At 67.3% G+C, this 56,558-nt stretch carries 50 protein-coding genes and 5 pseudogenes (2 of these 55 only partly in view); 23 read left to right on the top strand and 32 right to left on the bottom strand.

The genetic code is table 11. The features are described 5' to 3' along the window. The 4 genes and pseudogenes from QP165_RS18910 to QP165_RS18925 all read right to left on the bottom strand — a co-directional run. Window positions 1-751, bottom strand: partial view of a GH92 family glycosyl hydrolase gene (locus QP165_RS18910; RefSeq protein WP_333996806.1) — the 5' end (the start) only. Its footprint begins 1,577 nt before the window's first position; 751 of the gene's 2,328 nt are visible here — the first part of the coding sequence; the start codon lies at window positions 749-751; its stop codon lies beyond the left edge, outside the window. Window positions 752-791: 40 nt separating this feature from the next. Continuing rightward, the gene (locus QP165_RS18915) at window positions 792-1,505 is read right to left on the bottom strand and encodes a glycoside hydrolase family 125 protein (protein WP_333996808.1); all 714 of its coding nucleotides are present in this window, start codon (window positions 1,503-1,505) and stop codon (window positions 792-794) included. A gap of 73 nt (window positions 1,506-1,578) precedes the next feature. Continuing rightward, window positions 1,579-2,244 (bottom strand): annotated as a pseudogene (locus QP165_RS18920) (glycoside hydrolase family 125 protein); the annotation flags it as partial. A 208-nt stretch (window positions 2,245-2,452) separates the two neighbouring features. Then, window positions 2,453-2,602 carry a hypothetical protein gene (locus tag QP165_RS18925; protein ID WP_333996809.1) on the bottom strand — a complete coding sequence of 50 codons (150 nt, stop codon included), beginning with the start codon at window positions 2,600-2,602 and terminating at the stop codon, window positions 2,453-2,455. Here QP165_RS18925 and QP165_RS18930 point away from each other — a divergent pair. Then, window positions 2,601-3,518, top strand: coding sequence for a hypothetical protein (locus QP165_RS18930; RefSeq protein ID WP_333996810.1), 918 nt, complete (start codon window positions 2,601-2,603; stop codon window positions 3,516-3,518). The two genes, QP165_RS18925 and QP165_RS18930, sit on opposite strands and share 2 nt — an antisense overlap. Window positions 3,519-3,700: 182 nt before the next feature. Continuing rightward, window positions 3,701-4,234, top strand: a complete 534-nt coding sequence (locus tag QP165_RS18935; RefSeq protein WP_333996811.1) for a hypothetical protein — start codon at window positions 3,701-3,703, stop codon at window positions 4,232-4,234. 30 nt (window positions 4,235-4,264) lie between these two features. Here the strand turns inward: QP165_RS18935 and QP165_RS18940 are convergent, their stop codons facing one another. The 4 genes from QP165_RS18940 to QP165_RS18955 form a co-directional block, all read right to left on the bottom strand. After that, complete coding sequence (locus QP165_RS18940; RefSeq protein ID WP_333996812.1) at window positions 4,265-4,939, bottom strand: Crp/Fnr family transcriptional regulator; 675 nt, start codon at window positions 4,937-4,939, stop codon at window positions 4,265-4,267. Between the two features lie 63 nt (window positions 4,940-5,002). After that, window positions 5,003-5,116: a cytochrome bd-I oxidase subunit CydX gene (gene cydX, locus QP165_RS18945; protein WP_082446254.1), complete on the bottom strand. Its 114-nt coding sequence runs from the start codon at window positions 5,114-5,116 to the stop codon at window positions 5,003-5,005. A gap of 26 nt (window positions 5,117-5,142) precedes the next feature. Continuing rightward, window positions 5,143-6,282 carry a cytochrome d ubiquinol oxidase subunit II gene (cydB, locus tag QP165_RS18950; RefSeq protein ID WP_333996813.1) on the bottom strand — a complete coding sequence of 380 codons (1,140 nt, stop codon included), beginning with the start codon at window positions 6,280-6,282 and terminating at the stop codon, window positions 5,143-5,145. A gap of 13 nt (window positions 6,283-6,295) precedes the next feature. Next, on the bottom strand, window positions 6,296-7,867 hold the full coding sequence (locus QP165_RS18955) for a cytochrome ubiquinol oxidase subunit I (protein ID WP_333996814.1): 1,572 nt from the start codon (window positions 7,865-7,867) through the stop codon (window positions 6,296-6,298). Between the two features lie 120 nt (window positions 7,868-7,987). Between QP165_RS18955 and cydD the strand changes: the two genes are divergently transcribed. Next, window positions 7,988-9,664 (top strand): thiol reductant ABC exporter subunit CydD, encoded by a 1,677-nt coding sequence (cydD, locus tag QP165_RS18960; protein WP_333996815.1) that lies wholly within the window; start codon window positions 7,988-7,990, stop codon window positions 9,662-9,664. Further along, entirely contained in the window at window positions 9,661-11,295 is a 1,635-nt protein-coding gene (locus QP165_RS18965; protein WP_333996816.1) for an amino acid ABC transporter ATP-binding/permease protein, read from the top strand. Before cydD ends, QP165_RS18965 begins: the two co-directional genes overlap by 4 nt. Before the next feature lie 4 nt (window positions 11,296-11,299). Here QP165_RS18965 and QP165_RS18970 read toward each other — a convergent pair whose 3' ends face one another. The 3 genes and pseudogenes from QP165_RS18970 to QP165_RS18980 all read right to left on the bottom strand — a co-directional run bounded on the left by QP165_RS18970 (window position 11,300) and on the right by QP165_RS18980 (window position 15,236). Then, on the bottom strand, window positions 11,300-11,995 hold the full coding sequence (locus QP165_RS18970; RefSeq protein ID WP_333996817.1) for an OmpW/AlkL family protein: 696 nt from the start codon (window positions 11,993-11,995) through the stop codon (window positions 11,300-11,302). A gap of 239 nt (window positions 11,996-12,234) precedes the next feature. Then, window positions 12,235-14,416: pseudogene (locus QP165_RS18975) on the bottom strand (penicillin acylase family protein). Window positions 14,417-14,498: 82 nt separating this feature from the next. Continuing rightward, entirely contained in the window at window positions 14,499-15,236 is a 738-nt protein-coding gene (locus tag QP165_RS18980) for an outer membrane protein (protein ID WP_333996818.1), read from the bottom strand. Window positions 15,237-15,434: 198 nt separating this feature from the next. Between QP165_RS18980 and QP165_RS18985 the strand changes: the two genes are divergently transcribed. From QP165_RS18985 to QP165_RS19005, 7 genes and pseudogenes are all read left to right on the top strand, one after another. Then, window positions 15,435-16,043 (top strand): gluconokinase, encoded by a 609-nt coding sequence (locus tag QP165_RS18985; protein WP_333996819.1) that lies wholly within the window; start codon window positions 15,435-15,437, stop codon window positions 16,041-16,043. Window positions 16,044-17,122: 1,079 nt separating this feature from the next. Continuing rightward, window positions 17,123-18,502 (top strand): annotated as a pseudogene (locus QP165_RS20150) (PAS domain S-box protein); the annotation flags it as partial. A gap of 31 nt (window positions 18,503-18,533) precedes the next feature. Next, window positions 18,534-18,782: pseudogene (locus tag QP165_RS20155) on the top strand (hypothetical protein); the annotation flags it as partial. Continuing rightward, the gene (locus QP165_RS20160) at window positions 18,704-19,000 is read left to right on the top strand and encodes a sensor histidine kinase (protein WP_443019385.1); all 297 of its coding nucleotides are present in this window, start codon (window positions 18,704-18,706) and stop codon (window positions 18,998-19,000) included. The pseudogene QP165_RS20155 and the gene QP165_RS20160, both read left to right, overlap by 79 nt. Before the next feature lie 46 nt (window positions 19,001-19,046). Further along, window positions 19,047-19,661 carry a response regulator transcription factor gene (locus QP165_RS18995; protein WP_333996821.1) on the top strand — a complete coding sequence of 205 codons (615 nt, stop codon included), beginning with the start codon at window positions 19,047-19,049 and terminating at the stop codon, window positions 19,659-19,661. Window positions 19,662-19,761: 100 nt separating this feature from the next. Beyond that, window positions 19,762-21,402 (top strand): Na+/H+ antiporter, encoded by a 1,641-nt coding sequence (locus QP165_RS19000; RefSeq protein WP_333996822.1) that lies wholly within the window; start codon window positions 19,762-19,764, stop codon window positions 21,400-21,402. Window positions 21,403-21,483: 81 nt separating this feature from the next. Then, window positions 21,484-21,783, top strand: coding sequence for a putative quinol monooxygenase (locus tag QP165_RS19005; RefSeq protein ID WP_056024628.1), 300 nt, complete (start codon window positions 21,484-21,486; stop codon window positions 21,781-21,783). 45 nt (window positions 21,784-21,828) lie between these two features. Here QP165_RS19005 and moaC read toward each other — a convergent pair whose 3' ends face one another. The 4 genes from moaC to QP165_RS19025 are packed head-to-tail and all read right to left on the bottom strand — an operon-like array spanning window position 21,829 to window position 24,668. Beyond that, the gene (gene moaC / locus QP165_RS19010; protein ID WP_333996823.1) at window positions 21,829-22,302 is read right to left on the bottom strand and encodes a cyclic pyranopterin monophosphate synthase MoaC; all 474 of its coding nucleotides are present in this window, start codon (window positions 22,300-22,302) and stop codon (window positions 21,829-21,831) included. Beyond that, window positions 22,299-23,075 (bottom strand): indole-3-glycerol phosphate synthase TrpC, encoded by a 777-nt coding sequence (gene trpC, locus QP165_RS19015; RefSeq protein ID WP_333996824.1) that lies wholly within the window; start codon window positions 23,073-23,075, stop codon window positions 22,299-22,301. Before trpC ends, moaC begins: the two co-directional genes overlap by 4 nt. Before the next feature lies 1 nt (window position 23,076). Next, window positions 23,077-24,069 (bottom strand): anthranilate phosphoribosyltransferase, encoded by a 993-nt coding sequence (gene trpD, locus QP165_RS19020; protein WP_333996825.1) that lies wholly within the window; start codon window positions 24,067-24,069, stop codon window positions 23,077-23,079. Continuing rightward, a complete protein-coding gene (locus QP165_RS19025; protein ID WP_333996826.1) occupies window positions 24,066-24,668 on the bottom strand; it encodes an anthranilate synthase component II in 603 nt (200 codons plus the stop codon). The genes trpD and QP165_RS19025 overlap by 4 nt, the downstream gene beginning before the upstream one ends. Window positions 24,669-24,939: 271 nt before the next feature. On the opposite strand from QP165_RS19025, the gene QP165_RS19030 reads away from it, so the two are divergent. After that, window positions 24,940-25,368: a hypothetical protein gene (locus QP165_RS19030; protein WP_333996827.1), complete on the top strand. Its 429-nt coding sequence runs from the start codon at window positions 24,940-24,942 to the stop codon at window positions 25,366-25,368. A gap of 52 nt (window positions 25,369-25,420) precedes the next feature. Here QP165_RS19030 and trpE read toward each other — a convergent pair whose 3' ends face one another. After that, window positions 25,421-26,926 (bottom strand): anthranilate synthase component I, encoded by a 1,506-nt coding sequence (gene trpE / locus QP165_RS19035; protein WP_333996828.1) that lies wholly within the window; start codon window positions 26,924-26,926, stop codon window positions 25,421-25,423. Beyond that, window positions 26,910-28,856: a peptidylprolyl isomerase gene (locus QP165_RS19040; protein WP_333996829.1), complete on the bottom strand. Its 1,947-nt coding sequence runs from the start codon at window positions 28,854-28,856 to the stop codon at window positions 26,910-26,912. The genes trpE and QP165_RS19040 overlap by 17 nt, the downstream gene beginning before the upstream one ends. A 116-nt stretch (window positions 28,857-28,972) precedes the next feature. Between QP165_RS19040 and tpiA the strand changes: the two genes are divergently transcribed. Continuing rightward, window positions 28,973-29,719 carry a triose-phosphate isomerase gene (gene tpiA, locus QP165_RS19045; RefSeq protein WP_056024652.1) on the top strand — a complete coding sequence of 249 codons (747 nt, stop codon included), beginning with the start codon at window positions 28,973-28,975 and terminating at the stop codon, window positions 29,717-29,719. A gap of 117 nt (window positions 29,720-29,836) precedes the next feature. Further along, window positions 29,837-30,535, top strand: coding sequence for a hypothetical protein (locus QP165_RS19050; RefSeq protein ID WP_333996830.1), 699 nt, complete (start codon window positions 29,837-29,839; stop codon window positions 30,533-30,535). On the opposite strand, the gene QP165_RS19055 is transcribed toward QP165_RS19050, so the two are convergent. Both QP165_RS19055 and QP165_RS19060 read right to left on the bottom strand, forming a co-directional pair. Continuing rightward, window positions 30,523-31,908, bottom strand: a complete 1,386-nt coding sequence (locus QP165_RS19055; RefSeq protein WP_333996831.1) for a leucyl aminopeptidase family protein — start codon at window positions 31,906-31,908, stop codon at window positions 30,523-30,525. The genes QP165_RS19050 and QP165_RS19055 overlap by 13 nt on opposite strands. Window positions 31,909-31,918: 10 nt before the next feature. Then, complete coding sequence (locus tag QP165_RS19060; RefSeq protein ID WP_333996832.1) at window positions 31,919-33,313, bottom strand: serine hydrolase domain-containing protein; 1,395 nt, start codon at window positions 33,311-33,313, stop codon at window positions 31,919-31,921. Between the two features lie 163 nt (window positions 33,314-33,476). Between QP165_RS19060 and QP165_RS19065 the strand changes: the two genes are divergently transcribed. Continuing rightward, complete coding sequence (locus tag QP165_RS19065) at window positions 33,477-33,623, top strand: lmo0937 family membrane protein (protein WP_156350623.1); 147 nt, start codon at window positions 33,477-33,479, stop codon at window positions 33,621-33,623. 39 nt (window positions 33,624-33,662) lie between these two features. Here the strand turns inward: QP165_RS19065 and rimO are convergent, their stop codons facing one another. After that, window positions 33,663-34,991 (bottom strand): 30S ribosomal protein S12 methylthiotransferase RimO, encoded by a 1,329-nt coding sequence (gene rimO / locus QP165_RS19070; protein WP_333996833.1) that lies wholly within the window; start codon window positions 34,989-34,991, stop codon window positions 33,663-33,665. 211 nt (window positions 34,992-35,202) lie between these two features. On the opposite strand from rimO, the pseudogene QP165_RS19075 reads away from it, so the two are divergent. Further along, window positions 35,203-36,341 (top strand): annotated as a pseudogene (locus QP165_RS19075) (anhydro-N-acetylmuramic acid kinase). 90 nt (window positions 36,342-36,431) lie between these two features. On the opposite strand, the gene QP165_RS19080 reads toward QP165_RS19075, so the two are convergent. The 5 genes from QP165_RS19080 to QP165_RS19100 all read right to left on the bottom strand — a co-directional run bounded on the left by QP165_RS19080 (window position 36,432) and on the right by QP165_RS19100 (window position 41,065). Then, on the bottom strand, window positions 36,432-36,734 hold the full coding sequence (locus QP165_RS19080; protein ID WP_333996834.1) for a hypothetical protein: 303 nt from the start codon (window positions 36,732-36,734) through the stop codon (window positions 36,432-36,434). Window positions 36,735-36,827: 93 nt separating this feature from the next. Beyond that, window positions 36,828-38,006: a vWA domain-containing protein gene (locus QP165_RS19085; protein WP_333996835.1), complete on the bottom strand. Its 1,179-nt coding sequence runs from the start codon at window positions 38,004-38,006 to the stop codon at window positions 36,828-36,830. A 63-nt stretch (window positions 38,007-38,069) separates the two neighbouring features. After that, entirely contained in the window at window positions 38,070-38,615 is a 546-nt protein-coding gene (locus QP165_RS19090; protein ID WP_056024674.1) for a CHAP domain-containing protein, read from the bottom strand. 58 nt (window positions 38,616-38,673) lie between these two features. Next, window positions 38,674-40,137, bottom strand: a complete 1,464-nt coding sequence (locus QP165_RS19095) for a hypothetical protein (RefSeq protein WP_333996836.1) — start codon at window positions 40,135-40,137, stop codon at window positions 38,674-38,676. A 73-nt stretch (window positions 40,138-40,210) separates the two neighbouring features. Beyond that, a complete protein-coding gene (locus QP165_RS19100; RefSeq protein ID WP_031394950.1) occupies window positions 40,211-41,065 on the bottom strand; it encodes an AAA family ATPase in 855 nt (284 codons plus the stop codon). A 136-nt stretch (window positions 41,066-41,201) separates the two neighbouring features. On the opposite strand from QP165_RS19100, the gene bla reads away from it, so the two are divergent. Further along, complete coding sequence (gene bla / locus QP165_RS19105) at window positions 41,202-42,071, top strand: class A beta-lactamase (protein WP_333996837.1); 870 nt, start codon at window positions 41,202-41,204, stop codon at window positions 42,069-42,071. Between the two features lie 44 nt (window positions 42,072-42,115). Here the strand turns inward: bla and QP165_RS19110 are convergent, their stop codons facing one another. Next, complete coding sequence (locus QP165_RS19110; protein ID WP_333996838.1) at window positions 42,116-42,811, bottom strand: DUF6975 family protein; 696 nt, start codon at window positions 42,809-42,811, stop codon at window positions 42,116-42,118. A gap of 261 nt (window positions 42,812-43,072) precedes the next feature. Here QP165_RS19110 and QP165_RS19115 point away from each other — a divergent pair, with 261 nt between their 5' ends. Together QP165_RS19115 and QP165_RS19120 are read left to right on the top strand one after the other, a co-directional pair. Continuing rightward, window positions 43,073-45,433, top strand: coding sequence for a S9 family peptidase (locus QP165_RS19115; protein WP_333996839.1), 2,361 nt, complete (start codon window positions 43,073-43,075; stop codon window positions 45,431-45,433). A gap of 196 nt (window positions 45,434-45,629) precedes the next feature. After that, window positions 45,630-46,658: an aspartate-semialdehyde dehydrogenase gene (locus QP165_RS19120; RefSeq protein ID WP_333996840.1), complete on the top strand. Its 1,029-nt coding sequence runs from the start codon at window positions 45,630-45,632 to the stop codon at window positions 46,656-46,658. A 133-nt stretch (window positions 46,659-46,791) separates the two neighbouring features. Here the strand turns inward: QP165_RS19120 and QP165_RS19125 are convergent, their stop codons facing one another. Next, window positions 46,792-47,388 (bottom strand): YitT family protein, encoded by a 597-nt coding sequence (locus tag QP165_RS19125; RefSeq protein WP_333996841.1) that lies wholly within the window; start codon window positions 47,386-47,388, stop codon window positions 46,792-46,794. 379 nt (window positions 47,389-47,767) lie between these two features. Here QP165_RS19125 and QP165_RS19130 point away from each other — a divergent pair, with 379 nt between their 5' ends. Both QP165_RS19130 and QP165_RS19135 read left to right on the top strand, forming a co-directional pair. After that, window positions 47,768-48,529 (top strand): alpha/beta fold hydrolase, encoded by a 762-nt coding sequence (locus QP165_RS19130; RefSeq protein WP_056024696.1) that lies wholly within the window; start codon window positions 47,768-47,770, stop codon window positions 48,527-48,529. A gap of 160 nt (window positions 48,530-48,689) precedes the next feature. After that, on the top strand, window positions 48,690-50,522 hold the full coding sequence (locus QP165_RS19135; RefSeq protein WP_333996842.1) for a M2 family metallopeptidase: 1,833 nt from the start codon (window positions 48,690-48,692) through the stop codon (window positions 50,520-50,522). A 113-nt stretch (window positions 50,523-50,635) separates the two neighbouring features. Here the strand turns inward: QP165_RS19135 and QP165_RS19140 are convergent, their stop codons facing one another. The 3 genes from QP165_RS19140 to QP165_RS19150 all read right to left on the bottom strand — a co-directional run bounded on the left by QP165_RS19140 (window position 50,636) and on the right by QP165_RS19150 (window position 53,283). Then, a complete protein-coding gene (locus QP165_RS19140) occupies window positions 50,636-51,187 on the bottom strand; it encodes a hypothetical protein (RefSeq protein WP_333996843.1) in 552 nt (183 codons plus the stop codon). Window positions 51,188-51,265: 78 nt separating this feature from the next. Then, window positions 51,266-52,717 carry an AMP nucleosidase gene (locus tag QP165_RS19145; protein ID WP_056024699.1) on the bottom strand — a complete coding sequence of 484 codons (1,452 nt, stop codon included), beginning with the start codon at window positions 52,715-52,717 and terminating at the stop codon, window positions 51,266-51,268. A gap of 86 nt (window positions 52,718-52,803) precedes the next feature. Then, the gene (locus QP165_RS19150) at window positions 52,804-53,283 is read right to left on the bottom strand and encodes a peroxiredoxin (protein ID WP_056024702.1); all 480 of its coding nucleotides are present in this window, start codon (window positions 53,281-53,283) and stop codon (window positions 52,804-52,806) included. 112 nt (window positions 53,284-53,395) lie between these two features. Between QP165_RS19150 and QP165_RS19155 the strand changes: the two genes are divergently transcribed. Then, window positions 53,396-53,956 carry a YqgE/AlgH family protein gene (locus QP165_RS19155; protein WP_056024705.1) on the top strand — a complete coding sequence of 187 codons (561 nt, stop codon included), beginning with the start codon at window positions 53,396-53,398 and terminating at the stop codon, window positions 53,954-53,956. Between the two features lie 178 nt (window positions 53,957-54,134). Further along, the gene (ahcY, locus tag QP165_RS19160; RefSeq protein ID WP_333996845.1) at window positions 54,135-55,568 is read left to right on the top strand and encodes an adenosylhomocysteinase; all 1,434 of its coding nucleotides are present in this window, start codon (window positions 54,135-54,137) and stop codon (window positions 55,566-55,568) included. Window positions 55,569-55,679: 111 nt separating this feature from the next. Here the strand turns inward: ahcY and QP165_RS19165 are convergent, their stop codons facing one another. Both QP165_RS19165 and QP165_RS19170 read right to left on the bottom strand, forming a co-directional pair. Further along, complete coding sequence (locus QP165_RS19165; RefSeq protein ID WP_333996846.1) at window positions 55,680-56,006, bottom strand: hypothetical protein; 327 nt, start codon at window positions 56,004-56,006, stop codon at window positions 55,680-55,682. A 271-nt stretch (window positions 56,007-56,277) separates the two neighbouring features. Further along, a protein-coding gene (locus QP165_RS19170; RefSeq protein ID WP_333996847.1) for a cell wall hydrolase crosses the window boundary here: on the bottom strand, window positions 56,278-56,558 show its end. It continues 343 nt past the right edge of the window; the window shows 281 of its 624 coding nt (coding positions 344-624); the start codon falls outside the window, past its right edge; its stop codon occupies window positions 56,278-56,280.

The following is a 56,558-nucleotide window of genomic DNA, read 5'->3' on the forward strand; positions in this document are numbered from 1 at the left end:
CGCCCTTTGCTCCCGGCGCGACGGGGCGATCGTCGTCGCCGTAGAATTGCACGCGGTCGGGCTTGCGCGAAAGCTGCATCGCGAAGTGGATCCGGCGTCCTTCGGCCCAGCGGAAGACCTGACGGCTGCCGGTCAGCGTCCCATCGTCACTGAGGGCTAGCGAGGCATCCTCGATCCGGATCAGCTCCGCCTCGGTCTCCTGCTTGCAATGCGTGAAGTCGATCAGGATATGTCCCGGGCCCTTGGCGAAGGTGTAGCGGTGCAATCCGGTCCGTTCGGTCACGGTCAATTCCGCGACGACGCCGGAGTCCAGCTTTACGCGGTAATAGCCGGGCTCGGCATGTTCCTCGCTATAGCGTTGGCGATAGCCCGAGGACGGGTTCTCGCGCGATCCGGGGACGAGCTTCAACGGTGCGCGCGTCGGCACGACCAGCACATCGAGCATGTCGCCGATCCCGGTTCCCGACAGATGGGTGTGCGAGAAGCCCATGATCGAGCGATCCGACTGGTGATAGCCCGAGCAGGCATCCCAGCCGAAATTGTTGGTGTCGGGGGACAACTGCACCATCCCGAACGGCATCGTCGCGCCGGGGAAGGTGTGGCCGTGCCCGTCGGTGCCGACGAACAGATTGGGGGCCGTGTTCTTGACCGCCGCCCTGAACGATTGCGCCGAAGCGACGGACGGCAAGGCGGTGCCGAGCGCGGCAAGGGCCGAGCCTGCGAGCAACTGGCGGCGGTTGGCGCGGATCAAGCGATACTCTCCTGAATCGGGAAGGGTGCGGGGAAAAGGGTCAAAAACGTTCGGCCAGCAACGCGGGGCGACGACGCTCGAGGTCGAGGATCAAGTCGCCGAACAGGCCGTTCGCCCAGGCGAACCATGGGCGCGAGAAGCGCGCGGGATCGTCCTTGTCGAACGATTCATGGATGAAGCCGGTGCCCGCATCGGTCGTCTTCAGCCACTTCAGGCATTGACGAATCTCGGCATCGTCATCGCTGGTCATCGCGCGGACGATGATCGACATCGGCCAGATCATGCCGAGCCCCTTGTGCGGACCGCCGATGCCATCGGCCGCGGTGCCGCTGAAGAAATACGGATTGCGCGTGCTCCAGGCGAGCGCGCGGGTGCGGCGATACAGTGGATCGGTCCGTGGGGCGGCGCCCAGCAACGGCAGCGCGGACAGGCTCGGCACATTCGCGTCGTCCATGAAGATCGCATTGCCGAACCCGTCGACCTCGAACGCCCAGACCTTGCTGCCCTTGCCGTCGTCCATCTGGCCATGCGCCTTGAGCGCGGCATCGACCTCGTCTGCCAATGCGATGCAGTCGGCCGCGGCAGCGGTATCGTGGCGTGCCTCGGCATGGATCTTCGCCAGCATCCGCAGCGCGGCGACCGCGAACAGGTTGGACGGGATCAGGAAGGGGAGCGTGCAGGCGTCGTCGGAAGGCCGGAACATCGAATGGATCAAGCCGACCTTGCTCGTCGGCGCGCCGATGCCCTTCAGCATCAGCGTCTCGGTCGCGTGGCGATTGACCTCGCTCGAACGTATACGGTCCGTCGCCGGTCTTGCGCTGCTGTTCGCGCATCGTTGCTACGGCGCGTGCCATTGCCTTGGCCCACAAGCCATCGAACGGAACGGTGTCCTTCGTCTCGCTCCAATAGGCGTGCGCCAGCCGCATCGGATAGCAGAGCGAATCGAGTTCCCACTTTCGCTCGGCGACGCCCGGCCGCATCTCGGTCATGTCGGTGATCGCGCCGAGGTTCGACTTGGCGGTGGGGTCCGCCATGAACGCATTGGCGTAGGAGTCGATCAGGATGCAGCGCGCCTGCCGCTGGATCACACCCTGGAACAACCGGTGCAGCGCAGGGTCCTGGCGGCACAGATGGACGTAGGTCTGGAGTTGCGCCGAACTGTCACGCAGCCACATCGCCTCGATGTCGCCGGTGATCACGAACGTATCGGGCTTGCCGTCGATCGTGCCGGTGAAGACGGTGGTGTCGAGCGTGTTGGGGTAGCAATTTTCGAACAATTGCGCGAGGCCGGGGTCCGCGATCTTCGCCTTTACGCGCGCGATCTCGCGTTCGACGGCAATGCTTACGAAGCGTCTGCGCGCAACGGGCGGACGGCGATCGAGCGGGCCTGCATGGTTTCGAGCGCTGGCGGGTGTAGCTGCTAGAAGCATTGCGCTGACCGACATCGCCAAACCTTCGCGACGACTAAGTTCTCTCAGAGTGAAATCGTTCATCCGGATATTCTCTCGATAATAGAAGATAGCTTATTCCAAGAGTAGTTGGAGCTATCGGATCGTCCGATGTTGTACGGTGTTTGGCATCGGGACTTTCTGGCAATTCCGAAATCATCGCTGTGCCGAATGCGATCGAGGTATCCTATAATTATGAACTTGATAACGAGGTCAGGCATGTGGATCAAGCGAAAGAGGAAAGTAATTTTCCTTATTCGCTTTGCGGCCCGTTCGACGCCGCTGTGACGGCAAGGCGGCCGGCGTGACCGTTCGCGGCGAGCGCCGAATAAATAGGAGCCCCACCGGCTGCCGCATGTTCGGCGCGCGCGTTGGGCACCTGTACGATCAGGAGCTCATTCATGGTAAAAGTCTCTCGCGCGACCGATTATGCGGAGCGCGATGCCAGCATTGCGATCAACAGCTACACGACGGTGTTGCGCCGGCCCCGCGTTCCCCACGAGGTGTTCGCGACCTACTGGCGCGACGTCCACGGGCCGTTGTGCGCGCGCATCCCGGGGCTCGCCTGGTATGTCCAGCATCATCTGAACCGCGAGCAGGACGCGCACCTCTGGCCTGCGATTGACGGGATCGAGACGTTTGCGGACTATCAACTCGACGGCGGCGTCGAGATCGGTTTCGCGTCGAAGGCGGATCAGGATGTCTTCAATGCCGCGAGCCACATCCTGTTCGCCGACGAGCAGAACATGTTTGCGGCGACGGTTGCCTATGCGTTGCCACAGGGCTCGCGGACGCTGATCGACCGCGTCGCCGATCCGGTACCCAACGGCGATGACGGTCTGGACCGGATCCACGTCCATCTTGGTGCCGCCACCGAGGATCGGGAAGCATTCGGCGAGTTCATGCGCGGATTTGCCGAGACGCTGGCGGCAGACGACGCGGTGATCAAGCTTCGGCTGCACCTGCCCGACCGGTACGACAATGCAGAGCCCGCGCCGCCTGCGCCCAACGTCGATCATGATGTCCCCGCGCCACGCACGATAATCGCGGTGATCGAACTCGCGTTCGAGTCCCCGCTCACCCGTCGCAGGTTTTTCGAATCCGACGTCTTTCTGGCGACGCAGGACGCGCAGAAGGCGCATGTCGCTTATGCCTCGGCCTTCGCCGTCAGTGGCGTCTACACCTATGTGCGCGACAAGCATCTGACGACGGCCGGGCTGCGCGGAAGCCGTCAGGCGCAGTTGATCGAACGGCTCGGGGCGAACAACCAGATCGCGCGCGACGTCCGGCATCTCATGCATACGGGAACGGTCGACTGACCCAGGCTGCCCCGCTCGAGGGCGCGGTACGACGTGCGGGCATCCTGCGTAAGGGGTGCCCCATCTCCGGCGGTGCATTTGCAAACGGGGGCGGGGCGGAGGAGCGCGCCGCAGCGCAGCGTTTGATCATCGTCAATGCCGCATCCCCGGTGCCGTGCAAGCTGCCCGGACGAGGAGGGATGATGACCGAGCATGACGGACAGCGCGACGGCCGGGCGTCGGGCAGGGACCGGCATGTCATCGATGCGACAGACCTGCAGGCATTGGTCGCTGATCACGCCAGGCTTCACGGTCTGTGCGATCGTCTGGAGGCATGCGCCGATCTGTTGCCAGACACGCTTTCGCAGGACGACGCTGGCGCCCTCGGCCGGAGCTTGCAGGCAATCATCGCCGGGCATCTCGATCAGGAAAATGCCGTGATCGATGCGTTGTTCGCGCGCGATGGTGTTGACGCGCTGACGGCTGCGCTGCTCGGGCGGATCCGCGCACGGCATCTGAGCGACGCGATCGATGCGGACGACATAGTGGCGGTCCTGTCCGGTGCTTCGAGACCGGGGGCGGAAGCGTTCGGCTTCATGCTGCGCGGTTTTTTCGAAGGATGCAGGGCGGCGATGGCCTTCACCGAGCTGGTCGTGCTGCTGCTCGGTGCCCCGCGCCTCAGTCACACGGCGCGGGCGGTGTTGATCGACAGCCTTTGCGCGCGACGCGCGGGTTAGGCGGCTTCGGCCAAGTCCTGCAACGCGCCTTCATCGGAGATCGTGATCGCCCGCCCCCGGGAGTGCGATCACGCCTGCGGCCTTCAGCCGGGTCATCTGACGGCTGACCGTCTCGATCGTCAGTCCGAGCACGTCGGCGATCTGGCCGCGCGTCAGTGGCAGATCGAACGTGATCGGGCCGCCGGGCGTCGCGCGACACCCGGTCGCGGACGCGCGCAACGCCATGTCGAGCAGAAAACCTGCAATCTTCTCCTGCGCCGATTTGCGCGCCAGCGACAGGATCCGGGTCCGCGCCACCGCGAGCGCGGCGAGCGTGCGTTGCAACAGCAGTCGCTCCATCCGCGCATGATCCTCAAGCACGCGTTCGAACGCGTCGCGCGGAAAGATACAGAGTTCCGCGTCGGTCAGCGCGGTTATCGTGAAATCGGCTTGGCCGGCATAGGGCTGGCCGACGAAATCGGCGGGGTACAGCAGCCCGACGATCTGCTCGCGACCATCAGGCGTCGCCGCGACCAGCTTGAGCACGCCGGACAGGAGGTTTGCACAGATGATGCTGTCGTCGCCCGCCCAGATCAACGTCTGGCCGCGTGTAATCTTGCGGCGGCGGCCAAGCGTATTGAGCGCGGTCAGCTCAAGATCGGTCAGGCTGCTGCAAAGAGCCTGGTCGCGGACGGCGCAATCCGCGCAGATATCGTGGTGAGCCATTGACCGGGTATAGTATGACCATCGCGAATATCCGCGTGAATTATTTGCAGCGGCGTAATGCGTTCAGGCGCTGTCCCCATCATCCGCGATCGGCAGATGGAACTCATGCCAGATACCATTGAGGATGCCGAAGCCGACCGCAAGCCCGAGGCCGAGAACCCAGGTGAAATACCACATGATTAGATGTCCTTGATGATGCAGGCTCAATAGAAATCGGGGTTTGTCGCGACCTCGCGCGTCGTGACCCGGCCGAACATCACCGAGTAGGCCCAGGCGGTGTAGGCCAGCACGATCGGCAGCAGCACGACGGTGACGAGCAGCATGATGCCGAGCGTCCGCGCGCTCGACGATGCGTTCCACAGCGTCAGGCTCGAATGCGCGTCGATGCTGGAGGGCAGGATAAACGGAAACATCGACAGCCCCACGGTTGCGATGATGCCCGTGGCCGATGCCGACGACCCTGCGAACGCTGCACGTTCCCAGCCCCGCCGGATCCCGACCAGCGCGAGTGCCGCTCCGCCGAACCCGAGCACGGGGGCGATCGTCATCCAGGGGTAGCGACCATAGTTGGCGAGCCACGCGCCACGCGCGATCTCGGTCGTGGTGTGCAACGGATTGGACGGGCCCGAGGGATCGATCGCACCGACGATGCGAAAGCCGATATCCGCCTGCGCGACGAAGCCCCAGCCGACCGCGAACAAGATGAGCGAGGCCAACGCGGCGACCGTCCCGAATGTGCGGGCGCGATCATGAACCGCGCCATGTTCGATCTTGATCGCCAGCCATGCACTGCCGTGAAGCATCAGCATCGACACGGACAGCAGCCCGCACAACAGCGTGAACGGCGAGAACAGCCCGAGAAAACTGCCGTCGAACACCGTGCGCATATCGCTGTCGAGGCGGAAGGGCGCGCCCGACAGGACATTGCCGACCGCCACGCCGAACACGAGCGCCGGCACGAAACCGCCCGCGAACAGCGCCCAGTCCCACCGCGACCGCCACGCCGGATCCGGGCGCTTCGAGCGGTATTTGAAGCCGACCGGGCGCAAGATCAGGGCGGCCAGTACGAGGAACATCGCGAGATAGAAGCCTGAGAAGCTGATCGCATAGACGAACGGCCACGCCGCGAAGATCGCGCCGCCGGCGAGGATGAACCATACCTGGTTACCCTCCCACGTCGGACCGATCGAGTTGATCACCATCCGTCGCTCGGCATCGGTACGGCCGACGAACGGGAGCATCGCCGCGACGCCCAGATCGAAGCCATCGGTCAGCGCAAAGCCGATGAGCAGGACCCCCATGAGCGCCCACCAAATCAGACGCAGCGTTTCATAGTCGAACATGTCTGGTCTCCCCTCAGGCGGTGACGGCGACGTCGTGAGCGACGTGTGGCGCAGGCCGGAAATCCTCGTGATCCTCAAACGGGCCCTTTCGGATCGTCGACAGGATCAGCCGCACCTCGATGACCGCCAGCGTGCCGTAGATCGCGGTAAAGCCGATGATCGTCGTCCACAGCACCCCGCGGGTCAGCGACGACGCTGCCAGGAATGTCGGCAGCACCCCCTCGATCGCCCAGGGTTGTCGTCCGATCTCGGCAAGCATCCAGCCGAGCTCGATCGCAATCCAGGGCAGCGGGATCGCGATGACCGCGAGCTTCAGGAACCAGCGCGTCTGCATGTGCAGTCGGAGCGACGTCAGCACGAAGGCGGTGCCGAACAGCGCGATCATCAAGAAGCCGATGAACGCCATGATCCGGAAACTCCAGAACATCAGCGGCACGTTCGGGACGACGTCCCACGCGGTCGCGGCGATCAGTTGCGGGCTCGCCATCCTTGGATCGGCGATGTGGCGTTTGAGCAGCAGCGCATAGCCCAGATCACGCTTGTGCGCCTCGAACCGCGCGCGTTCGGCGATATTGGTGCGGTCGATCTTCAGATGCTCGACCGCATCATAGGCGATGACGCCCGAGGTGATCCGTTCCTGCGCCTTCAGCACCAGTTCGGACATCCCCGTCACCTCGCTATCGAGGCTTCGCGTCGCGATCAGCCCGAGCACCCACGGAATCTGCACCTCATAGCGGGTTTCGCGTGCGGCGACGTCGGGCAACCCGAACAGGGTCAGGCCCGCGGGGGCAGGGGCGGTGTGCCAGGCCGCCTCGATCGCCGCGAGCTTCATCCGCTGGTTGTCGGTCAGTGCGTACCCGCTCTCGTCGCCGAGCACGACGACCGAGAGCGACCCGGCAAGCCCGAATGCGGCGGCGACCGTCATCGAACGCCGTGCCACCGCGGTATAGCGTCCCTTGAGAAGCCAGAAGGCCGAGATGCCGAGCACGACGACCGACGCGCAGACATAGCCCGCGCTGACGGTGTGGACGAACTTGGCCTGCGCGATCGGGTTGAACAGCACGGCGCCGAAATCGCTGACTTCCATCCGCATCGTGTCGGTATTGAACTCGGCGCCGGTCGGGTTCTGCATCCAGCCGTTTGCAACGAGGATCCACAGCGCCGACAAATTGGTGCCGAGCGCGACCATGCACGTGACGATCAGGTGGCCGAGCTTCGTCAGCCGCTCCCATCCGAAGAACATCAGCCCGACGAAGGTCGCCTCGAGGAAGAACGCCATCAACCCCTCGATCGCGAGCGGCGCACCGAAGATGTCGCCGACATAATGCGAGAAATACGACCAGTTGGTGCCGAACTGGAATTCCATCGTCAGCCCGGTTGCGACGCCCAGCACGAAGTTGATCGCGAAGATCCGTCCCCAGAACCGGGTGATGACGCGCCAGATCGGTCGGTTCGTCATGACGTACACTGACTCCATGATGACCAGCATCATCGAAAGGCCGAGGGTCAGCGGGACGAACAGGAAATGGTACAAGGCTGTCAGCGCGAATTGCAGCCGCGACAGGTCGATGACCGCAAGGTCCATGATGACGCTCCCCCAAAGGCCGTCGACCGGCCCTGTCCTCGAAGGCGTTAGGCACCGTGGGCAGCGCAAACATTGACCGCGGTCAAAGACGCGCACGGCGGCGCCGTCGATTGCGGTGGCATGAGCAGCATCGCAACGGCCGACGTTTCCAGGGATCGCGCGCGCGTATCGCGTGCCTATCTGAAGGCGGCAGTCGCCGATGGCGGCGGCGTGCGGCTGTCGACGAGCCTTCTGCTGCTCGACAGTATCGCGGCGATCGGGTTCGCGGCCGGGCTGGCGGGCGGCGTCGTGACCGCGCACGACGGGGTGGCCGCAATGCTGCCCTGGGCGTTGCTCGCGGGCGGCTCGGCGATCGGACGCGGCGGGTGCGCGATGCTTGCTGCGCGGGTCGGCGCGGGCGGTGCATACCGCGCGAAGATACGGCTGCGGCGGCGGATCATCGACGCGGCGCTGCACCGCAGCCCGGGCTCCGACGCGACGACGGGCACGCTGATGAGTGCGGCGGTGGACGAGGTCGATGCGATCGACGGCTATGTCGCGCGTTTCCTGCCCGCGCGGAAGGCGGCGGCGGTCGCGCCCCTGATCGTGCTGGCCGCAACGGCTGCCGCAAGCCCGATCGCTGCGGCGATCCTCGTGGCCACGTTCTTTCCGTTCCTCGTGGCGATGATCCTCGCGGGCGGTGCCGCAGCGGATGCGTCGCGGCGCCAGTTCGTCGCGCTTGCCCGGCTGTCGGGGCTGTTCGCGGACCGGATCGGCGCGCTGCCGACGGTGCTGGCCTTTCGAGCGGAAGCACGCGAGGCGCGCGCGCTTGGCGAGGCCTCGGAGGACCTTGCACGGCGTACGATGCGCGTGCTGCGCGTCGCGTTCCTGTCGTCGGGGGCGCTCGAGTTCTTCGCGGCGGTGTCGGTTGCGCTTGTCGCCGTGTATGCCGGGTTCAACCTGCTGGGTCTGCTGCCGTTCCCGGTGCCCGAGACGCTCGATCTAGGCCGTGCATTCTTCGTGCTGGCGCTTGCCCCCGAGTTCTACGCGCCGATGCGCCGGCTGGCAGCGGCGTACCACGATCGGCAGGCGGCAGAGACCGCAGGCGAGCGGCTGGCGGCTGTGGAAACGGCCAGGGCAACGCCTGCGTCGTCGGTGTGTCTCGTGCCGGAAACGGCGCCTGCGATCCGCTTCGAGTCCGTTTCGATCCAATACGCCGGTCAGGAGCGTGCGGCGGTGTCTGGCGTCTCTTTCGACGTTTCGCCGGGGATGATCGTCGCGTTGACGGGCGCGTCGGGGAGCGGCAAGAGCAGCCTGCTGCATCTGTTGCTCGGCCTCGCACCGTTGTCGGCTGGCCACGTGTCGATCGGCGGTCAGGACCTGGACACGATCGGCAGCATCGCGCCGATGGTCGCATGGATCGGCCAGTCGTCGCTGATCCTGCCGGGAACGATCGGGGCGAATATCGCGCTTGCCCACCCCACGGCGTCCTCCGAGCGTATCGCCGAGGTCGCGCGCATCGCTGGCTTGTCGCCGATGCTGCTCGCGCGGGGCGGGTTGGGTGCGGTGATCGATGCGAGGGGCAGCAGCCTGTCAGGGGGAGAACGGCGCCGCATCGCGCTGGCGCGTGCGATCCTGAAGCCGGCTCCCGTGCTGTTGCTCGACGAGCCGACTGCGCATCTCGATGCGGTGTCCGAAGCGCGCCTGATCACCGCGATTGCGCGGACCTGCGCCGGCCGCACGACGATCATCGCGACCCACAGCGCAAAGCTCGCGGCGATCGCCGATCTCGTCATCGATCTGGGAGACCGCACGTGACCGCGATCGACATGCTTCTTGCGAACGAGCGACGACGGCAGCGGCGGGGGCTGTGGCGCGCGAGCGGGTTTGCGGCGGTCGTTGCGATAGCTTCGGTCGTTCTGCTCGGACTGTCGGGATGGTTCATCACCGCCGCGGCGATGGCGGGGGTCGCCGGGACGACTGCTGCGTACGCGTTCAACTACATGTTGCCGAGCGCGGGTATTCGACTGCTCGCGATCCTCCGGACCGCCGGGCGTTATGGCGAGCGGCTTGCGAGCCATGAGGCGGCGTTCGGCGCGCTTGCCCGCATTCGCCCCGCCTTGTTCCTCGGGCTCGCGCGCGGTCCGGTAGCACAGGCGCTCGCGCTGACGCCGGGAGAGGCCACTGCGCGCATCGTCCAGGATGTCAGCGCTGTCGAGGCGCAGTTCGTCCGGCTCTCCGCCGCTCCGGGCGCGATTGCCGCGCTGGCGAGCGGTCTGGTGTTGTGTGTGCTTGGGGGGCCGTGGTCCGTCATCGCGCTGATGGTGTGTCTGTCGGGGCTGTTGGCGATAGCGGGGGTGCTGGCCCGACGTCTCGATGCGCCGGGGCGCGAGGTACAGCGCGCGAGTGGCGCATTGAAGGACGCCTTTGCAGGCATGGTCGACGCGGCGGCGGAACTGCGCTGCTACGGTATCGAGGCGCAGGCGCTGGCGACGGTCGACGCAAGCAGCCTGCGTCTCGCGGAGGCCCAGCGCGCACAGGCCTGCGTCGTCGGCTGGTTCGAGTTCATTCAGGCGGTCGCGCTCGGCGCGGCGGGAGTTGCGGTCCTGCTGATTGCCGCACCCGCGGGCGCGGCGACCGCGGCACTGTGCGCGCTGGCGGCGGTGATGACGATCGACGGCGCGGCGCCGGTCCTGCGCGGCCTCGCACAGCAGAGCGCGGTGCGCGAGGCGAAGACGCGGCTCGACGACCTGCTGGCGGACCCGGTGGCGGAGCAGGGCTGCAGCGCGGGCGTTGCCGCGTGGTCGATCGATCTGCTCGATACGCATCTCCCGGCCGGCTCGCGGGTCGCGCTGATCGGCGCATCGGGAACCGGCAAAACGACGCTCGTGGAAAGCCTGCTCGGGCTGCGACCGGTGGCACCGGGCACGGCATATATCGACGGCAAGGACATTGTCGGTATTTCGCTTGTCGCGCGCCGTGCGACGTTCGGCTGGTCACCGCAGGATGCGGCGTTGCTCGCGGGGACGGTGCGCGAGACGCTCGCGCTCGGCAATCCGCTGGTCGGCGATGACGCGCTGTGGGTGGCGCTTGCCGATGTCGCGCTCACCGACGTTATCGAAGGCCTTCCGGACGGACTCGACAGCTGGGTCGGCGAGCACGGCGTGCGCCTGTCGGGCGGAGAGCGGCGGCGGCTTTCGCTTGCCCGCGCGTACCTCGTCCCGGCGCCTTGGCTATTGCTCGACGAGCCCAGCGAGGGGCTCGATGCGGCGACCGAGCGCCGCGTCGCTCATGGCCTTGCCGCCCGGCTGGCGCGTACCGGGCAGGGGCTGGTCATGGTCAGCCACCGCCCGGCGATGGTCGCGCTGTGCGACCGGCAGATCGCGGTCGTGCCCGAGCCCCGCGCATACGCGGCGCGGGCCGACACGGACCGCGCCGTGCCGGCCTAGGGCGTCACAGCCGCACGCCGAGCCCCACCCCGAACACCACCGGATCGAGGCTGATCGCGACACGCTGCACACCCGCCGCCGTCGTCCGCAGCCGTGCGGTCGTATCGATGTCGATATATTTGACGTCGAGGTTCAGGAAGACCTTTGGCGTGATGTCGATATCGACGCCCGCCTGCGCGGCCCAGCCGAAGCTGTCCTTCATGTGGACGCCGGTTCGCCCGACCGCCCCGACCAGAGCGTTCGACGCCGTCTCGTTCCAGAAGATCGTGTAGTTCAGACCGGCACCGACATAGGGGCGAACCGCGCCTGTCGGGTTCACGCGATATTGCGCGGTCAGCGTCGGGGGTAATACCCAGGTCGAGGCAAGCCTGCCGATCGTGCCCGTCGTGCCGGTGCGGCCGTCCGCATGATGCTTGGTCGTCGCCGCGATCAACTCGAAGCCGATATGGTTCGTCGCCATGTACGTGACGTCGACCTCTGGCATGATGCTGTTGTCGACACGGACGCGCTCGCCGGGAAATGCCGGCAGGATGCTGCCCGAGGTCTCGTTCGGGGCAACCAGGATCGTGCGAACGCGCAGCAACACGTCGCCCGCGGCGATCCCCTGCCGCGGCGCCGGATCGGTCTCCGCGAATGCCGGTGCCGCCATGGCCATCGCCATGGTCGCACCGACGGCGAGGCTCTTGATCAGTGAAGGCATGGTCCGGCTCCTGTGTTGCAATGCCGTCGGGCTAGTCGCCCACCGGTGCCGGAGCGTTGATTGCGGACAAGGATCGGGTTGACCCCAGTCAAAGACGTCGCGCCGCGGCGGCACGCGACCCTGCCGCACGGACTGGCTGATCCTCGCGAGTGCTTCGCGTCCACCGACGGGATCTCGCGTATTCGGACGACGGCCCATCGATGCGCGCAGCATGTCGATGCCGGCCGCCGCATGCGGCTCTAGTCGCCCGGACGGTAGCGACGCTCGACATGCCCCTTGAGGTCTTCGGGATGGAAATAGACCGGCCGCAGATCGCCTTGCGCGTACCGCGTAACCTGATCGTCGAAGTGCGGTGACGCCGGGTCGCCGCTTTGGCCGCCCGCCATCACCGCCATCGCCTTCACGCGGGGACCGAATTCGACGATGGCGACGAAGCTGTTGCCGCTGGTGCCGTAATAACGCTTCGTTCCCGGCCAGGCCTTGGCGCCGAACGACGCGAGGCTCCCCATTGGGCCGATGTGAAGGCTATGGGTGTCGAGCCGCGATCGTCGTCGAAATGCGGCCGGATCGCGTTGTCGAGTCGCTGAAAGCGATTGATCGCCTGCCACGGCGTGCGCCAGTCGCCGAAGTCGCGCGTGAGCCGATCCACCGCGGCGGACAGCGCGGCAAGCTTGGCGTCGGGTTGCACGCGTGTGGCGATGTAGTCGGGGACGTTGACCCTTTCGGCCTGCGCAAGACCGCCGACCTCGCGCCAGAGCTGATCGCCCCAGAACACCGCAAGGCTGGTCGCGACACTGTCATAACCCCAGCGGTGGTCCCATTTCGCAAGCAGCGCGATCGGTGCCTCGAGCGCGGCACGCCGCGGGGCGTCGGAAGGAAGCGCCTGCCATGCGGCGATCAACCCCGGCAAAAGTCGTGCAAAGGCAGGTAGATACGGATCGAATGCCGCCGCGCGCAGCGTCTCCGGCGTCCATCGGCTTTTTCCGGTCAGCAGCAGGTCGGCATGGACGCCGCGCGCGTTGCCACCGACCTGGTCCATGTAGCGGGGATAGTCTGCGGCCTTGGGACTGTCGGGCCCCGCAGCGCTCCAGGGCCAGTCATTCGTGTTGTGGACCCAGCCGGTACGCGGGTTCGCGACGCTCGGCAGGCTGGCGAGCGTGTGCAGGCCACGCCAGTCGGTCGCGGGGTCGCTGCCGTCGACGGGCCGGGTATAGTCGAACCGGTCGCTGCGGATCGGCATGAACTGCGGCATCAGGAACGCGACCTCGCCCTTCTGGTCGGCGAACAGCGTATCGTTGGACGAATTCGCCTTGCGGTCGGCGACGGCGATGTAGCTCGCAAGGTCGTGCGCCTTGGTCCGCAGATAGCTCTGCTCGAGCGCCGGGACGGGTTTCCACATCAGTGCGGTCGCGATCCAGCGCCCGTTCCGGCTTGCGACGATCGGGCCATGATGCGTGCGATAGGTCGTGAAGTGCCGCTCGCCGAGCAAGCCGTCCGCCTTGCGGAACCGCAACGTGACGACCTTGGTCGCGACCGGCCGGCGGGCCCTGCCGTACAGATAGCTGTAGCCACCTGCGCGACCGGCGATCCGCTCGGCGAACTCGTCGACATTGTCGACCGTGGACGAGGTGTGCATCCAGCCGGCGGTCGGGTTGAAGCCCTGATAGATGAAGAACTGGCCCCAGGTGCTCGCCCCATAGGCGTTGAGCCCTTCTGCACTCGTCATCTGTGCCTCGGAGCGGAAATAGAAGCTCGTATGGGGATTGATGAGCAGCAGCGCGCGACCGCCGGTGGTCAGGCGGGGGGCAATCGCGATGCCGTTCGACCCGGACGGCTCGCGCGGGACAATGCCCTGCTCCTCCGGGCTGGGCGGCGTCGGGTTGCCATAGAAGGTTTTCAGTTCGCTCAGCGATATCCGCTCGATATCGCCCCCGATGCTGCCTTCGGTGAAGCCGAGCGCCATCCAGGGTTCGAAACGACCGATTACCCTAGGTTTGGTCTGCGGATGCGTTGCCAGATAATAGTTCAGACCGTCCGCCCAGGAGTCCATCAACGTCCGCAACCACGCCGGACTGGTCGCATATTGCTGTTTCAGCTCAACGGGGTCGGCGAACAGCCGCTGACGCAGATCGGCCCATATCGCATCCTCGCCGTCAGCCTCCGCGGTGCGGCCAAGCGCGGTGAGATAATTTGCCTCGATCCTCGCAAAATCATCCTCGGCCTGCGCGTAGACGAGACCGAACACCGCATCGCCGTCGGTTCGGCCAAGGATATGCGGAATACCCCAGTCGTCCCGCGTGATCGTGACGCGGTCGGCCTGCGCCTTCCATCGCGACAGATCCGTCGTCGGGGGCTGGAAGCCGCTGTCAGCAGCGCCAACAGGATCACCGGATTGCGCGCGTGACGAAGGAGCATATGCATTGGCGCACGGTAGGGACGAACACCGCGAAAGACCATGGATCGGCGTGCGCGATCGGTCGCCCCGCCGTGCGCTTGCCTCAAGTCAGAACGAGAAGCTCATGCCGCCGGCCAGGCTGTGATTGCGCACGTCGAAACCGACGAGAATATCGCCGGTCGAGCCCGACACGCCACGTGCGGTGCCGCCGATGCGACCAGCCACGGCACGCGCGTCGTTGACACCGGTATACCGGTACTCGCCGAACACGGCGATCGAGCGGGACAGCGGTATCTTGGCCTCGCCGCCGGCGCGTACGCCCCAATGCCCGCTGATGTCGCTGTCGGTGACGAGATAGGCAGGGCCGGCAAAGACATAGGGCTGCACGCCGGAACGCGGTACGCGGACCATCGCGAGCGCCGCGAAGGTGGCCGTGGTGGGTACGCCGACGCGGGGTATGTCGACCGCCACCGACCGGCCCGGGTCGACGATGACTTCCCTGCCGAAGACCTGCTCGTCGAAGCGCAGATTCGCGGTCGCGCGGACGGTCTGTCGCTTCACGTCGGGGTTCAGCGTGGCGGCATCGACCGCGACGCCGAACCAGTCGAACCAGTGCCCCGCCCGGACGCCGAAGATCGTCGAATGCGTGGGTTTCAGGCTTTCGACGTCGATCCGTAGTTGTGCGGGAATGATGACATCGTCGATCCTGGCTTCGTTCGCGGTGATCGAGGCCGCGGTCCGTTCGGGGAAGGATCGACCTGCAAACACATCCACGAAGGTCTGCGCGTGCGCAGGGATCGGCGTGCTCGCTGCTATCAGCGCGAACAGAACGGTCCGTTTACTCATGTCGTTGATCGTACCCCCCTTGTTTCGACGAAAAACTCCGTTGGTGTTCGTCCGTTCCGGGGCGATCGGGAAAGTCTCCGGCAGTACCGCGACAAAAGTCGTAATGGTCAATCAGATAGAGACGACCGATAGCGACGCGTCGGACTGCAAGGCGCATTCATGAAAGCGGAGTGGGATATGCCAATCGAGCCTAAAGCGATGGGCACGCGATATCGCCCGGCGGTACCGCACGGCGTCGTAGTGATGGGCGTCAGTGGCAGCGGGAAGTCGACGCTCGCGGCCTTGCTTGCGCAGCGTATCGGCTGTCCGCTGCTCGAGGGGGACGACTATCATGCGGCCGCGAGCATCGCGAAGATGCGGGCCGGACAACCGCTTCACGATGCGGATCGCTGGCCATGGCTCGACCGGCTGGGCGAGGCAATCGGCGTGGCAGCAGCCGGCGAAGCGGGCAGTAGGGCAGGCGGCGGCGGGACAGCAGGCACCGGGGCAGGGGCCGGCATCGCGGTGTCTGCGTGCTCGGCACTCAAGCGCAGCTATCGCGACCGGCTGTCGGCCGCGTCGCACGTGCCGCTGCGCTTCATCCTGCTTCAAACGCGACAAGAGGAACTGACACGACGCCTCGTCGCCAGGGCGGGCCATTACATGCCCGCCAGCCTCCTGGAAAGCCAGCTGGCGATACTCGAACCGCCGGGGGCTGATGAATGCGCGTTGACACTCGAGGCCACGACGGCACCCGACGCGCTGTGCAACCTGGCGCTCGCATGGCTTCGGACGAAGAGCCCCGCTGAAGGGGGACATGCGCGATGAAGCGGAAGCAGGAATAGAGAGATGCTTGCGGTGCCAGCGCCTGTGCCGACGGGACTTGTCGTAGTTCCAGCGCATCCGCCAGTTCATCAGCCAACATGACAGGACTTCGCCAATTCGTATAAATGAGTTGGTTAATTATCTCCGGCAACCAGTCTGAAAGACATGGGGTCGACAGCGGGTAAATAACCTCAAAACGGTTACGGTTAGCTTAGGTGTCGGTGGGCCGAATTGTATAGTATTTGCTGCTGATGGATAATCGCGACAGAGCAAGACCGGAAAGGCAGGCCAGACTCCCGGGGCTCGTGATCGCTCGCTGGGGGATTTGCGGCGGGGCGGTCAGTGCATTGCTGACGCTGCTGGGCTGGATCCTCGATAAACCCGATCTGACGAGCTTTGGGATGATCGAGCCGTCACTGCCGTTCAGCAGCGTCGCATACCTGTTCATGGCGGCAGGCTTCGGGTTGTACGTGACAGCACAGTCGCACCGCTTGGCCCGGCTGCTGCTCATCGTTCCGATCGCGATCGGCGCCGCACGGCTGGTGACGCTGCCGTCGCTGGGACTGGGCATCGATGGATGGCTGTTCGTCGCGGAGGTGAACCGTTCGCTCGCAGGTCGCGCGACGCCGCCCGGAATCATCCATGCGCTGGTGCTGATCGGCCTTCCGCTGGCGATCATGCTGACACCGGTCGCCACGCGTCGTGCGGGCTATGTCACGCTCGGCATCGCCGGATCGGCGCTGGCATTCGCAAGCCTGTCGCTGTTGTTCGTACCGTTGGCCGAGGCGCTCGATGCGGCCGGGTGGCGCCTGTTCTCGACCTCGCTGCCCGCCGCCATCGAGACGCTGCTGCTCGCGCTGGGGGTGCTGGCGTGGCGTAGCGATATCGACGTCGCGGCAGGGCTGTCATCGCCCGAATGGCGCGTCATGCGGCTCGTCGTCCCGCTCCTGATGGTCGAGCCCGTGCTGGCATCGCTCGCCGAATTCGGGGCGGTCGAGGCGGGGTGGGTCACGCCGTTATGGGGCGAGATGTCGACGATCGCGTTGAACTTCGCGGCGATCGCGATCCTGCTGGCATGGTCGATGCGGAGCGCGGCGAAGCGGCGTGCGGCATTGGTCGAACTGAGCCAGGCGCTCGACGCGGCGCCGATGGCGCTGATCGATGCAGACGGGCAGATCGTGCACTGGTCGCGCGGTTGCGAAGACCTGTACGGCTGGTCGGAACGCGAGGCGCTCGGGCGGGCAAAGCACGAGCTGCTCGATCTGCGTGCGCCTGGCGGCGCGGCTGCACCACGGGCGCGGCACGCCGATGTCGAACGCGAGCTGGTCGAGCGATGCCGCGACGACCGGCTCGTCCACGTCATCGAGCATGCGCGTCCCGTCGCCAACTCGGCGCGCGGCGCGGTTCTGGTGCTGTCGATGACCGATATCGGCGCGCGGCTGAAGGCGGAGGCGGCGTTGCGCGCCAGCGAGGATCGGCTCGCGCTGACCGCGACCGCGCACGAGATCGGGCTGTTCGAATGGGACGTTGCGTCGGGCCGGCTGACCTGGGCCGCGGGATCGGAACAGAGGCTGGGGATCATTCCCGGCACGATCCAGGATTTCGAAAGCTGGGCCGCGCTGGTCGATCCCGAGGATCTCGCCGATATCCAGCGGACGATCTCGGCCGCGGTCGCGACACGGGCGGACCGCATCAGCTACACCTACCGTCTGTCGCAGGCGAACGGGGTCCGGCGCGCGCTCGAGGGATCGGCGCGGTGCTTCTACGATCGCGCGGGCAATCTCGTGAAGACCGTCGGCCTGACGCTCGACATTACCCGGCACGAGGAACGCGAGGCGGCGCTGCTGTCGCAGGAGGCACAGCTCCGGTCGATCCTGGAAACCGTGCCCGATGCGATGGTGGTGATTGACGAACGGGGGCAGATCCGCTCGTTCAGCGCGGCGGCCGAACAGATGTTCGGCTATTGCGCCGCGGACGCGATCGGCAGCAACGTCGCCACGCTGATCCCCGATGACGATGCGAAACGGCACGACCGGTATCTCAGGCGGTATCTGCGGGCGGGCGCGCGGAGCGTCATCGGTGATCGCCGCCTGCTGACGGCAAAGCGCGTCGACGGCAGCATTTTCCCCATCGAACTGCATGTCGGCGAAGCGCGGGTGGCAGGCGAACGCGTCTTCACGGGGTTCGTCCGCGACATATCGGACCGGATCGCCGCAGAGGAGCGGCTGGGCCAGGTGCATCAGGAGCTGATGCATGTGGTTCGCCTCAACGCGGTCGGCGAGATGGCGGCGGCGCTCGCGCACGAACTCAATCAGCCCTTGTCCGCCATCGCCAATTTCGTCGCGACGGGCGAGCTGCTTCTCGATGTACCCGATGGTCAGCTCGACCAGTCCCGGCTGCGCGAGATGCTGCATCTGGCGAATGCGCAGGCGCTGCGCGCGGGCGACATCATCCACCGCCTGCGGGAATTCGTCGCCAAGCGCGAGATCCGACATGCGGATCGAGCCGGTCGAGACGACGCTGCGCGAGGCGGCCGCGCTGCTGGCGGCGGGAAGCCAGCGCCCGGATATCCGCGTGACCTTCGCGCTGTCGCGGTCCGCCGACGTCATGCTGGCGGATCGGATCCAGATCCAGCAGGTCATGGTCAATCTCATCCGCAACGCATTCGAGGTGCTGGCCGGCATGCCGCCCGATCGGCGCGAGGTGACGATCGGTTCGCGTCGCCTGTCGCCGAGCGAGGTCGAGATCAGCGTTCGGGACCAGGGCCCGGGGTTGTCGGACGCCGTGCTTTCGCGCCTCTTCACCCCGTTCACGTCGTCGAAGGGCGAGGGGGGATGGGGATCGGCCTCTCGATATGCCGTCGCATCGTCGAAGCGCATGGCGGCATGCTCACCGCATCGAACATGCCCGACGGCGGCGCATGTTTCCGGTTCACCCTGCCCTGTGTCCGGCCGCGATGACCATGTCGTGCCGAACCCACCCTACGCCGCTTGAAAGGACACGCAGATGCGCACCATCTACATAGTCGACGACGATGATGCGGTCAGAGCCTCGGTCCAAGGGTTGCTGTCGCTAAGATCGAACCTGATCATCCGCGCGTTTCGATCGGGCGATCTCTTCCTCGCCGCGCTCGACGATTGCGATCCGGGGGTCGTTCTGCTCGATCATCACATGCCCGGGACGACGGGGCTCGAGGTCCTTCGAAGGATCGCACCGCTCTCGCCGCGGTTTGCGCCGATCATGCTGACGGGGCAGGGCGACGTGCAGCTGGCGGTCCATGCGATGAAGTCGGGCGCGTTCGAATTTCTCGAAAAACCCTGCGATCCGCATGTGCTCTTGCGCATCGTCGACCAGTCGTTCGACCGGTTCGAGACCGAAAGCGTCGCCGCGGAGCGCGCCAGGACTGCGCGTGCGCGTATTGCCCGCCTGTCAGCGCGAGAAACCGATGTCCTGAGAGGCTTGATCGAGGGCCACCCGAACAAGGTGATCGCGCATGAACTGAGCCTCAGTCCGCGTACCGTGGAGATCTATCGCGCCAATCTGATGGACAAGCTCGATGTTCGCAGCCTGTCCGAAGCACTGCGGATCGCCTTTGCCGCGGGACTGGTCACGGCCGACTAGTGTCGCGGACAGTGCGATGTGACGTCTGCGCGTGTGCAAAGGGGGTGTTGCGTGCGGATCGAGGCCCTTAAGAGGGGGCGTCTCAATCCGGGAGTATCTGTTGGAAGCCGTCTCGATCGTCCTGTTTCTCCTGCTTGCGGTCGTCGTGAGCGGCTCCATCTCAAGAATGCTGCCCGTGCCGATCCCGACACCATTGGTGCAGATCATGCTGGGTGCGGTGATCGGCCTCTCGACGTCTTATCGCGTCACGCTCGATCCCGAGCTGTTCCTTCTGCTGTTCCTGCCGCCGCTGCTGTTTCTCGATGGATGGCGGATCCCCAAGGACGAATTGCTGAAGGATCTGTCGACGGTCGTCGAGCTTGCGCTCGGGCTGGTGCTGATCACGGTAATCGGGATGGGGTTGTTCATCCACTGGATGATCCCGGCGATGCCGCTCGCGGTCGCGTTCGCGCTTGCCGCGGTCGTGTCGCCGACCGACCCGATCGCGGTCTCCGCGATCGCAGCACGCGTGCCCATCCCGAAGCGGATGATGCATATCCTCGAAGGCGAATCGTTGCTCAACGACGCATCGGGTCTCGTCTGCCTCCGCTTCGCGATCGCGGCCGCGCTGACCGGAACATTCTCGGCGTCGAATGCCGCCTTCAGCTTCCTGTGGGTCGCCGGCGCGGGGCTGGTCGTGGGCGTCGTCGTTACGCTGGCGGTCACACGCGCCAAGGCCTGGGTCTCGCGGCGGTTCGGCGAGGAATCGGGTTCGCAGATCCTCGTGAGCCTGCTGATCCCGTTCGGCTCGTATCTGTTCGCCGAGCATATCCATGCATCGGGCATCCTTGCCGCCGTCGCGGCCGGCGTCACGATGACGTTTGCCGAGATCTCGCGGCAGGCGCTGCCGACGACGCGGATGCGTCGCAATTCGGTCTGGGACACGATCCAGTTCGCGCTGAACGGCATCATCTTCGTGCTGCTCGGCGAGCAGCTTCCCGCGATCTTCGCGGTGGCGCGGCAGACGGTGCAGCTGACCGGGCATGCGGGCACGTGGTGGCTGGGCGCATACGTGCTGGCGATCGTCGCGGGGCTGATCATGCTGCGGTTCGCCTGGGTCTGGGTATCGCTGCGCCTGACGCTGTTGCGGCGGCGGAACCGCGTCGGGGCAACGCAGCAGAGCCCCGACTGGCGGCTGGTCGCCGCGATGTCGCTCGCCGGCGTGCGCGGCGCGATCACGCTGGCAGGCGTCCTGACGATCCCGCTGGTGCTCAACGATGGGACGCCGTTCCCCGCGCGCGACCTCGCGATATTCCTTGCGGCAGGCGTCATCATCGTGTCGCTGATCGTCGCGAGCTTGGCGCTTCCCGTGCTGTTGAACGGCCTGACGATGCCGTCGGAGCCCTCGCTTCAGGCGGAGGAGGATGCCGCGCGGGTGGCGGCGGCGCAGGCGGCGATCCGGGCGGTCGAACGATCGCAGCATGACCTGGCCGAGCGGATGGGCGATGCCGACTTCTACGCGACCGCGGGCGGCCGCGTCATGGACGTCTATCGCGACCGGATCGACAGCCGGGGCGGATCCGCCAAGATGGCGGCGGAGGCGCGGCTTCAGGATCGTCTCGAGCGCGACTTCAAGCTCGTCGCGCTTCAAGCGGAGCGTGCGCTCGTGATCGAACTCGCCCGCGAGCGGCAGATCGGGAGCGTCACGGTCCAGAAACTCGTCCGCGAACTGGACCTGCTCGAGGCACGCTATCGCGGGTAGCGGCGCCTATACCAGACCGTGGCGGGGTTGCGCGTGACGGCGCAGGGGCGCACACGTCACCATCAAAATTGGGAGCTTGATATGGCGGTAAAGATCGTTGCGTTCGTTTCTGCGCGGCCCGGGTGCGAGGATGCGTTCATCGAGGCGGCACGCGTCTGTGTCGCGGCCTCGCGGCAGGAACCCGGCGTGCTCTATTACGAACTCTGGCGCGAGTCCGACGGCGACCGCCGGTTCGTCTTCAACGAGCGCTATGTCGACGATGCGGCGGTCGATGCGCATATGCAGTCGGACCATTTCAAGGCGTTCGGCGCCGCCGCGCGCGACCTGGCGGCGGCACGGCCGACGATCATCAAGGCCGAGGCGATCGACGTCGCGGAATGACGTCGGAGCCTAGCTGAGCTGGAGCGCGGACGGCGCCCGCTCTGCTCAGCGTGGGGCGGTCCAGTCGCCCGACTTGCCGCCGCGCTTTTCGAGCAGGCGAACCCCGTCGATCACCATGGCCTTGTCGATCGCCTTTGCCATGTCATAGACGGTCAGCAGCGCAACGCTCACGGCGGTCAGCGCTTCCATCTCGACGCCCGTCTTGCCATCGGTCGCGACGGTCGCGGTCGCGGTGACGCCGCTTGCGTCGACATCGAGGTCAAGCGTGATCTTGGTGAGCGGGAGCGGGTGGCACAGCGGGACGAGATCGCTCGTCCGCTTTGCCGCCATGATCCCGGCGACGCGGGCGACCGCGATCACGTCACCCTTCTTTGCGGACCCATCGGCGATTGCCAGCGCCGCCTCCGCGGACATGGTGATACGGCCGGTCGCCACGGCCTCGCGCGCGGTCGGCGTCTTGCCGCCGACATCGACCATGCGGGCGGCGCCGGCGCCGTCGATATGCGTGAGGCCGCTCATCCGATCAGCACGCGCGTTGCCGCCTCGACATCGTCCTGCCGCATCAGCGCTTCGCCGATCAGGAAGCAGCGTATGCCCTTCTCCGCCATCGCATCGAGGTCGGCGCGCGTCGTCAGACCGCTTTCCGCCACGAACGTGCAGTCGCGGGGCGCGCGGTCGACGAGGTCGTATGTCCGCTGAAAGTCGACGGTAAAGTCGCGCAGGTCGCGATTGTTTACCCCGATCAGCCGGGATTTGAGCTTCAGCGCGCGCTCGAGTTCATGCGCGTCGTGAATCTCGACGAGCACGTCCATGCCGCATTCGAGTGCCGAGGCCTCGATCTCCGCCATCTGCATGTCGTCGAGCGCCGCGACGATGATCAGGATCGCGTCGGCGCCGATCGCGCGCGCCTCGGTCGCCTGCCAGGGATCGACCATGAAGTCCTTGCGCAGGACGGGAATCGAGACCGCGTCGCGCGCCGCGGTGAGATAGGCATCGGCCCCCTGGAACCACGTCTCGTCGGTCAGGACGGACAGGCAGGCGGCACCCCCGGCCTCATAGGCACGGGCATGCGCGGGGGGATCGAAATCGGCGCGGATCAGTCCCTTCGACGGGCTCGCCTTTTTGACTTCGGCGACGAGCGCATAGCCCGTCTTCGCGTCGAGCGCGGCGCGGAAGCCGCGCGGTTTGGACATCCGTGCGATGCCCGCGTCGATGTCGGACAGCGAGGTCGTGGCCTTGCGCGCGGCGACCTCCGCACGTTTTGTCTCAAGAATACGATCGAGCATGGTCATGTCAGTAGGCAATCCAGCGGGCCAGCAGCGCATCCGCGCTGCCGTCGTCGAGCGCGGTGGCGGCCGAGACCGCCCCGTCGACGAGGGTGGGGGAGTGGCCGGCAACGACGAGCGCCGCGGCGGCATTGAGCAGGACGGCTTCGCGATAGGCGCTGCGCTCGCCCTTGAGCAGACGGCGGAGCGCGTCCGCATTATGCGCCGGGTCACCGCCGCGGATCGCGTCGATCGAATGGCGGACGAGCCCTGCATCCTCGGGCGTGACGCGGCGTGGCAGCTTCGCGGCACCGACGCTTGCGATGACGCTGTGTCCGGCGCCCGACAGCTCGTCGAGTCCCTCCTCGCCCGATACGACGAACGCCGCTTCGGTGCCGAGCTGTTCGAGTGCCTCGGCATAGAGCGCGGCATAGTCCGGGCGGGCGATGCCGATCAGCTGGCGCGTGACCCGGGCGGGGTTGGCGAGCGGGCCCATCAGGTTGAAGATCGTCCGCGTCGCGATCCGGCGGCGGATCGGCGTGATGCGCTTCATCGCCGGGTGGTGGTTGGCGGCGAAAAGGAACGCGATGCCGATGTCGCGCAGACTGGCCTCGGCCGTCGCCCCGGCGCGGTCCATGTCGAGTCCGAGCATCTCGAGCGTGTCCGCCGCGCCCGCCTTGCTCGAGGCGGCGCGGTTGCCGTGCTTGGCGACGGGGATGCCGCACGCGGCGACGACGAGCGCGACTGCGGTCGACACGTTGAGCGTGTGATGGCCGTCGCCGCCGGTGCCGCAGACGTCGATCGCACCTGCGGGCGCGTCGATCGGGATCATCCGGTCGCGCAGCGCGCGCGCCGCCTCGGCGATTTCGATGCTGGTCTCGCCGCGCCGCGACAGGTCGGTCAGGAACGTCGCGATCGCGTCTTCGCTGGCGCGTGCATCGAGGATGTCGGCGAACGCCGCGCGCGCGGATTCGCGCGATAGCGGCGTCGAGGGATTGGGGAGGAGTACCGTCACGCTCATGACGGCACCCGCAGCCGCGCCGGCAGTTCGTGCGGAATTCCCGCCATCGTCAGGAAGTTGGCAAGCATGGCGTGGCCGTGTTCGGTGGCGATGCTTTCGGGATGGAACTGCACGCCGTGGATCGGCAGCGTCGCGTGACGAAAGCCCATGACGGTGCCGTCCTGCGCGGTGGCGTTGACGACGAGCGTGTCGGGGACCGCGTTGACGATCAGCGAGTGATAGCGCGTCGCGATGAACGGCGACGGAAGCCCGTGATACAACCCGGTATCGTCGTGCAGCACGGGCGAGGTCTTGCCGTGCATCAGCCCGCCGCGCTCGACCTTGCCGCCGAAATGCTGGCCGATCGCCTGGTGCCCCAGGCACACGCCGAGCAGCGGTTTACCCGCGTCGGCGCAGGCCGCGACGAGGTCGAGGCTGACGCCCGCCTCGGTCGGCGTGCAGGGGCCGGGCGAGATGAGAAAGGCGTCCGCGCCCGACGACAGAGCCTGTCCGGCGGAGATCGCATCGTTGCGGACGACCTCCACCTCGGCGCCCAACTCCATCAGATAATGGACAAGGTTCCAGGTGAAGCTGTCGTAATTGTCGACGACCAGGATCATCGCCCCGCCATAGACGATGACGGGCGTCGTGCAATGGTGTTGCGGGCAGGGATTCGGAGGGGGATGTCCAGGGGGAAGACAGCAGTGCAAAGATGCGCATGATAGGGCGCATGACAGGGAGCCATGATGCGTTCGACGTATGCGATGGGGAAGTCGAGGGTGGTTTGGGCGGTGCGATGCACGCCTATGCAGGCCTATGCAGGGCGCATTGCATTCAGCATGGAGAAACGTGGCGCGGTAGACGTTCCGTATATAACAGGAGCCCTAATACATGTTTCGTTTGACGCTTATCGCCGCCTTGCTCGCCACGCCCGCGCTGGCCTCGGCCCAGACCGCGCCCGTCGCGCAGGATCAGGGATCAGAGACCGGCCAGCCGCCACAGCGGATCCGCAGCGTCACGCTGGGCGCGGGGCAGAAATGTCCGGCGTCGAGCACGGGCGAGATCGTCGTGTGCTCGACGCTCGACCAGCCCTATCGCATTCCGAAGGAACTGCGTGACGATGGCCCGATCGCCGCACAGAACCAGAGCTGGGTAAACCGCGCCGCGACGGCGGACGAAGTCGGACGCGTCGCGGGTGGCCTGCCCGATACCTGTTCGCCGGTCGGGACGGGCGGGCAGTCGGGCTGTTCGCAGATGCGCGCGCGTGCGTTTGCCGCCGAGCGTCGCGCGGCCGCCACAGGGCAGGCGGACGGCCGCTAAGCCAAAGCCGGGGCAATCGGGGAGCCGCTCTCGTCCAGGACGAGAGCGGCTTTTATTGCCCGAAGGTCGGCGCGGCGGCGCGCGTGATCGCTTCGCGCGCGGCAGCCAGGATCGCGCCGGCCTTGGCCTCGCACTCGCGCTGTTCGGACGCGGGATCGCTGTCGGCGACGATCCCCGCGCCGGCCTGCGCATGGATCATGCCGTCCTTCACGACCGCGGTGCGCAGGACGATGCACGAGTCCATCGATCCGTCGGGCGAGAAATAGCCGACCCCGCCGGCATAAGCACCGCGCCGCTCGGGTTCGAGCTCGGCGATGATCTGGCACGCGCGGACCTTGGGCGCGCCGCTGACCGTGCCCGCGGGGAAACCCGCGAACAGCGCGTCGAGCGCATCCTTGTCGGGGGACAGCCGGCCGACGACGTTCGAAACGATATGCATGACGTGGCTGTAGAATTCGACGCCGTAGCTGTCGGTCACGCGGACCGAGCCCGGCGTCGCCGCACGGCCGACATCGTTGCGCCCGAGATCGAGCAGCATAAGATGCTCGGCGCGCTCCTTGGGATCGGCGAGCAGGCTGACGCGGTTCGCCTCGTCCTCCGCGGCGCTGCGTCCACGGGGTCGCGTGCCCGCGATCGGCCGGATCGTCACCTCGTCATCGCGAACGCGCACGAGGATCTCGGGGGACGAGCCGATCAGCGAAAAGCCGGGCAGATCGAGATGGTAGAGAAACGGCGACGGATTGATCCGTCGCAGCGACCGGTAGAGCTCGAACGGCGGTAGCGAGAACGGCGCGCTGAAGCGCTGCGCGAGCACGACCTGGAAGATGTCGCCCGCGAGGATGTAGCGCTTCGCACTGGCCACCATCTCGCCGTACCGTTCGGGCGCGATCGCGGGTGTGTAGCGCGCCTCGGGGCAGTCGGCGCGGACCGGCGCGGGAAGCGGCGTCGTCGCAAGCCGCGCGGCGACGGCATCGAGACGCTCCTCCGCGTTCGCGACGATCGTCGCCGGATCGAGCGACGCGTCGGGCCAGGCGGGCGCGACGAGGTACAGCGCATCGGCGAGACGGTCGAACACGAGCACGACCGTCGGCCGCACGAAGATCATGTCGGGCAGCCCGAGCGGATCGCGGTCGGGTTGCGGCAGCGTCTCGACCAGCCCGACCGTCTCATAGCCGAAATAGCCGACAAGGCTGGCAAGCGCGCGCGGCAGTTCGTCGGGAACATCCGAGCGGCATTCGGCGACGAGCGCACGGAGCGCGGCGAGCGTCGGTTCCGCGCACGGCTCGAACGCGTCGCGGTCGGTGGCCCAGCGACGGTTGATCTCCGCCTTCTGCCCGACCGCGCGGAACAGCAGGTCGGGGGCGAGCCCGATCAGGCTGTGCCGGCCACGCGTGGCGCCGCCCTCGACCGATTCGAGCAGGAAGTCGCCGCGGCCGGGCTCGATGAGCTTCAGCGCGGCGGCGACGGGCGTCTCGGTGTCCGCGACCTGACGCCGCCAGACGAGCGCCGGCCGTCCCGCGGCCAGCGCGGCGCGTGCCGACTCAGTTATTGGAGCCATCCGGCGACAGGAGTTGCGTGCGGACGCGGGCGACCGCGGCGGGGTCGGTCTTGACGCCGACCTGCGCACGGACCGCCTTGACGAACTGCTCGACATATTCGCCGCCGACGCTGCGCGCGATCGAACCGCGTGCCGCGCGGATCGCGCCCTGATTGCCCGTCGCGTTGCCCGGATCGATCTTGTCGAGCTTGACGACGAACCAGCCATCGGGGCCCGCGAGCGTCTTGGCGGTGCCCTGCGCCATGCTGAACATCAGCGAGAGCACGGGCGGCGTGCCCTGCGGGTTCTGCATGATCTGCGCGCGTGCCGCCGTAAGCGGGCGGACGGGCGGGACCGCGAAGCCGGTCTGGCCCAGCGCCTGCTGGACGGACATGCCCTTGTTGATCCTCGCGAGCGCCGCATTCGCATATTTGCGGGCGGCCTGGCCGGCGCGGTCGGCGGTCAGATCGCGCAGCACGGCGGGACGGACCTGCGCGAGCGGGCGCGGCGCGGCGCGGACGACGCGGCCAAGCCCGACCAGCGCGAAGCTGCCGTCCGATCCGGTCTGGACCATCTGCGGGGCGTCGCCCTCGCTCGCCTGGAACGCGGCGTTGAGGATCGGCGCGAGCGCGGGATCGGCCTGCGTGCCCGGCGCGTCGGGGTTGGTGCCGTCGGCGATCAGGCCGGGCGTGGTCGTCGCGGCCAGCTTGCGGTCGGCGACGATCTCGTCGAACGTCGCGTTGTTCGACAGGCCGTCGTCGATCGCGTCGTGGATCTTGCTGAGCGCTTCCTGCGCCTTCTGTGCGCCGAGCGCGGTCGCGATCTCGGCACGCGCCTGGGCGAGCGTCTTGGCGGGGACGTTCTCGATCGTGTCGACGCGCGCGACGGTCCAGCCGAGCGGCGTGCGGACCGGGCCGACCACCGCACCGCTCGCCGCGGCGAACACCTGATCCGCGACCTGCGCGCTGGTCGTGCCGGCATAGGCCGCCTTTTCGACGCCCGTCTGCGTCGAGGCCTCGAGCCCGGCAGCCTGTGCCGCCTGCGCGATCGTGCGGCCGCCCTTGACCGCGTTGGCGAGCGTAGTCGCGCCCGCCTGATCGGCGACGACGACCTGCGTGATCGTGCGCTTTTCGGTCGGGGCGTAGCGCGCGCGATCCTGCTGATACTGGCGCGCGATCTCGGCGTCGGTCGGCGTGGCCTGCGCCTTGACCCGGTTCGCATCGACCAGCGCGTAGCGGACGACGCGGCGCTCGGGCACGGTGTAGCGGGCGACGTTGCGGCGATAGAAGGTGTTCAGCTCGGCATCGGTCGGTGCGGGGCCCGCAGGGACCGCGGCGGTCGGGATGAAGCCGACGACGCCGCTGCGCTTTTCGAGCAGCAACGAGGCGTAGGGAAGTGCCAGCTGGCTCGCGACCTGCGAGGCGCCGCGCGTCGGCAGGATCAGCTGTTGCGCATAGGTATCGCGGACGATGTCGCTGCGAATCTGTGCGTCGGTCAGCTTCCGCTCGACGAGCACGCGCTGATACAGCATCGGGTCGAACTTGCCCGTCGGCCCCTGCAGCGCGGGGATGCTGGCGATCTGTCCATCGACCGCGCGCTTGCTGACGACCATGCCCTGCGCACGGCCGAACTGTTCGAGCGCGAGGCTGGCGACGATCCGGTCGAGCGTGCCGTCGAAGCCGCCCTGCTGGACGTAGCTGGCCATGTCGAGCGTCGGCTGTTGCTGGCGGAAGCCCTCCATCTCGGTCTGGACGCGCGTGCGCAGCTCGTTCGCGGTCACATCCGCCTTGCCGACCGTGGCGACGTGATCGCCCGTCAGGCCACCCGGTCCGGTGCTGCCCAGTCCGGTCATGTCACCCGCCGCAAAGGCCAGCGCGATGATCCCGAGGACCCCGAAGGTGATGATCACACCGAACCTCGACTGGGTGAGGCGGCGGAAGAAACTGAGCATGAATGGCCGATCGACAGGGACTGAATCGGTCCCGCTTTACGGTCTGCCTCTTCGCGCTTCAAGCTTGTGCGGCGCGCCCCTCGCGCTATCCGGGAACAAACGAGTGTCTGGAGAGCATGATGCGGCGCAAGCTGGTAGCGGGAAACTGGAAGATGAACGGGTCGAGAGCGGCGCTGGCCGAGCTCGATGCGATTGCGGCGGCGGCGGCGGCCGCACCCGAGGTGGATGTCGAGATCGCGGTGCCCTTCACGCTGATCGCCGCGGCGGCGGAGCGCGTCCCGGCGCTCTCGATCGGTGCGGAGGACGTGCACGAGGCCGAGTCGGGCGCGCATACCGGCTGCGTATCGGCGGCGATGGTGCTCGAGGCGGGCGCGCGGTTCACGATCGTCGGCCATTCGGAACGCCGCGCCGACCAGCACGAGACGAGCCACGATGCCTGGGCAAAGGCGGCGTCGGCGCATCGTCAGGGGCTGCGCGTGATCCTGTGCTGCGGCGAGACCGAGGCCGAGCGCAATGCGGATCGCGCCGAACGCGTCGTCCAGGCGCAGATCGAGAAGTCGGTGCCCGACAATGCCGATGGCAGCTGGTTCACGCTCGCCTATGAACCGCGCTGGGCGATCGGGACCGGGCGGACGCCGACGCTCGACGAGATCGCCGCGATCCATGCGATCGCGCGCGCCAAGCTGCGCATGCTGATCGGCGATGCGGCGGCGGGCGTCCGCATCCTGTATGGCGGGTCGGTGACCGGCGCGAATGCCGAGGCGATCCTGTCGACCGCGAACGTCGATGGTGCGCTGGTCGGCGGCGCGAGCCTGACCGCGGACAAGTTCGTGCCGATCGTCGAGGCCGCTGCCCGCTGCTGATTACTTGCATCAACTCACGGTAAATGCAGGATAGTCCATGAACTGACCCGAGGTCGGCGCGACGAGTCGTGCCGGCCGGTCATGGGGCGGCGGCGCGATGATTCGGGGGGAGGTTCTGTGGCAGGATCGAATTCGGCGTGGATCGCCGTCGCTGTGGGCGCGGCGATCGCCGCGACACCGGCGTACGCGGAAACGCCGCGCGAGCTGCTGACGCAGGCGGGGTTCGTCGATCGCGACCGCAGCGTGGCGCTGGCGCGGATCGACCGCGCCGCGGCGGTGGCGGGGCAGGCGCTGCGCGCGTCACCGCAGGATCAGGATGCGGCGATCGTCCAGGCGCTGGCCAATGGCTACCGCGCCAAGCTGCTCGGCAATCGCGGGCAGGCGATCGGTGCGCGCAAGCAATATGAGGCGCTCGTGCTGCGGTACCCGCGCAATGCGGAGGCGCAGGCGGCGCTGGGGGCGTGGCATGTCGGCGTGATCGCCAAGCTCGGGCGGTTCGTCGGACGCGCGGCGGCGGGCGCGCAGAAGGCGGTCGGCTATGCGGCGCTCGACCGGTCGGTCGCGCTCGGGGGCAATCGCGCGATGTTCGCGGGGCTTGCCGGATTGCTGCGGCTCGAGCTCGACCCCGAGGACCGGCGGGGGCGCGAACTCGTCGAGATGGCGAGCCGCGCGCCCGCCCCGACCGCGGTCGACATGATCGTGCGTCGGGCGGCGGTCGCGGTCATGGTGCCGCTGAAGGCGGGCGATACGCAGCAGGTCCAGGCGCTCGCGGACCGGCTGCTGCCGTTCGGGCAGATCACCGATCAGCGCGGGTAGCGGCGCGCGAGCATCGCGAAGGCGGCCCTGAGCGCATAGGCCTCGCCACCCTTGGGACGCCCGGGTTTGCCGACCGGGCGCCAGGCGAAGACGTCGAGATGCGCCCAGGCGATCCCCGCGGGGACGAACCGGCGCAGGAACAGCGCCGCGGTGATCGCGCCCGCAAACCCGCCATCGGGCGCGTTGACGAGGTCGGCGACGTCCGACTTGAGCATGTCGTCATACGCGTTCCAGAGCGGCATCCGCCAGACCGGGTCGGCCTGCGCATGGCTCGCGGCGATCAGCTCCGCGGCGAGCGTCTCGTCGTCGGTGAACAGCGGCGGCAGGTCGGGACCCAGCGCGACGCGCGCCGCGCCGGTGAGCGTCGCGAAATCGAGGATGAGGTCGGGCTTGCCCTCGACCGCGCGGGTCAGCGCATCGCCGAGGACGAGCCGTCCCTCGGCATCGGTGTTGGTGTTCTCGACGGTCAGGCCCTGTCGCGTGTCGAGCACGTCGCCCGGGCGGAAGGCGTTGCCCGCAATCGCGTTCTCGACCGCGGGGATCAGCAGATGGAGGCGGACGGGAAGCCGCGCGCCCATCACGAGGGCTGCGAGCGCGAGCGTGTGCGCGGCGCCGCCCATGTCCTTCTTCATCAGCCGCATGCCTGCCGAGGGCTTGATGTCGAGCCCGCCCGAGTCGAAGCAGACGCCCTTGCCGACGAGCGCGACTCGCGGATGCGCGGGGTCGCCCCATTCGAGCTCGATCAGCCGGGGTGCGCGATCCTTCGACGCGGCCTGGCCGACCGCGTGGATCATCGGATAGCCCGTGGCGAGCGCATCGCCGCGCGTCGTCGTGACGGTCGCACCGTGGCGCGCCGCGAGCGCCTCGGCTTCGGCCTCGAGCTCGGCGGGACCGAGATCGGACGCGCCGGTGTTGACGAGGTCGCGGACCAGCGCGGTCGCCTCGGCGAGCCGGACGGTCGCGTCGATCGATGCCGCGTCGGTGGTCAGAAGGACGCGCGCGCCCTTTGCGGGAAGCTTGCGATAACGGTCGAAGACATGCTGCGCGAGCATCCAGCCGAGCCCGGCGGCGCCGACGTCGCCGTCTGCAATCCGGTAGGTGCCCGCGGGGAGCGAACCGCCGAGCGAGGCGATCCGCCACGGCGATGTCGTCGCCTCGTCACATACCAGCAGCATCGACCAGTGGTCCGCGGCATCGCCCGGCAGCACCGCGCGGTCGCCGGGCTTGCCGGTCAGGCCATGCGCCGCGATCGCGGTCCGTATGCGCGGCGGCTGCGCGGCGAGCCACGTCGCGAAGGCGTCGGGCCGGACGACGTGGATCGACGTGGCGGGCTGGCCGCGGTCGGGGTGAAGCAGGGAAGCGAAATCTGTCATTGCGCGCCAGTTACTGAGAGGGGGCCACGAGGAATTGTTCGTACCGGCCGGCAGCGCCGGGCTCGGCATAGGTGCTGAGCGAGAGCGTACGGTCGGGATAGGTGATCCGGTAGGTGCGGTTGACGAAGCCGCCGCGCAAGCGGGCGCGGCCGGTTTGTGCAAAACCGGTCGGTTCGCCAAGCGCGCCGAGGCTCGCCTTGTAGTCCGCGAGCGCGACCGGCTTGAAATAGAAATTGGCGTCTTCGGTCAGGCGACCGCGATCGAGCGTGCCGGCGCGGAGCTGGTCGTAGACCGCGCGGGCGCGGGGCAGCGCGGCGGCGTCCTCCGCGCTCGCCGCGGGGGGCGGGAGGATGATCCGGGCGATCCCCGTCGAGATGCGGCTGACGGCGTCGCTGAACCAGCTGTTGGTGAGCACGACGATCGCCGCCTTGTCGTCGGGATAGACGATGTTCTCGGACAGGAAACCGACCGCCTCGCCGCTATGCTCGACATAGCGACGGCCGTTCGCGGTGCCGGTCGAGACGCCGAGGCCGTAACCGTTGGTCGAACCGTCCGCGAGCTTGACGGGGGTTTCCTGCGCCGCCCAGTCGTCCGCGGGGAGCGTGGTGCGCGCGAGCCGGGCGACGTCCCATTTGGCGAGGTCGCCCGCGCTCATCGAAAGCTCGCCCGCGGCGTAGAGCCAGCCGGGCGCGCTGGGCGTCTCGGCGCGAACGGGGCCGAGCGCGAACCGGCCATAGCCTTGCGGAAAGCGCTTGCCGATCGCCTTGTCCTGATCGAGCGCGCGGATGTCGAGCGGCGTGAAGATGCGCTGCTGGAGGAACGCGAGCAGCGGCACGCCTGCGACCTTCTCGACGATCATTCCCGCGACGACATAGCCGGTGTTCGAATATTGCCACTGCGTGCCCGGCGCGAAATCGAGTGGTTTCTTCGCCCAGCGATCGACGATCTGCTGCGGCGTGACCGGATGCGCCATCGCGGCGAAGCTGTAATCCTGTGGCCAGTAATCCTGCAGCCCCGCGGTATGGCTGAGCAGCTGCCGGATCGTGATGCGGTCGCCGCCGGTGATCCCGGGGACGTAGGTCGCGACCGTGTCGTCGAGGTTGAGCTTGCCCTCGTCCTCGAGCAGCAGGATCGCGGCGGCGGTGAACTGCTTCGAGATCGAGGCGATCTGATAGGGGAGGGCCGGGTCGGCGGTCCGGATCGTCTCGGACGGCTTGCCATACGCCCTGGTGAAGACGACGCGGCCGCCGCGCACCACCGCGATCGAGGCCGACGGCACGCCCGTATCGGCGAGCGCGCCGGTGACGAGCGTGTCGATCCGGGTGGTCTCGTCGGGGGTGAGCGACTGGGCGAGGGCGGGGATCGGCAACGCGAGCGCCGCGACGGCGAGAAGACGGGTCAGCATGCGCGCAACGAAGCAGAACCCGATCGTCCGTGCAACGCCGCGATATTAATCACGTGTCCGTTGAAGGGGTTACAGAATGGCCGGCAAAACGCCGGAACAGGGGTCGTTACAGCGGCGTTTCGATATAGGGCCGCAAGCCTGTCATTACCGAGGGGACGAACTCATGCTGTATACCATCGCCGTCATCCTGCTGATCCTCTGGTTGGCGGGATTCGCCTTCCATGTCGCGGGCGGGCTCATCCACATCCTGCTGGTGATCGCGGTCGTCGTCGTGCTGGTGAAGCTGTTCACCGGTCGCAACGTCGTCTGAAGTCCCGGTCTCCCCCGCTTCCGCGGGGGGACCAGCGCGTCAGGCGGGGACGCCGTACAGATCGTGGTCGTCGGCGTCCTCGATCGTCACCGGCACGATGTCGCCGACGGTCAGGTGACCGGCATCGCGCAGGAAGACCTCGCCGTCGATCTCGGGTGCATCCGCCTGTGAACGACCCGTCGCGCCTTCGTCGTCGACCACGTCGATGATCACGTCGAGCGTGCGGCCGATCTTGGCCTGCAGCTTGGCCGCCGAGATGGCCGCGGTCTTCTCCATGATCCGGGCGTACCGCTCTTCCTTGAGCTCTTCGGGCACGTGGTCGGGCAACGCGTTGGCTGCGGCGCCCTCGACGGGTTCGAACCGGAATGCGCCGACGCGGTCGAGCTGCGCCTCGTCGAGCCAGTCGAGCAGATACTGGAAATCCTCCTCGGTCTCGCCGGGGAAGCCGACGACAAAGGTCGAACGGATCGTGATGTCGGGAGCGATCTCACGCCATTTGTGGATGCGCTGGAGCACCTTGGCGTCGTTGCCCGGCCGCTTCATCCGACGCAGCACCGAGGGTGCGGCATGCTGGAACGGGATGTCGAGATAAGGCAGCACGAGACCCTCCGCCATCAGCGGGATGACGTGGTCGACATGCGGATAGGGATAGACGTAGTGCAGCCGCACCCACGGCGCGATCTTGCCGAGCTCGCGTGCGAGATCGGTCATATGCGCGCGGACCTCGCCGCCGCCCTTGAGCGGCCACACCGAGTGGCGCAGGTCGACGCCGTACGCCGACGTGTCCTGGCTGATGACGAGCAGCTCCTTCGTGCCCGCGGCGACGAGCTTTTCGGCTTCGCGCAGGATCGCGTCGGGGCGGCGGCTGACGAGATCGCCGCGCAAGCTTGGGATGATGCAGAAGGAGCAGCGGTGATTGCAGCCCTCCGAGATCTTCAGATAGCTGTAGTGGCGCGGGGTCAGCTTGAGCCCGGCGTCGGGGATCAGGTTGAGGAACGCCGAGGGCGGCATCGGGGCGGCCTCGTGCACCGCACCGACGACCTGCTCATATTCGTGCGCACCGGTGATCGCGAGCACCTGCGGGAAGCGCGCGCGGATCGCGTCGGCTTCCTTGCCCATGCAGCCGGTGACGATGACGCGGCCATTCTCGGCGATGGCTTCGCCGATCGCCTCGAGGCTTTCCTCCTTCGCCGAGTCGAGAAACCCGCAGGTGTTGACGAGCACGACGTCGGCGCCGGCATAGTCGGGCGACATCTGATAGCCGTCGCCGCGCAGCTGCGTGAGGATCCGCTCGCTGTCGACGAGATTCTTCGGACAGCCGAGCGAGACCATGCCGATCTTGGGCGGAGTGGGGAGTATGGTTGCCATGGGAGCCGCGCACATAGGCGCAAAGTTCGGTTTTTTCTAGGCAGCTGCGAAAAGGCCGTGCGCGGACAGGTCACGCGGCGGCGGCGCCGCGATGCAGGCGCGGAAACGGGGGCGCCTGCCGCATTCCACGGCCGCGTTGCTCGACTTCGATCGGGTGCGGCGGCATGGGAGGGGACGCGCGCCGGCTGGGTCTCGCGCGAAGGGGTTGGGCATGCTGGCTATTGGACTGATGTCGGGAACGTCGCTCGACGGCATCGATGCGGCGCTGATCGAGACCGATGGCGAGCAGCAGGTGCGCGCGATCGCGTTTCGCGGCGAACCCTATTCGGATGCCGCGCGCGCGCAGCTCGCCGAGGCGACGCGGATGGCGCTGACCTTCGAGCGGCCGCGCGCGAGCCCGCCGATCGTCGCGGCGGGCGACCTGATCACGCGCGCGCACGTGTTCGCGGTTCACAAGCTGCTCGCGGATGCGGGCGTGGCCGCTGCCGAGATCGACGTGATCGGGTTTCACGGACAGACGATCGCGCATCGCCCCGATCGCGGCTGGACCTGGCAGATCGGCGACGGTGCGGCGATGGCGCGTGCGACGGGGATCACGACGGTGTCCGATTTCCGGTCGGCGGATGTCGCGGCGGGCGGCCAGGGCGCGCCGTTGCTGCCGGTGTATCATGCGGCGCTGGCGGCGGCGCTCGACGGACCGGTCGCGGTGCTGAACCTTGGCGGGGTCGGCAACATCACCTTCATTCCCGGCGACGCGCAGGATTCGCGCGAGATGTCGCCCGAGCGCGCCGGCGGGTCGGCGGCGGGCGATGGTCTGGTGGCGTTCGACACGGGGCCGGCGAACGGCCTGATCGACAGCTGGGTCGAAGCGGAGACGGGCGCACGCTATGACGCGGGCGGCGCGCTCGCGGCGGCGGGGCGCGTCGACGAGACGGTGTTGACAGCGATGCTCGATCACCCGTTCTTCGATGCCCCCCGCCCAAGTCGCTGGATCGCAACGATTTCACGATCCAGCCCGCGCGCGGGCTGGCGGCGGCGGATGGCGCGGCGACGCTGACGGCGTTTACCGCGGCGACGGTCGCGGACGCGGTGCGGCATCTGCCCGCGCGGCCGAAGCGGCTGCTGGTCGCGGGTGGCGGGCGGCACAATCCGACGATGCTGGGGATGATCGCGACCGCGACCGGGCTGGTCGTCGAGTCGACCGATACGCTCGGGTGGAACGGCGATGCGCTGGAGGCGGAGGGCTTCGCCTATATGGCGGTGCGAACGCTCAAGGGGCTGCCGATCAGCTTTCCGGGGACGACGGGCGCGCCGGTAGCGATGACCGGCGGGGTGGTCGACCGGGTCTGAACGTCGCGGGTGTTTCGGATGTCACGGCGCGACCACCCCGGATTCCGGGGTGGTGCGACGGTCGGTCCGGCCGGGGGCCGGACGCGCGTATCAGTGCGACTTCTTCGGCTTGGCGGGCTTCTTCGGGGCCGGCTTTGGCGGGGTCTTCTTTTCCGGCGCATCCTTCGAGAGCAGCGCGGGCGCAGCGATCGCGGCGGCGATGCCGGCGACCAGCGTCGCGCCGACGGCGATCGCGGTCTTGGGGTGCGACTTCACCGCGTCGGTCGCAGTAGCGATGCCGGCCTTTGCCGCATCGGTCGCGTCGTCCATCCAGTCGCCCTTGGCGGGCGGTGCGACGTCGTCGTCATGCTTGACCTTGGCATGCGGCATGGCGGAGTTCGGGATAGACGACATAAATATTCCTCGCACAGGGATGATGCGGGTTAAACAGACCGGGTCCGTCACGGTTCCGTTACGGTCATCAAGCCGGCCAGCGAGCGGCGCGGCTCAGCGTTTGCGCGTCAGTTCGCGCATCGCGTCGTCGAGGCCGGCGAGCGTCAGCGGGTACATCCGGTCGGTCATCAGCTCGCGGATGATGCGGACCGACTGCGAATATCCCCATTGCGCCTCGGGCACGGGATTGAGCCATGCCGCGGATGGATAGGTCGTCGTCAGGCGCTGCATCCACACGGCGCCGGGCTCCTCGTTGAAATGCTCGACCGAGCCGCCGGGGTGGGTGATCTCGTACGGGCTCATCGACGCATCGCCGACGAGCACGAGCTTGTAGTCGTGGCCGAACTTGTGAAGCACGTCCCACAAGGGCGTCCGCTCGGCGAAGCGGCGCGTATTGTCCTTCCACACGCCCTCGTACGGGCAATTGTGGAAATAATAGAATTCGAGGTTCTTGAACTCGGTCGTCGCGGCGGAGAAGAGTTCCTCGCAGAGCTTGACGAAGGGGTCCATCGAGCCGCCGACGTCGAGGAACAGCAGCATCTTGATCGCATTGCGGCGTTCGGCGCGCATGACGATGTCGAGATAGCCCTGTCGCGCGGTGCCCGCGATCGTGCCGTCGATGTCGAGTTCGTCCGCGGCGCCGTCGCGCGCGAAGCGGCGCAGGCGGCGCAGCGCGATCTTGATGTTGCGCGTGCCGAGTTCGCGCGTGTTGTCGAGGTTGCGGAACTCGCGCTGATCCCAGACCTTGAGCGCGCGCTTGTGCCGGCTCTCGCCGCCGATACGGACGCCTTCGGGGTTGTAGCCGCCATTGCCGTACGGCGACGTGCCGCCGGTGCCGACCCATTTGTTGCCGCCCTGATGCCGGCCCTGCTGTTCCTCGAGCCGCTTCTTGAGCGTCTCCATGATCTCGTCCCACGACCCGAGCGACTCGATCGCGGCCATCTCTTCGGGAGTGAGGAATTTCTCGGCGACCGCCTTCAGCCAGTCCGCAGGGATGTCGGTCGGCGTCGTGCCATAGCTCGTCGCGAGCCCGCGAAAGACCTTGGCAAAGACCTGGTCGAAGCGGTCGAGCAGCCCCTCGTCCTTCACGTAAACCGCGCGCGAGAGATAGTAGAACTCCTCGGGCGTCCGCTCGATCACCTCGGCGTCGAGCGCCTCGAGCAGGAGCAGATGCTCCTTGAGGCTGGCGGCGATGCCCGCGCTGCGCAGTTCGTCGAGAAAGTTCAGGAACATCGTTGCACCCTGCCGATCCCGCCGCCCGAAGTCGAGGCGGAATCGAGTATCGGGTATGCGGCGTCAACTGCCCGGGACGTAGGCGTCGATCAACGCGCCGACATAATCGGGATTGCGGCTGGTCAGTTCGGCCGCGGGGCGCGCATCGCCGTGGATGAAGCCGTAGACGGGGTAGATCCCGCCGCCGAGCCCGTCGACGTCCTTGTACCAGACCTTCACCCGGCTCCAGTCGTTATGCGGGGATACGTCGAACAGCGTCACGTCCTGTTCGGCGTGACCGCGCTCGCCGTTCTGGCGCGACCAGTTGGCGTGGGTGAGCATCACGACGCGCTTCTCGACAACGCGGCTGATGACCGCGACATGGCCCATCGGCAGCCGGCCGGTCTTGGCGAAGACGATGACCGAGCCGACCTTGGGCGCGTGCGTGCGCTGGTAGCGGCCGTCCGCCTGGCGCCACCAGGTCCAGGCGTCGCCATAGATCTCGATCCCAGACGCGGCGCGCGCGAAGGGAACGCACTGGCCGACATAATCGAGCAGCGACGCGCCTGCGGCGGACCCGGTGCCGACCGCTATCGCTGCGGCGAGGAGAAGTCGGGGAAAGCGATACATGCGCCGACCCTAATGGCGAGGACATGACCAGCACGTTGCCGCACAAGGTTAACGCTATTCACCATGACCCTCGTTGATGTCGATCATGTTCGACGAACCGTGGCATAGCCAAGTCGTACAACGCCCAGTCGGTCCCCGACAGCATGCCGCCGCGGCGCACGAGTCGGTGGGCATAGCGGCGCGCGCACCGCGTCACGATCGATTCGGCGGGCGCGCCGGTCTCGAGGTCGACCAGCGCAAAGCGCGCGGGCCTGCAGTCGTCGGTGATGGCGAGACGATAGCGATGCGTGGCGGCCGCGACGCGCAACGCGGCGACCGAGCGCAGATGGTCGACATGGACGGTCGTGCCCGCGGGTGCCTCGGCACGCATCCGGATGACCGCGGCATCGATGTCGCCGCGGCGCCGCGTGGCTTCGGTGCGGACCGACTGGAGGCTGCCGAGCGTCAGCATGACGAGCAGCACCGCGCCTGCGATCCGCTTGGCGGATCCGCGCGCGAACAGGTCGGCGATCGCGTCGCCGACGAGCAGGAGGATGGCGATGCTCGGCAACAGGAAATAGCGGGGGATCCCGCTATTGGCGACGTGCATCAGGATGAAGCCGGTCGGGAGGCCGAGGATTGCGACCGCGTGGAACCAGGCCATCGGGCGATCCCGGCGCAGCGCGTGCCAGACTCCGCCCAGAACGACGAGCGCGACCGCCGCGATCGCCCAGCCCGGGAGCGCGGTCGCGCCGATCGTCGTGGCGATCATGACACCGATCGCAGCGAACAGGCTCGAGAATGCGAACGGGCAATAGTCGCCGACCTGAAGTCCGGTCGTGCTCGCTGCGGCGGCGCCCAGCAGCAGCCCGAAGACGAGCAGGACCGCGACGATGCTGGGCGCCATCACGCGCACCGTCGCGATAGCGGCCGCACGGGTCGACGATGCCTGGCGGAGCGTCAGCGCGATCCATGCGCCGATCGCGACGGTGACGAAGAGCATCGTGAGTTGCGCGAGCAGGCCGACGAGCGTGAGCGCGCCGACCGTCCAGGCGACGGGGCGCGTCGGCGCGCGCGTCTCGAGCCAGCGTCCGACGACGAGGATCGCCGTGGTCGCCGCCAGCAGCATCGGCGCATAGCCGCGCGCTTCGCTGCCGTAATTGACGAGGATCGGCGAGATCGCGAACAGCAGCGCGGTGACCAGGGCATGCCGCGTCGACCGGCGGGCGCCGATCGCGGCGGCGACGAGGATCGTGAGCGTCCCCGTGGCGATCGAGAGGCTGCGCAGCGCCAGCGGGTCGGCGCCGAAGCCGAGCGCGAGCATCCACAGGCTGTTGAGATAATGATTGTTGTCGTGGTTGATCGCGACGAACACGCCGAGCGGTGTCGCCGCGCGGTCGACGAGCACCGCGGACCATGCCTCGTCGATCCACAGTCCGCCGCGCGCGGAGACGATCCGCAACGCGAAGCCAAGCGCGACGATCGCGGCAAGCGACAGACGCGCCGCTGACGGGATGGCGGCAAGGCAGGCGGACGTGCGCACCGCCACCCTATGCGCCGGCACTCGTTAAAGGCGCGTGAGTCGGACTGTGGCGCCCGCCGTGCCGCGCCTGCGCCTAGCCCTGGTTCTTCTGCCGCTTCGCCATGAAGGCGAGGCGTTCGAACAGCATCACGTCCTGCTCGTTCTTGAGCAGCGCGCCGTGGAGCGGGGGGATCGCCTTGGTCGGATCGCGGTTCTGCAGCGTTTCGAGCGGCATGTCCTCGTGCAGCAGCAGCTTCAGCCAGTCGAGCAGCTCGGAGGTCGAGGGCTTCTTCTTGAGCCCGGGGACGTCGCGGACGTCGTAGAACAGGTCCATCGCGCGCGAGACGAGCATCCGCTGGATACCGGGGAAGTGGACGTCGACGATCGCCTGCATCGTGTCGCGGTCGGGAAACTTGATATAGTGGAAGAAGCAGCGGCGCAGGAACGCGTCGGGCAGCTCCTTCTCGTTGTTGCTGGTGATGATGACGATCGGTCGCTCGACCGCGCGGACGGTTTCCTTGGTCTCGTAGACATGGAACTCCATCCGATCGAGTTCCTGCAACAGGTCGTTGGGGAACTCGATATCGGCCTTGTCGATCTCGTCGATCAGCAGGACGGGCGGCGCGGGCTGCGTGAACGCCTCCCAGAGCTTGCCCTTGCGGATATAGTTGCCGATGTCGTGGACGCGTTCGTCGCCGAGCTGGCCGTCGCGCAGGCGGGCGACCGCGTCATATTCGTACAGCCCCTGCTGCGCCTTGGTGGTCGACTTGATGTTCCACTCGATCAGCGGCGCACCGAGCGCCTTGGCGATCTCGTACGCGAGGACGGTCTTGCCGGTGCCGGGTTCGCCCTTGATCAGCAGCGGGCGCCGCAAGGTGACCGCGGCGTTCACCGCGACCTTCAGATCGTCGGTGGCGACATAGCTCTGGGTGCCCTCGAAACGCTTCATGCCAGTTCCCGTCAGATTCGAATTACGGGTATGGATAGAGGGTGATGGGGGCGATGCGCAAGGCGCAGTATGGGCCGCAGCATGGTCCCGGGCCCCGCGGTCCGCTATGGTCGGTGGATCAGGAGGAAAGGTCGTGATGCAGAGGCTCGACAGGCGGACGTTCGTCGCGGGGCTTTCGGTGGCGCTGACCGGGCCGGCGACGGCGCGCGGGTCCGGCGCGCCGGCGGTGATCGCGGCGTATGAAGCGGCGACCGGCGGGCATGTCGGCGTGTATGCGCGCAACGTCGCGACGGGGCGGACGATCGCGTGGCGACCCGACGAACGGATGGTGATGTGCAGCACGTTCAAGGCGTCGCTCGCCGCGTGCGTGCTCGCGCAGGTCGATCGAGGGCGTGCGCGACTGGCGGACCGGCTGAGGCTCGACGCCGCGGACATGCAGGACTGGCATGCCCCGGTCGCGCGCGCGAACCTGGCGCGCGGGGCGATGTCGGTCGGCGAGATGTGCCGCGCGGTGGTCGAGCAGAGCGACAATAGCTGCGCCAATATCCTGCTCCGCGAGATTGGCGGTCCCGCGGGCATGACGCGGTTCTGGCGCGCGCTGGGCGACGACGTGACGCGACTGGACGATGTCGAGCCGGTCCTGAACCGGACCCCGCCCGGCGGAATCCGCAGCACGACGACGGCGCGGTCGATGGCGACGATCCTCGAAACCCTGACGCTGGGTCCGGTGCTGTCGACGGGATCGCGCGCGACGCTGGTGGCGTGGCTGAAGGGATGCCGGACCGGCGACAACCGGCTGCGCGCGGGGCTGCCCGATGGCTGGGCGGTCGGCGACAAGACGGGCAACAACGGACGCGACGCGGCGGGGGACATCGCGCTGGTCTGGCCGCGGCCGGGCGTGGCGATCGTGGTCAGCGTCTATACGCGGGGGGGATCGCCGGTCGAGGCGCAGTTCGCGGCTTTGTTTGCGGGTATCGGTCGCGCGGTGGCGGCGACTTTGGCCTGACGATCGCCGCGGGGAGCGGCCTGGGGATCGCTGCGGGGAGCGGCCTAGATGTCGCCGCGCGCGCTGGCGCGGGCTTCGAGCAGTGACCAGAGGCCACGGTGCTGCGCGTAGAATTGCTGCGCGCCAAACGCGATCGCGCGCTCGCGCCCCGCGCCGGTGCCGAGCCGCGGCACGATCGCGGCGCAGTCGTCGGGGGTCGGGATCGAGAGTGCCGGCGCGTCGACCTCGAGCCGCGATGCCGCGACATCGAGGACCCCGCGCACCGCGACCCAGTCGTAGAGCAGCGCCGCGATCGCCCCGCTCGCACAGCCCGCACGGCCCGAGCCGCCCAGCATGCCGAGCGCATGACGCAGCCCCGCGAGTGCTGCCTCCGTCTCGGCCTGGCCCGGCGTCGACGGCACGGGGCCGACCGCGGCGGTGAGCTGCGCGAGGAAGGTGCGCTCGGCAGCGAAGCTGCGCGCTGCGATCTCGATCCAGGGCAGCGCCTCGGGCTGCCGCGCGTGCGCGAGCGCGTCCTCGATCATTCCGGGGAAGCGGCCGTGCACGTCGCAGATCGCGTGGACCGCATCCGACAGCGTGCGCTGGAGCGGAACCGGGAGCGGGGTGGCGACCGCCGCGCGCAGCCGGCGGAGGTGCGGATGCGCGCTGCTGCCATCGGCGTCACCGAGGCGCACGACGACGGTCCAGGCATTGCCCTTCGCGTCGCCGCCCTTTCCGTCGAATGCCGTCGTCAAATCCATGATGCCCCGGTCGTGCCAACCGCATGCGCCCCATACGCACCGTCCTGTATCAATGCCTTGGAGCAGGGCGCGTAAAGACGAGGTGTATGCGGCGTTAACCAGCGTGTAACCATGAGGGCGCACCGGGACGTCGGCTCCCCGGCAACCCGCAGCGGCCCCCGTGGCAGGCGGCGCGAAACCGGCTTTACGTCGGCGGGGTGCACCGCGATAACGCGCACGCTGCCGGCCGTCCGTCGCGGCTGTTCCCTCGGAGACTACAGGATGCGTACATGGTTGCTCGGGCTTGCACTTGCTTCGGTCGGATCCGCCGCCATGGCCGCTAACGACGCGCCGCAGACGGGTACGCCGGCGGGCACGCAGTCCCCGACGCAGACTTCCGCGCAGACCCCGGCCCAGATTCCCGCCCAGACCCCCGCGCCGACTGGCGAGACGGGCGTCGACGCGGGCGGTCCGGCGGTCGGTGCACCCGGTGGCCTCACGCTCGCGCGCGTGTTCGCCAATCCCGACCTGTCGGGGCCCCAGCCACGTGCGGTTCGCCTGTCGCCCGATGGCAGCCTGCTGACGTCGCTGCGCAACCGGACCGACGAGAAGGAGCGCTTCGACCTGTGGGCGGTGGATACGGCGACCGGGCGGGAGCGGATGCTGGTCGATTCGAAGAGCGTGGGCAGCGGCGCCGAGCTGAGCGAAGCCGAGAAGATGCAGCGCGAGCGGGCGCGGATCGCCGGGTCGAAGGGCATCGTCGCCTATGACTGGGCGCCCGACGGCAAGTCGATCCTCGTGCCGCTCGACGGCGACCTGTACATCGCGACGCTCGACGGCAAGGTCCGCCGGCTGACCGACAAGCCCGGCGGGCAGCTGAACCCGGTGATCAGCCCCAAGGGCGGGTTCGTGTCCTATGTCCGCGACCAGAATCTCGTCGTCCAGCCGCTCGGCGGTGGCGAGGCGCGCGCGGTCACCAAGGGCGGCGGCGGCACCGTGCATTTCGGCGAGGCGGAATTCGTCGCGCAAGAGGAAATGGACCGCCGCACGGGCTATTGGTGGTCGCCCGACGAGCGCTATGTCGCGGTCGAGCGGTTCGACGAGGCGCCGGTGCGGATCTTCACGCGCGCGTCGATCGGCGCGACCGGGACCAAGGTCTATGACCAGCGCTATCCCGCCGCGGGAACGCCCAACGCACTCGTCGAGCTTTACGTGATGAAGCCCGACGGGTCGGGGCAGGTGAAGGTCGATCTGGGGACCAACCCCGACATCTATCTCGCGCGCGTCGACTGGACGCCCGACGGGACGATGCTGCTGGTGCAACGCCAGAGCCGCGATCAGAAGCTGCTCGAGATGCTCCGCGTCGACCCCGCGACGGGCAAGTCGACGATCCTGTTCACCGAGAAATCGGGGGTGAAGAGCTGGCTCAACCTGTCCGACGCGTACCGCGTATTGAACGACGGCAGCCTGATCTGGCGGTCGGAGCGCGGCGGCTATGGCCATCTCTACCGGTTTGCGGCGGGGCGCTGGACGCAGCTGACCAAGGGCGACTGGGTGGTGACCGAACTGGTCGGTGTCGACCAGGCGAAGGGGCGGCTGTTCTTCACGGGCAACAAGGACGACGTGCTCGAGCAGCAGCTCTATTCGGTCGACGTCGCCAAACCCAATGCGATCACCAGGCTGACCGAGCGCGGCTGGTGGAACAGCGCGACGATGGACGCTGCGGGAACGCGGTTCATCGTCTCGCGCTCGAACCCGTCACAGCCGACGCAGGTCTATCTGGCGGATGCGGCCGGCAAGCGGATCTCGTGGATCAACGAGAATGCGGTCAAGGAGGGGCATCCCTATTACCCCTATGCCGCGAGCCATCAGCAGACCAAGTTCGGCACGCTGAAGGCCAAGGACGGCACGACGCTCTATTACGAGATGATCACCCCGCCGCTTGAGCCGGGGAAGAAATACCCCGTCTTCTTCCAGCATTATGGCGGCCCGGGCACCGGCCAGCAGGTCACGCGCGGCTGGCAGGGGCCGCTGCCGCAATATCTCGTCGATCAGGGCTGGATCTTCTTTCAGATCGACAATCGCGGGTCGTACAACCGGGGCAAGAAGTTCGAGGACCATATCTATCACGCGATGGGGACGGTCGAGGTCGAGGACCAGCTGAGCGGGGCGGAGTATCTGAAGACGCTGCCGTTCGTCGAGCCGAGCAAGATCGCGACCTATGGCTGGTCGTACGGCGGGTACATGTCGCTGAAGATGCTCGAGAAGACGCCGGGGGTCTATGCTGCGGCGGTGTCGGGCGCGCCGGTCACCGACTGGCAGCTTTACGACACGCATTATACCGAGCGGTATCTGGGCGACCCGAAGACCGATCCGGCTAGCTATGCGACGTCGGCGGCGGTCGAGGATGCACCGCTCATCAAGGATCCGCTGCTGCTGATCCACGGCATGGCGGACGACAATGTGTTCCTCGACAATTCGACCAAGGTGGCCGCCAAGATGCAGGCGACCGCGACGCCGTTCGAGATGATGTTCTACCCCGGCTATACGCACCGCGTCGCGGGGCCGGGGATCAGCGAGCATGTCTGGGGGACGATCCTCAACTTCCTCGACCGGACGGTGAAGGACAAGCCGGTTCAGTAAGCTCCGTCATCCTGGGCTCGACCCAGGATCCAGGGCCATGAGCGGTGACGTACGGGGCTCTGGATCCTGACTTTCGTCAGGATGACGGGGGTGGCTGGCTTGCCACCGACGAAATAAAGTTATCTGGCGGGCGTCGTTCGAGACGTTTAAGGACGCGCGCAAACCCCGGCGGGGCGGGTGCAATCGGAGAAGTGTGATGGGTTATCGGATCGTGGTCGCAGGGGCGACCGGCAATGTCGGGCGCGAAATGCTCAACATCCTGGCGGAGCGCGAATTTCCCGCGGACGAGATCGCCTGCGTCGCATCGTCGCGCAGCCAGGGTGAGATGGTCGACTATGGCGACACCGGCAAGCAGATCAAATGCCAGAATATCGAGAATTTCGACCCCGCCGGCTGGGACATGGCGCTGTTCGCGATCGGGTCGGAGGCAACCGCGGTCTACGCGCCGAAGTTCGCCGCGGCGGGGTGCACCGTGATCGACAACTCGTCGCTCTACCGGATGGACCCGGACGTGCCGCTGATCGTGCCCGAAGTGAACGCCGACGCGATCGACGGCTACAAGGTGCGGAACATCATCGCCAACCCGAACTGCTCGACCGCGCAGATGGTCGTCGCGCTCAAGCCGCTGCATGACGCCGCCAAGATCACGCGCGTCGTCGTCGCGACCTATCAGTCGGTGTCGGGCGCGGGCAAGCAGGGCATGGACGAGCTGTTCGAGCAGAGCCGCAACATCTTCGTCGGCGACCCGGCCGAGGCCAAGAAGTTCACCAAGCAGATCGCGTTCAACGTGATCCCGCACATCGACAGCTTCCTCGACGACGGGTCGACCAAGGAAGAGTGGAAGATGGTGGTCGAGACCAAGAAGATCCTCGACCCGAAGATCAAGGTCACCGCGACCTGCGTCCGCGTGCCGGTGTTCGTCGGCCATTCGGAAGCGATCAACATCGAGTTCGAGAACGAGATCTCGGCCGAGGAGGCGCAGAATATCCTGCGCGAGGCGCCCGGGGTCATGCTGATCGATAAGCGTGAGGATGGCGGCTATATCACGCCGATCGAATGCGTCGGCGAATTCGCGACCTTCATCAGCCGCGTGCGCGAGGATTCGACCGTCGAGAACGGGATCAACCTGTGGTGCGTGTCGGACAATCTGCGCAAGGGCGCGGCACTGAACGCGGTGCAGATCGCCGAGCTGCTCGGTCGACGGCATCTGAAGAAGGACGCGTAAGGGACTGATCTGGGGGAGGCTGTGCCGCCCTCCCGTCATCCCGGGCTCGACCCGGGACCCAGGGCCATAGCTGTCGCGCTTGATACTCTGGGTCCCGGGTCGAGCCCGGGATGACGAAGAGGGTCGGTGGCGATCAATGGCCGATATACCGTCCCGGCCGGTGCCAGGCGATCAGGATCAAACTGATCGCCGCCGCGCTGAGTACCGACCAGACGAGCTGGCCCGTGCTGACCACGGGGATCGCCGCGGCTAGGATTACCACGTCGAGCGCGATCTGCGTGCGGCCGGCATTCCAGCCACGCGTGCGCTGCAGCCAGAGCGTCACGACCCCGGTGCCGCCGACCCCGGCCTGATGCCGCGCGAGGACGAGGATGCCGAGCCCGATCACCGTGCCGCCGACGACCGCCGCGAAGAACGGGTGCATCTGGTCGACGTGCATCGATCCGCCCGCAAAGGTCGAGAAGGCGGCGATGCCGGCATTCACCAGCATCGTCTTGATCGCGAAGCGGCGGCCCATCGCGTAATGCGCGAACAGGAAGAAGGGCAGGTTGATCAGCGTGAACAGCACGCCGGTCGGCAAGGGCACCAGATAGGACAGCAGCAGCGCGATCCCGGCAACGCCGCCGGTGACGAGCCCCGCCGCCTTCAGGAAGACCAGCCCGATCACGAGCAGGATGCAGCCGATGACGAGCGCGTAGAAATCCTCCGCGATGCTGTGCGGGCGTCCCAAGGGAAGGGTGGCTAAGGGGAGGGTGGCGTTGGCAGATGGCGGCATTGCGGGTCCTTGGTCGGGCCCTTCGCGCATCCTCGGTGAATCGTCCGACGCGATCCTTGCGCCATAGCTAGAGAAGTTTGCGCGTCACACTACCCCTTTTTGTGATGCCGTCGTGTGGCGGGGCCATAACGATGAGCGCTCGTCATCCTGACGAAAGTCAGGATCCAGGATACCACGCGCCGCATCCGTGGCTCTGGGTCCTGACTTTCGTCAGGATGACGTGGGGGTGGGGCGCGGATACTCCTCGGAGCGCGTCTCTTCGTGGCGGTTGACAGCAAGGGGGCGTGTGTCGGACGGGGGCGGCGACATCCTACGACGACAGGGATCTGGATCCGTGGCACATTCCCCGACCGAGACGCAGTATTTCGAGAGCTTCGACGGCACGCGGATCGCGTGGCGCGAGGTCGGCGAGGGGCGGCCGGTGGTGCTGATCCACGGCTATTTCTCCGACGCGAAGACCAACTGGATCCGCTATGGCCATGCCGCCAAGATCGCGGCCAAGGGGTTCCGCGTGATCATGCCCGACCTGCGCGCGCACGGTGAGAGCGGCAAGCCGCACGGGCTGGAATTCTATCCGGCGGATGCGCTGACGCTCGACGGCCATGCGCTGGTCGATCATCTCGGGCTCACCGACTATGACCTCGGCGGCTATTCGCTCGGCGCGCGGACGACGTCGCGGATGCTCGCGACGGGCGCGACGCCGAGGCGCGTGATCTTTTCGGGCATGGGGCTCGCCGGGCTGACCGAGACGTCGCGGCGTGCAGGGCATTTTCGCAACATTCTCAGCAATCTGGGCAAGCATGTTCAGGGCACGCCTGAATGGCTGGCCGAGGCGTTTCTGAAGACCACAGGCGGCGATCCGGTCGCGCTGCTCGGGATCCTCGAGACATTCGCGGACACGCCGATCGAGGCGGTCAAGGCGATCGAGCAGCCGGCGCTGGTCGTCTGCGGCGCGGAGGACGAGGATAACGGCTCGGCACCGGACCTCGCCGCGGTGCTGCCGCATGGCCGTTATGTCGCGACGCCGGGCGGGCATATGAGCGCGGTGGTGAAGCCCGAGCTTGGCCAGGCGATTGCGGATTTCCTTGCGGGCTAAGTTTCCGTCATCCTGATGAAAATCAGGACCCAGGGTTGCGGAGGGCGGTACGGCTTGGCTCTGGGTCCTGACTTTCGTCAGGATGACGGGAGGGCGTGGCTGGCGGGTTGACCATCTGGCGGCGGATCATCCATCAGGGCCTTACGATAAGGGGATGATGATGGTTCGTTTCAGCGTTTCGATGTTTGCTCTCGCCGGCGCGCTGTGCGCCGTGCCGTCGGTGGCGGTTGCCCAGGCCACCGCTGCCACGTCCAGCCCGACCGCCGCGCAGGCGGATGCGTTCGTCGCCGAGGCGGAGAAGGTCTTTGCCGCGCGGTCGGTCGACGCGGCGCGCGTGGCGTGGGTGAACGCGACCTACATCACCGACGACACCGATGCGCTGGCGGCGAAGTCGGGCGCGGAGATGACCGATCTCGGTGTCAAATATGCGCTGGGTGCGGCGAAATACGCCAATGTCCCGGGCCTGTCGGTCGACACCAAGCGCAAGCTCGACCTGCTCCGTGGGGGGCTGACGCTGCCCGCGCCGACGCGGCCGGGGGCGTCGGACGAACTGTCGATGCTGACGACCAAGATGTCGTCCTCCTATGGCAAGGGCATGGGGACGCTCGACGGCAAGCCGATCAACGGCTCCGACATCGAGGCGGCGATGGGCGAGAGCCGCGATCCCGCCAAGCTGCAGGAGATGTGGACGAGCTGGAACGACGCGGTCGGCGCACCGATGCGCGGCGACTATGCCAAGATGACCGCGATCTCGAACGAGGGCGCGCGCGAGCTCGGCTACAAGGATGTCGGCGCGCTGTGGCGGTCGGGCTACGACATGAGCCCCGAGCAGTTCGCCGCGCTGACCGACAAGATCTGGAAAGAGGTCGAGCCGCTCTACATGGCGCTGCACACCTATACGCGGTGGAAGCTCAACGAGAAATATGGCGACGCGGTCCAGTCGAAGACCGGCCCGATCCGCAGCGACCTGCTCGGCAACATGTGGGCGCAGGAATGGGGCAACATCTACGACATCGTCGCCCCCAAGGGCGCGGGCGACCTCGGGTTCGATACCGGCGAGCTGCTGAAGGCCAAGGGCTATGACGCGGTGAAGATGGTCAAGCAGGGCGAGGGGTTCTACTCGTCGCTCGGTTTCGCGCCGCTCCCTGAGACATTCTGGAAGCGGTCGCAGATCACCAAGCCCGCGGACCGCGACGTCATCTGTCATGCCTCGGCGTGGGACATCGACAATCTGGACGATATCCGGATCAAGATGTGCACCAAGGTGAATGCCGACGACTTCGTCACGATCCATCACGAGCTTGGCCACAATTACTATCAGCGCGCGTACAAGGCGCAGCCGATGCTGTACAAGAACGGTGCGAATGACGGGTTCCACGAGGCGATCGGCGATACCGTCGCGCTGTCGATCACGCCCGATTATCTCGTGAAGATCGGACTTCTCGACCAGGCCAAGGTGCCGAGCGCGGACAAGGATATCGGCCTGTTGCTGCGTCAGGCGATGGACAAGGTCGCGTTCCTGCCGTTCGGGCTGCTGATCGACAAATGGCGCTGGGGCGTGTTCTCGGGGCAGATTCCGACGACCGGCTATCAGGCAGCGTGGGACCAGATGCGGCTGCAATATCAGGGGATCAAGCCGCCGGTCGCGCGCGACGAGACCAAGTTCGACGCGGGCGCGAAATACCATATCCCGGCGGCGGTACCGTACACGCGCTACTTCCTCGCGCGCGTGCTGCAGTTCCAGTTCTACAAGGCGGCGTGCGACCAGTCGGGGTGGAAGGGGCCGCTGCATCGCTGCTCGTTCTACGGCAACAAGGCAGTCGGCACGAAGCTGAACGCGATGCTGAGCATGGGGCAGTCGAAGCCGTGGCCCGATGCGCTGCAGGTGTTCACCGGCAGCCGCGCGATGTCGGGCGCGGCGCTGGTCGAGTATTTCAAGCCGCTCAAGACGTGGCTCGACGTGCAGAACAAGGGCAAGCCTACGGGTTGGTGAGCGGCTGTCACGGCTGGGCTTGGCGGATTCGTCATCATTCCGTTGTCGTGACGGAGGGCGGCGAATCCGGACGTGCCCAGGGCGGCGTGCCTGGCTCTGGGTCCTGACTTGCGTCAGGATGACGGAGGGGGCGCCGGCCTTCGCCGCGGTGAGCGCGGGAGCGCTGGGGCGATTATTCGGGGATCGTGCCGGCGTCGGCGATGCCGGACTCGAACGACTTGGACGAGATCCGTGCCGTCTGCCTGATGCGCGCCCTTACCCTTGGCCTTCGGAGCCGGGGCGTCCTTCGGCGTGCTGCCGCGCAGCGTGAGGAGCGCGGCGGCCGCGCCGATCATCGCGACCCCGCCGGCGATCGCGGCCGCACCCCATTTGCCGCCGACCTTGTCGGTTGCGGTGGCGATCGGCGACTTCGCGATCGGCTTGCGTGCCGAGGATGGCCGCGGTGTGCTGCGCTTCGTCGAGCGCGGTTTGGGCGCAGGCTTGGCGGCGGGCTTGCGCGGCGTGGGACCCACGGGCTTTTCAGCAACGGGCTTGGCCGCGGTCGCGGGTTTCGGCGTCGCCTTGGGTGCCACCTTGCCGGCTGCCGGGGCCGCCGTCTTGCGGGGGGCACGGCGGCGCGTCACGGGCTTCTTGACGTCCGTATCGGGGGTATCGGTGTCAGCCACGGCTATGCTCCCTGATGAAAATGATTCCGGATGCGTAACGCATTGCGCCCCGATCCGCTCCGTCGATGACGCCTTGGCTCAGCGGAACGGGGGTTCGTCGAACGCACGCAGCTTGCGGCTGTGGAGCTTGGCGCCCTCGAGCCGCAATTGCTCGCATGTCTCGATCCCGATCCGTAAATGCTCGCTGATCGCGCGTTCGTAGAAGCGGTTGGCCTGGCCCGGAAGCTTCAGTTCGCCGTGGAGCGGCTTGTCCGAAACGCAGAGCAGCGTGCCGTAGGGGACGCGGAAGCGATAGCCCTGCGCGGCGATCGTCGCCGATTCCATGTCGATGCCGACCGCGCGGCTGAGCGAGAACCGCAGCGCCGACTTCGAGTAGCGCAATTCCCAGTTGCGATCGTCGGTGGTGACGATCGTGCCCGTGCGCAGGCGGCGCTTGAGATCCTCGCCCGACTGGCCCGAGACGATCTCGGCGGCCTTCGCCATCGCGACCTGGACCTCGGCGATCGCGGGGACGGGGATCTCGGGAGGAAGGACGTCGTCGAGGACGTGGTCGTCGCGCAGATAGGCATGCGCGAGCACATAGTCGCCGATCCGCTGGCTGGGGCGCAGCCCGCCGCAATGCCCGATCATCAGCCACGCCTCGGGACGCAGCACCGCGAGATGGTCGCAGATCGTCTTGGCGTTGGATGGCCCGACGCCGATGTTGACGAGCGTGATGCCGGTGCGGTCGTCCGCCATCAGGTGATAGGCGGGCATCTGGTGACGGCGCCATGCGCTGTCGGAGATGATCTTGTCGATGTCGTCGCCCGACGAAATCGTGATCCCGCCCGCGCCCGACAGGCTGGTGAAGCGGCTTGGCGTTCCATCCGGTTTCGGCCCGAGCTGCGTCCCCGCCCAGCGAACGAATTCATCGACATAGCGGTGATAGTTCGTAAACAATACGAAGCGCTGCGCATGCTCGGCGGGCGTGCCCATATAGTGGCGCAGCCGCGCGAGGCTGAAATCCGTGCGAAGCCCGTCGAACAGCGCGAGCGGGCGGATAGCGTCCTGCGCGACCCAGAGGCCGTCGGCGATCTCGTCGCCGATATGCGCGAGCTCGGTGGCGGGAAAGAAACGGGCGAGCTCGGTCGCGGACACCTCGTCGAGGCTGAGCGCGTGGCCGGGATCGATGACATAGGGGAAGGGGATCTCCTGCCGCCCCTCGACCGCCTCGACGTCGACGTCGTAATCCTCGATCAGCAGCGTGAGCTGTTCGGTCAGATAATCGGCGAAGATCGCGGGTTTGGTGACGCTGATCCGGTATTCTCCGGGGCTCACCATCCGCCCGAACGAGCGCAGCGGCGTGGGGCGGTCGACGCCACCCTTGTAGATCAGGCGGATCTCGGGATAGGCGAACGCGCCGTCGCTGCGGCTGGCCGGATCGGGCACGGTGCCGTCGGCGATATACGCGCTCATGGCGGACTGAAGACGCGCGACGGAGGCGCGGTAGAGGCGGTCGAGTTCTGCGACCAGATCGGATGCGATTGTCATCGCGCAGTGTTACGCGGGGCAGGTTACGGAGGCAAGACGTCGGGCGACGCCAAATCCTCCCCCTTGCGGGGGAGGATCGAAACGGATCAGATCTCGCTGAGCAGGTGTTCGGCGGAGCTGACCTTGAACTCGCCCGGGGCCTCGACGTTGAGCTGCTCGACGACGCCGTCGTTGACGATCATCGAATAACGCTGGCTGCGCGTGCCCATGCCGAAGCCCGAGCCGTCCATCGTCAGGCCGATCGCCTTGGCGAAGTCGCCATTGCCGTCGGCGAGCAACGTGATGTCGCCGGCGCCCGCCGACTTGCCCCACGCGTCCATCACGAACGCGTCGTTCACCGAGGTGCACGCGATCTCGTCGACGCCCTTGGCTTTCAGCGCGGCTTCCTTCTCGACGAAGCCCGGCAGGTGCTTGGCCGAGCAGGTCGGCGTGAACGCGCCGGGGACGGCGAACAGCGCGACCTTGCGGCCCGCGAAGAAGCTCTCGGACTCGATCTGATCGGGGCCATCGGCCGTGGCCTTGACGAATTTGGTGTTGGGAAGGCGGTCGCCGACGCTGATCGTCATGGATAATCTCCTGGATGTCGCGAGAAGGTCTCGGAGCGGACCCGTACCTCGGATGGCGGCATGGCGATTTCAAGCGTGGCGGCTGAGGGTCCGCGTCGCTATGTGACAAAGCATGGACAAGACGGCCTTTCTTTCCGGACAATTCCTGCTGGCGATGCCCGGCATGAGCGACCCGCGGTTCGCGCGCGCCGTCATCGCGATGTGCAGCCACGATGCGACGGGTGCGATCGGGATCGGGCTGGGGGCGACGATTGACGGCCTGGGTTTCCACGATTTGCTCGAGCAGTTCGAGATCGCGCCGGGCGACGCGCCGAACGCACCGGTGCATTTCGGCGGACCGGTCGAGCCGCGGCGGGGCTTCGTCGTGCATTCGCGCGATTGGGGCGGGCAGGATACGATCGATGTCGCCGGGCTGTGGGCGTTGTCGGGTACGGTCGACGTGCTGCGCGCGATCGCCGAGGGCAAGGGGCCGTCGCAGTGGGTGGTCGCGCTGGGCTATGCGGGCTGGGACGGCGGGCAGATCGAGGGCGAACTGTCCCGCCCCGGCTGGTTCAACGTCGCAGGCGATACCGACCTGCTGTTCGAGACCGCGGCGAAGGACCGCTGGACGAGCGCGTTCGCCAAGGCGGGAGTCGACCCGCGGCTGCTGGTGGCGGAGACGGGGCGGGCCTGACTGGATCGCTCCCCCTGGCGGGGGAGGAAAGTTTGGGTGCTTTAGGACCATCCTCGGGCTTTCGGGCGTCATATAAAGATATCTTTATATTTGATTTGGCGCGCTCGATCCTCTATGCGGCGGCGCATCCGGCACGGGCATGAGGCTCGCCGATCAAAGATTTCCAGGAGACATCCTCGTGGCCACCACGCTCGCGCCCCAGAAGACGGACGGCAAGACCGATTACGTCGTCGCCGACCTCAGGCTCGCCGATTTCGGCCGCGCCGAGATCAACATCGCCGAAACCGAAATGCCGGGCCTGATGGCGCTCCGCGAGGAATTCGGCGCAGCGCAGCCGCTCAAGGGCGCGCGGATCACCGGTTCGCTGCACATGACGATCCAGACCGCGGTGCTGATCGAGACGCTGACCGCGCTCGGTGCCGACGTCCGCTGGGCGACGTGCAACATCTTCTCGACGCAGGACCATGCTGCCGCCGCGATCGCCGCGACCGGCGTGCCGGTGTTCGCGATCAAGGGCGAGACGCTCGCCGATTACTGGAACTATGTCGGCGACATCTTCTCGTGGGATCGCGACGTAGAAGGCCAGACCGCCAACATCATCCTCGATGACGGTGGCGACGCGACGATGTTCGCACTCTGGGGCGCCAAGCTCGAGGCCGGCCACACGATGCCCGAGCCCGAGAACGAGGAAGAGGTCGAGATGCAGCGTGCGCTGAAAGCGTATGTCGCAAAGAACCCCGGCTATCTGACCGAAACCGTCAAGAACCTGAAGGGCGTTTCGGAAGAGACCACCACCGGCGTTCACCGCCTGTACGAGATCGCCAAGAAGGGCGAGCTGCCGTTCCCCGCGATCAACGTCAACGATTCGGTCACCAAGTCGAAGTTCGACAATCTGTACGGCTGCAAGGAGTCGCTGGTCGACGCGATCCGTCGCGCGACCGACGTCATGCTCGCGGGCAAGGTCGCCTGCGTCGCCGGTTTCGGTGACGTCGGCAAGGGCTCGGCGCAGTCGCTCCGCAACGGCGGGGCACGCGTGATGGTCACCGAAGTCGATCCGATCTGCGCGCTGCAGGCGGCGATGGAGGGCTTCGAGGTCGTGACGATGGAAGACGCCGTGAAGCGCGCGGACATCTTCTGCACCGCGACCGGCAACGCCGACGTCATCACCGCCGATCACATGAAGGCGATGAAGCCGATGTCGATCGTCTGCAACATCGGTCACTTCGACTCGGAGATCCAGATCGCCGCGCTGTCCAACTATGACTGGACCGAGGTGAAGCCGGGCACCGACCTGGTGAAGTTCCCGGACGGCAAGCAGATCATCATCCTGGCGAAGGGTCGCCTCGTGAATCTCGGTTGCGCCACCGGTCACCCGTCGTTCGTGATGTCGGCCTCGTTCACCAACCAGACGCTTGCGCAGATCGAGCTCTGGACGAAGGGCGAGAACTACAAGAACGAAGTCTATGTCCTGCCGAAGCATCTCGACGAGAAGGTCGCGGCGCTGCACCTCGAAAAGCTCGGCGTGAAGCTGTCGAAGCTGTCGGACAAGCAGGCCGGTTACATCGGCGTGCCCGTCGAAGGCCCGTTCAAGCCGGATCACTATCGCTACTGATCGCCCACGCGATCGACCGCGCAACGGGGCCGCGTCTACCGGGAGGTGGACGCGGCCTTTGTCGTTCTGGGGCGAGTGATACCGTCCAGATCCTGCCGGGTTCGCAGGTGGTTAGGACGCGGTCTTCGGATCCGGTCTGGCGGTCGGCGACGGCGCCGACGACGCGGCGGCAGTGCCTGGCTTGCGACGGACGCCGTCGAGGTCGCGGGGCGGTACGGCCGCGGGGGTCGGCGCGTCGCCCGCGACGGGGACCGCACGCAGCGTCTGCTGAGTCCGCATGCACTGCGACAGATCGGTCCGGCGGACCTGCTGGCAGTTCCACAGCGACTTCTCGTAGCTGTTCGCCCGGTCACGCATATAGCTGAACGTCATCGCCGACGTCTGCGCGGGGGTGAGCGGCAGGCTGGTCGCGGCCTTGGTGCGGTCCGCCCATGCCATGTAGCGGCAGAAGGCGCGGTCGCCACAGGCCTCGACCGCAACGGTCTGGAAGCTCGCCGACAGCGTGCCCGGCGGGAAGACGACGAGCAGCGTGTCGCGGTCGGCGGCGGGGGCGGCACTGCCGAAGCCGCCGCGACGTCGGGACTGACGCCCGCTGTGTCGCCGTCGAAGACGAAGCCCATCGCCGCCGATGCCTCGGCGAGGGCCGCATCGGCTTGCTCGAGCGCGGCGCCGGTGCGGTGCGCGTCGGAGATCTGCGCGAGCTGCGCGATCACGGGTTCGCTGCCCTCGGGCTGGCGGCGGAACGCGGGGGCGTGCCCCACCAGCCCGACCAGCGGAAGAACAGGTGCGACTTGACCGCGACGATCTTGTCGAGGCTCGACTGCCAATAGGGGACGACCCAGTCGGTATGGTAATGCGTGGCATAGCCGACCGGGCGATACACCGATCCCGCGAGCGCGGCGGCAGCGACTTCGCGCGCACGCCGCCATGCGTCGTCGCTCGGCGACCACCGCCGCAGCGCGCCGTCGCAGCTGAAACTGAACTGGCAGC

This window comes from Sphingomonas sp. 22R3R2A-7 (genome assembly GCF_036856055.1).
GTDB lineage: Bacteria > Pseudomonadota > Alphaproteobacteria > Sphingomonadales > Sphingomonadaceae > Sphingomonas.

What these genes read in the sequence shown, in the direction of transcription:
- QP165_RS18955 (WP_333996814.1), bottom strand. Translation starts at nt 7,867, where the DNA reads ATGGACCTTGCGGTCATCGACCTGTCGCGGCTGCAATTCGCGCTGACA.
- QP165_RS19065 (WP_156350623.1), top strand. Translation starts at nt 33,477, where the DNA reads ATGCTGTATACCATCGCCGTCATCCTGCTGATCCTCTGGTTGGCGGGA.
- QP165_RS19145 (WP_056024699.1), bottom strand. Translation starts at nt 52,717, where the DNA reads ATGACAATCGCATCCGATCTGGTCGCAGAACTCGACCGCCTCTACCGC.
- QP165_RS18915 (WP_333996808.1), bottom strand. Translation starts at nt 1,505, where the DNA reads ATGCTGAAGGGCATCGGCGCGCCGACGAGCAAGGTCGGCTTGATCCAT.
- rimO (WP_333996833.1), bottom strand. Translation starts at nt 34,991, where the DNA reads ATGGCAACCATACTCCCCACTCCGCCCAAGATCGGCATGGTCTCGCTC.
- QP165_RS18995 (WP_333996821.1), top strand. Translation starts at nt 19,047, where the DNA reads ATGCGCACCATCTACATAGTCGACGACGATGATGCGGTCAGAGCCTCG.
- QP165_RS18985 (WP_333996819.1), top strand. Translation starts at nt 15,435, where the DNA reads ATGGGCACGCGATATCGCCCGGCGGTACCGCACGGCGTCGTAGTGATG.
- tpiA (WP_056024652.1), top strand. Translation starts at nt 28,973, where the DNA reads ATGATGCGGCGCAAGCTGGTAGCGGGAAACTGGAAGATGAACGGGTCG.
- QP165_RS19155 (WP_056024705.1), top strand. Translation starts at nt 53,396, where the DNA reads ATGGACAAGACGGCCTTTCTTTCCGGACAATTCCTGCTGGCGATGCCC.
- QP165_RS19110 (WP_333996838.1), bottom strand. Translation starts at nt 42,811, where the DNA reads ATGGATTTGACGACGGCATTCGACGGAAAGGGCGGCGACGCGAAGGGC.
- QP165_RS19025 (WP_333996826.1), bottom strand. Translation starts at nt 24,668, where the DNA reads ATGATCCTGGTCGTCGACAATTACGACAGCTTCACCTGGAACCTTGTC.
- QP165_RS19040 (WP_333996829.1), bottom strand. Translation starts at nt 28,856, where the DNA reads ATGCTCAGTTTCTTCCGCCGCCTCACCCAGTCGAGGTTCGGTGTGATC.
- trpE (WP_333996828.1), bottom strand. Translation starts at nt 26,926, where the DNA reads ATGGCTCCAATAACTGAGTCGGCACGCGCCGCGCTGGCCGCGGGACGG.
- QP165_RS19055 (WP_333996831.1), bottom strand. Translation starts at nt 31,908, where the DNA reads ATGACAGATTTCGCTTCCCTGCTTCACCCCGACCGCGGCCAGCCCGCC.
- QP165_RS19005 (WP_056024628.1), top strand. Translation starts at nt 21,484, where the DNA reads ATGGCGGTAAAGATCGTTGCGTTCGTTTCTGCGCGGCCCGGGTGCGAG.
- QP165_RS18925 (WP_333996809.1), bottom strand. Translation starts at nt 2,602, where the DNA reads ATGAATGAGCTCCTGATCGTACAGGTGCCCAACGCGCGCGCCGAACAT.
- cydX (WP_082446254.1), bottom strand. Translation starts at nt 5,116, where the DNA reads ATGTGGTATTTCACCTGGGTTCTCGGCCTCGGGCTTGCGGTCGGCTTC.
- QP165_RS18970 (WP_333996817.1), bottom strand. Translation starts at nt 11,995, where the DNA reads ATGCCTTCACTGATCAAGAGCCTCGCCGTCGGTGCGACCATGGCGATG.
- QP165_RS19135 (WP_333996842.1), top strand. Translation starts at nt 48,690, where the DNA reads ATGGTTCGTTTCAGCGTTTCGATGTTTGCTCTCGCCGGCGCGCTGTGC.
- QP165_RS18935 (WP_333996811.1), top strand. Translation starts at nt 3,701, where the DNA reads ATGACCGAGCATGACGGACAGCGCGACGGCCGGGCGTCGGGCAGGGAC.
- QP165_RS19090 (WP_056024674.1), bottom strand. Translation starts at nt 38,615, where the DNA reads ATGTATCGCTTTCCCCGACTTCTCCTCGCCGCAGCGATAGCGGTCGGC.
- QP165_RS18930 (WP_333996810.1), top strand. Translation starts at nt 2,601, where the DNA reads ATGGTAAAAGTCTCTCGCGCGACCGATTATGCGGAGCGCGATGCCAGC.
- QP165_RS18940 (WP_333996812.1), bottom strand. Translation starts at nt 4,939, where the DNA reads ATGGCTCACCACGATATCTGCGCGGATTGCGCCGTCCGCGACCAGGCT.
- bla (WP_333996837.1), top strand. Translation starts at nt 41,202, where the DNA reads ATGCAGAGGCTCGACAGGCGGACGTTCGTCGCGGGGCTTTCGGTGGCG.
- QP165_RS19150 (WP_056024702.1), bottom strand. Translation starts at nt 53,283, where the DNA reads ATGACGATCAGCGTCGGCGACCGCCTTCCCAACACCAAATTCGTCAAG.
- cydD (WP_333996815.1), top strand. Translation starts at nt 7,988, where the DNA reads ATGAGCAGCATCGCAACGGCCGACGTTTCCAGGGATCGCGCGCGCGTA.
- cydB (WP_333996813.1), bottom strand. Translation starts at nt 6,282, where the DNA reads ATGTTCGACTATGAAACGCTGCGTCTGATTTGGTGGGCGCTCATGGGG.
- QP165_RS19100 (WP_031394950.1), bottom strand. Translation starts at nt 41,065, where the DNA reads ATGAAGCGTTTCGAGGGCACCCAGAGCTATGTCGCCACCGACGATCTG.
- QP165_RS19080 (WP_333996834.1), bottom strand. Translation starts at nt 36,734, where the DNA reads ATGTCGTCTATCCCGAACTCCGCCATGCCGCATGCCAAGGTCAAGCAT.
- QP165_RS18980 (WP_333996818.1), bottom strand. Translation starts at nt 15,236, where the DNA reads ATGAGTAAACGGACCGTTCTGTTCGCGCTGATAGCAGCGAGCACGCCG.
- trpC (WP_333996824.1), bottom strand. Translation starts at nt 23,075, where the DNA reads ATGACCATGCTCGATCGTATTCTTGAGACAAAACGTGCGGAGGTCGCC.
- QP165_RS19030 (WP_333996827.1), top strand. Translation starts at nt 24,940, where the DNA reads ATGTTTCGTTTGACGCTTATCGCCGCCTTGCTCGCCACGCCCGCGCTG.
- QP165_RS19060 (WP_333996832.1), bottom strand. Translation starts at nt 33,313, where the DNA reads ATGCTGACCCGTCTTCTCGCCGTCGCGGCGCTCGCGTTGCCGATCCCC.
- moaC (WP_333996823.1), bottom strand. Translation starts at nt 22,302, where the DNA reads ATGAGCGGCCTCACGCATATCGACGGCGCCGGCGCCGCCCGCATGGTC.
- QP165_RS19115 (WP_333996839.1), top strand. Translation starts at nt 43,073, where the DNA reads ATGCGTACATGGTTGCTCGGGCTTGCACTTGCTTCGGTCGGATCCGCC.
- QP165_RS19165 (WP_333996846.1), bottom strand. Translation starts at nt 56,006, where the DNA reads ATGGCATGGGCGGACCGCACCAAGGCCGCGACCAGCCTGCCGCTCACC.
- trpD (WP_333996825.1), bottom strand. Translation starts at nt 24,069, where the DNA reads ATGAGCGTGACGGTACTCCTCCCCAATCCCTCGACGCCGCTATCGCGC.
- QP165_RS19085 (WP_333996835.1), bottom strand. Translation starts at nt 38,006, where the DNA reads ATGTTCCTGAACTTTCTCGACGAACTGCGCAGCGCGGGCATCGCCGCC.
- QP165_RS19120 (WP_333996840.1), top strand. Translation starts at nt 45,630, where the DNA reads ATGGGTTATCGGATCGTGGTCGCAGGGGCGACCGGCAATGTCGGGCGC.